The following is a 56,869-nucleotide window of genomic DNA, read 5'->3' as shown; positions in this document are numbered from 1 at the left end:
AGACTGTCACTCCTTTTACATGTTCCAAGTGTGGCTTAAGCCATGATGCAGTGTCGAAATTCGAGATATATTGCCGGAATTTATCCCCAAACCCCCGCAGTTCAAAAACAAAAAAAGAAGGAACAACGGAAAATTGTTCACAACTTTATCCACAGGCTGTTGATAATATTATGGGTCAGATCACATATTCACATCCAAAAGTAATACAATCATAGCAAAAGAAGCCCCGCATTTCAACGTATGGCGAGATTTTATCCACAAATTCAATAACTTGTGTATAATTTTTAGTCACAACACAATATATTGTTTATAAATTGTTTAATTTTCGACAGCATGACCTAAAGGGGCCAAATATTTTATACACAGGATATCCGTCGAAAGCTGCTAAATTGTGTGCAAAAGTGATCCCGGAATGTGAATAACCTTGCTGTGGATAACAGAAACTGAAATCAAAGTAGATAGGTGGAGAAATGAGCAGATGCAAGGGATGGGTATCTACCTCATGAGGTGCTGCGGTGTAGTAGAGGGAGATTGATTTTACAGGGTGCTGTTCTTGCGAGCTTCATCATAATAGGTTGAGGAATAGGAATGAATAGGTGGCGTGGAAGTGTCAGAGGTGCTTATATAGAAGCAGATGTGTCTTTGTACATACAGTTAGACGGGAAATGTGATCAAAAAGAGGAAGGCCCCGCAGCCGATTTTGGGCTGCGGGGCCTTCCTCTGCTTACAGAAGATGTTTAGACACTTTACGTTGGAAAGCTGCGATATCAGCATATTCCTCTTCCAGTTTGCGTGAAATACGAATGTAGATCGGCAGCAGTTCCTGGTAGAGGGTGGCATGTCCTTTGACTGGTTTATGCCGATGAGTTGTACCTACCATAGAAGAAACAGCATCAAGGGACTTGATTCGTCCTGTGGCATAAAGACCCAGAACTACCGCGCCGAGACAAGAGCTTTCGAAGCTTTCAGGCACAACTACTTCCTGATTAAAGATATCGGACATCATCTGCCGCCATAACGGTGAGCGTGCAAAACCACCCGTAGCTTGAATGGAGGTGGGCTGTCCGATCTGTTCTTCCATTGCGAGCAGAACGGTATAAAGATTGAAAATAACCCCTTCAAGTACTGCACGAATCATGTGTTCCTTCTTGTGGTGAAGGGTCAGGCCAAAAAAGGACCCGCGTGCATCCGGATTCCAGAGAGGAGCACGTTCGCCCGAAAGGTACGGATGGAACAGCAGCCCTTCCGAACCGGGCGGAACACGTTCGGCTATTTTGGTCAATACATCATAGGAGTTGATGCCAAGGCGCTTGGCTGTTTCCACTTCGGAAGCCGCGAACTCATCCCGGACCCAGCGGAAAAGCATGCCGCCGTTATTGACAGGTCCGCCGACGACCCAGAGTTTTTCGGTCAGCGCGTAACAAAACGTTCGTCCTTTCGGGTCTGTTATCGGTCGATCAACTACGGTACGAATGGCTCCGCTGGTACCGATGGTTGCTGCAACAACACCTGGCTGGATGGCGTTAACACCAAGGTTGGACAGCACCCCGTCACTTGCGCCGATCACAAAGGGCGTAGAAGGGGAGAGTGCCATTTTTTCAGCCCATTCGGGATGCATTCCCTCTATTGTATAAGTAGTCGGTACAAGCTTCGACAATTGATTCGGTGTAATGCCTGCAATGTCCAGCGCTTCCTCATCCCAGTCCAGCTTTTCGAGATTGAGCAGCCCAGTGCAGGAAGCAATGGAATGATCGACAACATATTGTCCAAATAGACGGAAGAACAGGTACTCTTTAATCGAAATAAATTTAGCCGTGCGCTGAAACAGTTCAGGTTCGTCATGGCGCATCCACATCAATTTGGTCAGGGGTGACATGGGATGAATGGGGGTGCCTGTTCGCAGGTAGATCCGATGGCCGACACCGTTTTCCTGCAGTTTAGCTGACCAGGGAGCACTTCGATTGTCTGCCCAAGTGATACAGCGCGTAAGCGGATGGCCCTGTTGATCCATGGCAATGACACTGTGCATGGCTGAGCTGCAGGAGACAAAGAGAATCTGGTCAGCGGAAACTCCACTCTGAATCATTACTCCGTATACAGAGCGTACGGCTGCTTGTAAAATCTCTTCGGGGTCTTGTTCTGCAACATCCGGTGCAGGAGTATAGAGCGGATATTCCTGAGTAGATGTGGTGATTACTTCGCCCTGCTCTGTGAATAACACGGATTTGGTACTGGTTGTGCCGATATCGATTCCAATCATATAGTTGGCCATTACATCGATCCTTCTTTCTTTAACACTTTTTTATCATGAGAAAATGATGAGAGCTTTCATTTATACGACTGTACTCAACAGCAAAATAAAAATCAGTCCGACCACAGAAAGTAGTGTTTCCATAACGGTCCACGTCTTGAGGGTCTGTGCCACACTCATATTGAAAAATTCCTTGATCATCCAGAAGCCCGCATCGTTCACATGAGACAGAACAAGTGACCCTGCGCCTGTAGCAAGTACAACCAGCTCAATGTTAGCTCCTGGTGTAAGAGCGAGTACCGGAGCAACGATTCCAGCAGCTGTAGTCATGGCAACCGTAGCTGAACCCGTGGCAACACGAATGAGGGCAGCTACAAGCCAAGCAAACAGAATGACGTTAATGTGTGCATTTGTGGCGAATGCTGCAATGGCATCACCAACCCCGCTGTTAATCAGCACCTGCTTGAAAGCTCCACCGCCGCCAATAATGAGAATGATGGTAGCTGTAGGTGCCAAAAACTCGCTGGTGAAGCGGGAAATATCATGTTTGGTGAACCCACGGGCAAAGCCGAGTGAAAAGAGGGCAAAGACAACAGAGATCAAGAGCGCAATAATCTCATTGCCGATAAATGCACTAAAGACAGTAAAACCACTTACTGCATCAGGATCAACAATGTTCGCAATCGAGCCGATCAGCATCAGAATGACTGGCAGCAGAATAGTAAACAGCGTAATACCAAATCCGGGCAAACTGCTGTTTTTCGCAGCCGAGAACTGTTCAGCGAGTTCAGCTGGTGGTTCGGTGTGAATTCTTTTGCCAATAAATTTACCGAATACAGGTCCAGCAATAATTGCAGTAGGGATACCTACAACTAAAGAGTACAGAATTGTTTTCCCCAGATCCGCGTTGAAGGCTTCAATCGCAATCATCGGTGCCGGATGCGGCGGAACAAGTCCATGTACCGTTGATAAACCAGCCAGAATAGGTATTCCAATCTGTAGTAAGGACATGTTGGTTTTACGGGCCACGGTAAAAATAATGGGAATCATGAGGATAACGCCTACTTCGAAGAACACGGGTATACCCACAATAAATCCAACAATCATCATCGCCCAGTGCACTCGCTTCACACCAAACCGGTCTACAAGGGTGGTTGCAATTTGCTCCGCTCCTCCAGATTCAGCCATCATTTTACCAAGCATGGTACCTAGTCCGATGACGATGGCGATCGTGCCTAATGTGCCGCCTAATCCGCTGGTAATAGATGAAATCACATCAGCAGGTTTCATTCCAGCAAGTAAACCAAGCATTAATGCAGATAATAAAAGGGTAATGAACGGGTTCCACTTATATTTGGAGATTAATAGGATCAGGAAGATGATGGTGATCAATGTCCAAACCAGCAGTGAGGTATTATGGGATAATCCGAAAATAGTGCTCATGATGTAATTACTCCTTTTTGATGGATATAAACGCTTACATGTAATAGAAAATTTAAGATTTCCGTACTGCATGCAGCTCTCAGCACGCAGTGTCCTGCTTCAACAATGGTGGTCTGCTTATCAAGACTGTAGACTAACATGAAATAGGAGAAATCAGCTTTAGCTTGCCCCAAAATAAAAGAAATCGCATTTTGTATACTTGTCGACAAGTTGGACGGCAATCATTCACTCTGGATTGATTGCGAGCTGTATGGTCACCAAACTGCTGCTTCAAATTATAAACCTGATGCCGGCTAAGGGCTGCAATTTCAACTCCACTTCACAGGCTGTCAGCAGTGATGTGCTCATTTACATGACTTCTTCAGAGCTCAAAGCTTTCATGCAGCGTCTGACCCGAGTCTTTAAAATAGGTACGCACACCGGCTTGGATCAGAAGCTTATCGCCCGATTGCAGGGCTGCAGCAAGTGAGCGATGCTTATCGATTACAGCGCTTACTTTAGAATCACCTTGAGCGAACACTCTGCGTGTGGTGAGCAGCATAACCGTCATGACTACATATCGAATGCTCTTCCATAGATGCGATATGCGGGAATGTCCTGCTGCCTCGACGATCGTCTCATGAAACGTGAGATCCTGATAGGCGAATTCGACAGCGTCCTGATGTTTCCCCGCAAGCTGCATTTTGTCGATAATATTGCCCAGCTGTGTGATTAACAATGGAGGCACATCAGCCGCCAGCCGCTGCTGCACGAAGCTCTCAATAAGAAAACGGACATCATAGAGTTCTTCGACATCCTTCATATTCAGGCCAAGGATCACAACACCCATCCGTTCAAGGCGAATCAGCCCTTCATTAGACAATGTTCTTAGCGCTTCGCGAACAGGCGAGCGACTGCTGTCGAAATCGGCAGCAATTCGATTTTCGGACAATATTTCTCCAGGCTTGAGTGTCCCGTTAATAATTCTCAGCCTTAACTCGCATGCGATGGCTTCACCGCGAGATGCCCCTTGAAGCCAGGAAGATGGAAACTGCATATGGCTAACGCTCCTAATTAAATATTCCTTACAGTATGATCATAGCATAATGTTTGTCAGCCCAGCACTGCCGCCTATTCATTGCAGTATCAGATCTGTATCAGGATGCGGCTGAAGCTTAAGCGCTGCGCTCAGGTTCAAGTTTACAACTTGATGTTGTGACCAGTTCATCGACGAATCGTGTTCTATTCTTGATACGATTAAGCCCAATAGTTACTTAAGTACACTGTACGAAAATAAAGACAAGGTCCATAAATGCAGTAGGTATACTTGTATACAAGATATTTTTCATCCTACACCTTTCTTAAAATCTTGTAAACCTTCACATTAAAGCGGATACAATGCCCAGCGTTTTTTACTAAACCTAATCTAATATTTTTTATCCACATGTGAATAACTTCAAACAGATATAGAAGAATTACAGTCTGATGCCCGAATGTGGATAACCCGAAATGGATGAATGGAACAAGAGTGAATTGAAAAATTGGGGATAACTTTTTTGTTTTTTTGGGTCGTGTCGGGGAGAAAAGAGCCGTGCTGGATCAGGATTAATGTAGGACGCTGGAAAGCATATGAAAAAGAGGGAGAGTGGCGGAGCTTTACAGTTGACTTTTCCAAATGAACATGATTAAATATATAAAGGTGTTTTCTGTGAAGATGAAAAGGATTCATCACATAAGTATTTCCTTGTAAGGAGGTGCAATACATTGAGACCTACATTCAAACCGAACGTTAGCAAACGTAAAAAAGTTCATGGTTTCCGTAAAAGAATGAGCACGAAAAACGGCCGTAAAGTTTTGGCTGCACGTCGCCTGAAAGGCCGTAAAGTCCTGAGTGCTTAATGCATCTGAAGACCACCGAGGTGGTCTTTTTTTTCTTAAGTCGGGATGATTCAAACTTTTTACTGTGCGATTCATCCCTAGTCAGGCTGTAAAGAAGCTGGTCAGCCAGCCAGTCGTTAGTGTTGATGATGTTTCCCTTTTTCGGAAACTTACCTTATATATATTTGTCAGCCGGGCGGTTTACCGTCGATCAAGAAAGTCTATACTAAATCAGTAATGAGGCCTCCGTCAACAACGTGGATGGGGGACAGCAAGGAGAAGCGCCGTGTATAAAAGATTGCGTCTGCGAAACCGGGCGGATTTTAGCCGCGTATATCGGTATGGAAAATCGTTTGCCAATCATCAATTCGTGGTGTATGGCTGCCGCCGTAAAGATACGGAACAATTCCGGGTGGGCGTATCATGCAGCAAAAAAATCGGAAACGCTGTCGTGCGTAACCGGATGAGACGCATGATCAAGGAAATTGTACGTCATCATGAGCAGGAGATTGTTACGCAGATGGATTTAATTTTCATTGTTCGCAAAGGGGCACTCAACATGTCCTATAAGGAAATGGAAAAAAGTCTGCTGCATGTGCTGCGTAAAGCCTCACTTTTGAAGTCGTGCAAGCGGTAAGCTTCGGTTTATTTGTCCTCCTAATTATGGTATGATTTACGGTGGAATGGAATGGTTAAGAGAGGGGTTATGAAGTGTCGCGATTGAAGACATCTAAGGGGAAGTGGATTCTCCTCATTGCAATCCTTGCAATGGTCACTGTACTCGCCGGGTGTACTCCGCAAGGTGCCGGGGTTACAACGGAAGATCTGAAGAATAGTGATTCTTTTTGGCAGGCCAATGTTGTGTACTGGTTCTCACTGGCGCTCGATACATTTGCCAATTGGTTTAGCGGTGAATATGGACTAGCTGTCCTTGTGATGGTGCTTATTGTCCGGACTTTGATTTTGCCACTAACAATGAAACAGGTCCGCAGCTCCAAAGCAATGCAGGCCATTCAGCCGCAGCTGAAGGAGATTCAAGCCAAGTATAAAGATACACCTGAGAAAGTCCAGCAAGAAACGATGAAGCTGTTTCAGGAGAACAAAGTTAATCCGATGGCGGGTTGTCTGCCGCTTCTGATTCAGATGCCGATTTACATCGCACTTTATAACTCCATTTACGGAAACTCCAGTCTAAGAACCCATGATTTCTTATGGCTTCAGCTTGGAGCACCGGACCACCTGTTTATTTTGCCAGTGCTGGCCGCCATCACAACATTTATCCAAACGTGGATGATGATGCGTATGAATCCTTCACAGCAAATTGGTCCAATGCAGTTCATGCTGTGGGTGTATCCGATTTTGATTTTCGTTATGTCGTATCAGTTCCCATCAGCCCTGCCGCTTTACTGGTTCTACAGTAATATCTACACGATCGTGCAAAACTATTTCCTTTACCGGAATAATGATAAAGTTGTGGCCGAGGTCAACGTGAAGCAGAGCAGCTCTTCCAAAAATGGAGCTAAACGCAAAAACGGTGGCAGAGCAACTGTCTCTGGGAAAGGGTCGAAAGGGGCCAAAAAATCGAAATGACCAAAGTCATTACGTCAGGAAAAACCGTTGAAGATGCTGTAAACCAAGGATTGGCTGAGCTTGGCGTAAGCCGGGACAAGGTCGAGATACAAGTGTTAGAGCAGCCGTCAAAAGGATTCCTGGGTTTGTTCGGGGTGAAGGCTGCCAAAGTTGAAGTAAAGCTGCTGCCAGTACCTGAAGCTGTAATACAGCCGATCAAACCAGCCGCACCTGAAGCCGAGATTGATGCAGTACTTGAGGGTGCAGCAGTCCATAATCCCTATGAAGAAGCGGCTGCATTTTTGAAAGAAGTTGCGGCAGGTATGGGGTTGGATGTAGAAGTGCATATCAAAAAGCAGCGGGATGGCCATCTTTTCAATATTTCCGGAGAAGACCTCGGTATGATTATTGGACGACGTGGACAAACGCTGGATGCTCTTCAATATCTGACCAATATCGTGGCTAACCGCTACTCGGAAAGCTTCGTACGCATCGTACTTGACGCCGAAAATTTCCGTCAGCGCCGGCGGAAAACGCTGGAGGATTTAGCTGAACGATTAGCTGGACAAGCCATCCGCACAGGCAAGGAAGTTGTTCTTGAACCGATGCCGCCGCTTGAACGTAAAGTGATTCATGCCAAGCTGCAAAATCACCCGCAGATTAAGACATTAAGTAAGGGCGAGGAGCCCAATCGGCGTGTGGTTATTACGTTGAAATAACACGCAATTGAAGACGCAATGGCTTCCTGCACGATGCAGAAGCCATTGCTTTTTTCGTACAGAAGCTAAGTTTCTACATTATATTTGTTGTTCCTTAACATTTGACACAAGTCATAATTATAAAAAAACGATGAAAGAATCATCTGTACCTTTAACTAGAGATAATGGATTTCAATGAATAAATGCAGGTTAGGATTAAGCTGAAAATTTTAAATTTAATTTGCTGCTGTCCTATTAGAATTGAATACATGTTGGCATTCGCCAGAACAAAGGCTGGATGACCATTGATTATAGAGAAGTCAGGAGAGATCATAATGATTAGCGATACGATTACCGCGATATCTACAGCGGTCGGTGAAGCCGGCATTGCTGTTATTCGGGTCAGCGGGCCGGATGCAGTAGCAGAGACGGAGAAAATTTTTCGCAGCAAAACACCGTTGAGCCAGGCATCATCCCATACAGTCCATTACGGCCACATTATCGATCCCGTCAGTGGAGAAAAAGTAGAAGAGGTGCTGGTAACGGTGATGCGTGCGCCTCGTTCATTCACCACAGAGGATGTAGTCGAGATTAGTGCACATGGTGGGGTCGTATCCGTTAAACGGGTAATGGACCTGCTGCTGCAGCTCAATATCCGTCTCGCTGAACCGGGTGAATTCACCAAGCGGGCCTTTCTGAATGGGCGAATTGACTTGTCTCAGGCGGAAGGCGTCATGGATCTTATTCGTTCAAAATCGGATCGTGCATTCTCGGTAGCGCTGAAGCAGGTAGAAGGCAAGCTCTCCTCCAAACTGCGTGATCTGAGACATACACTGGTTGAGACGCTGGCTCACATTGAAGTCAATATCGATTACCCCGAACATGATGTGGAATCCTTGACATCCGATTTTATTAAGGAAAAATCCAGCGAAGTTATGACTGAAATCGATAAATTGCTGACGACGGCGGAACAAGGTAAAATCTTACGCGAAGGTATTACAACTGCTATTGTCGGAAGGCCTAATGTCGGTAAATCTTCTCTAATGAATACACTTGCACAAGATAATCGGGCCATTGTCACGGATATTCCGGGCACAACGCGGGATGTTATCGAAGAGTTTATTACCATTAACAATATCCCTTTGAAGCTGCTCGATACTGCAGGTATTCGGGAGACGATGGACGTCGTTGAGAAGATCGGGGTAGAACGTTCGCGCTCTGCTGTGAACGATGCAGATTTAATTCTGATGGTCGTCAATGCGGCTGAGCCGCTCCACCAGGATGAGATCGAATTACTGGAACAAATCCGCGGTAGACAATCAATTATCATTATGAATAAAATGGACTTAACGCCTCAGATTGACCGAGACATCCTGCTTCGTTATGTTCCTGAGGAGCGGCTTGTTCCGATGTCAGTAAAGGATGATCAGGGTGTTGATCGATTGGAAGAAGCCATCTCAACACTGTTCTTCAGTGGAAAGTTGGAATCTGCAGATTTGACATATGTCAGCAATGTTCGTCATATAGCCCTGCTGAAGAAGGCGAAGCAATCACTGATCGATGCGTATGAAGCAGCCGATCAGTTTGTTCCGATTGATATGATTCAGATTGATGTTCGGTTGGCATGGGAGCAGCTGGGAGAGATTGTGGGAGATACAGCTCATGATGCTTTAATTGATCAAATTTTCTCCCAGTTCTGTCTAGGAAAGTAAATCATATACCGTACAATCATGGGATTTGTCGTGTATGATGGAAAGGTACAATTTCTGCCCGTTGTCAAAGGATGGAATGATGTTGTTGCCAGGAAGTTTGGTTTTATATAGATAAAAGCAAAATAAGGAGGAAATAAACATGGCTTTTGATGGCGGCAGTTATGATGTCATCGTCGTTGGTGCAGGACACGCCGGTGTAGAGTCGGCGCTTGCAGCAGCCCGGATGGGCTCCAAGACGCTGATGATTACGATCAACCTTGACATGGTGGCATTCATGCCTTGTAACCCATCCATAGGGGGACCGGCAAAAGGACACGTTGTACGGGAAATTGATGCACTTGGCGGAGAAATGGGACGGAATATCGATAAAACGTTTATCCAGATGCGAATGCTGAATACGGGGAAAGGACCCGCAGTTCATGCACTGCGTGCACAGGCTGACAAATTCTCTTATCAGCATACAATGAAGGAAACGATGGAGAAAGAACCAAATCTGACAATGCGTCAGGGCATGGTGGATCGCCTCCTTGTTGAAAATGATCAGTGCGTTGGTGTTGTTACCCAAACAGGTACAGAGTATCGTGCCAAAGCAGTAGTTCTGACAACCGGCACATACCTGCGGGGTAAAGTCATTATGGGTGAGCTGATGTACGAGAGCGGACCTAATAATCAGCAGCCATCGCTTAAATTGTCGGAGCATCTGCGTGAGCTGGGCTTCGAGCTTGTGCGTTTCAAAACAGGCACACCCCCGCGTGTGCATAAGGATACGATTGATTTTAGCAAAACCGAAATCCAGCCCGGCGATGACGAGCCGAAATTCTTTTCCTATGAGACAAAATCCTCCACGAATGAGCAGCTGCCCTGCTGGCTGACCTATACTTCAGTAGAGACACATCAGATTATTAATGATAACCTGCATCGTGCGCCGATGTTCTCTGGGGTGATCGAAGGAACAGGGCCGCGTTACTGCCCATCCATTGAGGACAAAATTGTGCGTTTCAGCGATAAGCCGAAACATCAGATCTTCCTGGAGCCGGAAGGCAAAAATACATCCGAGTATTATGTACAAGGTCTATCTACAAGTCTGCCAGAGGACGTACAGCTTGCTGTTCTTCGCTCAATTCCAGGTATGGAGAAGGTCGAAATGATGCGTAATGGTTACGCGATCGAATATGATGCGATGGTTCCCACGCAGCTGTGGCCATCTCTCGAGACTAAACGCCTGCCAGGACTGTTCACAGCAGGTCAGATTAATGGTACATCGGGATATGAGGAAGCAGCGGGTCAAGGGGTCATGGCTGGTATCAATGCAGCACGTAAAGTACAGGGCAAAGAGGCTATTGTGCTTGATCGTTCCCAAGGTTACATTGGTGTACTCATCGATGATCTCGTTACAAAAGGTACGAATGAACCGTATCGTCTGCTGACATCTCGCGCCGAGTATCGTCTGCTGCTCCGTCACGACAATGCAGATATGCGTCTTACAGAGATTGGTCATGACATTGGACTGATTACCGAAGAACGTTATGCGGCTTTCCTGGATAAAAAAGCAAAAGTGGAGCAGGAGATTGTACGTCTCAAAGAGGCAAAGGTTCGCCCTGTTGAGGTTAACGCCAAACTGGAGGAGATCGGTTCAACTCCGATTCAGGACGGAAGCACACTTCTCAATCTGATGCGCCGCCCGGAGATCGGCTATGACTGGATCGAGCAGGTATCTCCTTCCGAAGTGGAACTGACTGCGGATATGAAGGAACAAGTTGAAATTCAAATTAAATATGCCGGTTATATCGAGAAACAATTGATCCACGTGGAACGTTTGCTGAAAATGGAGAAAAAGAAAATTCCAGATACGATCGTATACGATGAGATTCATGGACTTGCGATGGAAGCCAAGCAGAAGCTGGCAAAGATTCGCCCGATTTCAATTGGTCAGGCATCCCGTATTGCAGGCGTTACACCAGCGGATATCTCCATTTTGCTCGTCTATCTGGAGCATTATAATCGCGTTACCGCAGCAAGGGGACAATAATGGACGATATTCAACAGCAGCTGCAGCTGCGCTTGAAGGAGCATGGTTTGGAAGTTGGCGAGCTCCAACTGGAACAGTTCGAACTGTATTATAAAGAGCTGGTATCCTGGAATGAAAAAATGAATCTTACCGGTATCACCGATCGTGAGCAGGTTTATACGAAGCATTTTTATGATTCGGTATCGCTGGCATTTTATACGGATATGACCAAAGTGAACAAACTGGCAGACATTGGGTCGGGTGCTGGATTCCCAGGGCTGCCGCTGAAGATTTGTTTTCCTCATATCCAGCTTACGATTATTGACTCATTGAATAAACGGATTGGTTTTCTGCAGCATGTGGTCGATACACTTGGTCTTGAACAGGTAGAGTTGATCCATGGCCGTGCGGAGGAATTGGGACGTAAAGAAGGATATCGGGACAGCTATGATCTGGTTACTGCTCGTGCGGTAGCCAAGCTGGCTGTGCTGAATGAATTCTGTCTTCCTTTTGTACGTAAAAGCGGTATGTTCGCTGCCATGAAGGGTGGAGACCCGCGTGATGAAATGAAGGAAGCAGAATACAGCTTTAATCAGCTGAAAGGAAGGGTGAAGGCAGTTCATCCATTCCAGCTGCCGGTAGAGGAATCGGAACGTCATATCATTTTGATACAGAAATTTGATAAGACACCCCATAAGTATCCCCGTAAACCAGGGACTCCGCTTAAAACGCCACTTGTTTAGGGGCATTATGGACAACTGGATAAGGGATCAAATCATGTTTTAAAGTATAAGGATCAGAAAAAAGGGATGTTTCACGTGAAACATCCCTTTTTTTGTTTTACCACGAAATAATTAAATTTGAGCAGATCAGGGTGGAGAGAAGATTAGAATCAGAACTATAAATATGATGATATGAATTTTCTAAATTGAATGGTTCATTCTTTTTGCACCAAAGTAAAGAGGACTTATACCTAAATAAAGCGGAACTTTCTGAGCGCAAGCTTTCTAAATTCGTGAAGAATAGTTTTAATCAAAGGCATATAACTATCTCTCTCTAGCAAAACAAGAAATCTATCAAAACTCAATAAACAGAAGTGTCCGAGTTGTATTATCACAGAATATCTAAAGCGGACGTCCAGATTCCAATTTGCGTAAAATAATATAGGTATAAACTTCCGGATATTCATCAAAGAAAGCAGGAAAATTAGGAGACTTTAAAGAATAGGTAAACATAGGATTATGGAGAAAAAGATGATAGAATAGAAGTATCAGATCCTGCGTAAACAGCGATCAACGATTAGTTCATATAAATAGATACTTAAGCTTTTAATGCTGCTCAGCAGCAGGACATACAAAATGGCATAACTTATTTCAGGAACGATGAATGTGAAGCCTCGCTTATGGAATAAGAAGCACCTGCTGACCAAGCAGGAGCTATTACGAAACTAGGTGGTAATCTACGGAATGAAAGAACAATTTTCGAAGTTGTTTGGTTTGGCGGAGCGCAATAACGGAGATGAGATTAAACAGGTCCCGGTTAATGAAATTGTGAGCAGTCCATACCAACCCCGTACTATTTTTGATGATGATAAAATTGATGAACTGCTGCAGACGATCAAAACACACGGTGTCATTCAACCCATTGTTGTGCGTGTTCGGAATGGATCTTATGAGATCATTGCAGGGGAACGCAGGTGGCGTGCTGTTCGCAAATTGGGCCTTGAGCATATTCCGGCTATTGTACGCGAATTTAATGATTCTCAGGCAGCATCCATTGCTCTGATTGAGAACCTGCAGCGTGAAGGCTTAACATCGATTGAGGAAGCGGTTGCTTACCAAAAGCTGATTGACCTGCATCAACTGACTCAGGAGAGCCTTGCTCAGCGGCTTGGCAAAAGTCAGTCCACGATCGCCAATAAAATTCGGCTGCTGCAGCTTCCTGAAGGTGTGAAGACAGCATTGATGGAACGGAAAATATCCGAACGCCATGCAAGAGCCTTGTTATCCCTGGATACGGAGGAGCTTCAATTAAAGCTGCTGGGCGAGATTATCGACAAGGAATTGAATGTGAAGCAGACGGAGGCACGTGTTGCCTTTTATAAAGAAGCTTCCAAAATCAAAAAATCCAAACGGATTTCATTCACTAAAGATGTAAGACTGGCACTTAATACGATTCGTCAATCAATTGATATGGTGACAGGTTCGGGTATGGATATCAAAACGAAAGAAGCCGATCATGAGGATCACTACGAGATCGTTATTCATATTCCAAAACGCAAATAATTGAAGCTTCAGGCGGCAATGGGCCGCTTTTTCTGTCTAAACAGTATGTATGTCATGTGACATGAACTAAACATATCGTTTGGATCTGGAAACGGTAATTGTTGTTCGTGTGCGGATGGCCGCCTGCTTTTTGTTAACTGCAACTCACAACCTACAAGAAAAGACTCCTATTTTATTTGAGGTGAAGGTATTGTCTAAGATTATGGCCGTAGCAAATCAAAAGGGCGGTGTGGGGAAAACAACGACATCGGTTAACTTGGGTGCAGGGCTTGCTTCACTCGGGAAGCGGGTACTGCTTGTCGATATCGACCCCCAAGGGAATACAACGAGCGGAGTCGGAATTAATAAAGCAGATGTGGCGAATTGTATATATGATGTCATTATTAATGATGTGCCTCCCCAGGAAGCGATTGTGGAGACTCAGATTGAGGGCCTTCATATCATACCTGCAACGATTCAACTTGCCGGAGCCGAAATCGAATTGGTATCCACGATATCGCGAGAAGTTCGTCTGAAAAAGTCACTCGCCTTGGTTAAAAATAATTATGATTATATATTGATTGATTGTCCGCCCTCCCTTGGCATGTTAACGATTAATTCGTTAACGGCTTCCGATTCGGTGATTATTCCTATTCAATGTGAATACTATGCACTGGAAGGATTAAGTCAGCTGCTGAATACCGTTCGATTAGTGCAAAAACATCTGAATACATCACTTCAGATTGAAGGCGTGTTACTGACGATGTTTGATGCTCGTACGAATCTCGGTATTCAGGTTATTGAAGAAGTAAAGAAGTATTTCCAGCAAAAAGTGTATCAGACTATTATTCCGCGCAATGTACGGCTTAGTGAGGCACCATCTCACGGTCAATCCATCATTACGTATGATCCCCGTTCCCGAGGAGCGGAAGTGTATTTAGAGCTCGCAAAGGAAGTGATTTCTTATGAGTAAGCGGCTCGGAAAAGGACTTGATGCCCTCATTCCTTCGCTTTCAATTAATGACGACGATAAAGTCGTAGAAATCCCGATTAGCCAACTGCGGGCTAACCCTTATCAGCCGCGCAAAGCATTTGATGAGGAAGCAATACATGAACTGGCGGAATCCATTCGCCAACATGGTGTAATTCAACCCATTATCGTTCGTCCTGTGCTGCGTGGATATGAGATTATTGCAGGCGAGCGCAGGTTCAGAGCATCACAGTACTGCGGAAACGCTACTGTTCCGGCTGTTGTCCGTACATTCAATGACCAGCAGGTAATGGAGATTGCGCTGATTGAGAACCTGCAGCGGGAGAATCTGAATGCGATGGAAGTGGCAGTAGCCTATCAAGGATTAATGGATCAATTCTCATTGACTCAGGAAGAGCTGTCAGTCAAGGTAGGTAAGTCACGCTCCCACATTGCTAATTTCCTGCGATTGCTGGCTCTGCCCGACGAAGTGAAAGAATATGTTTCACGTGGAACATTATCGATGGGGCATGCACGGGCAATTGTAGGGATCAAAGATGAAAATCTGGTCAAACAACTGGCTAAACAGACCATTGATCAGCAGTGGAGTGTACGTGAGCTGGAAGAGGCTGTTCAACAGCTGGATCGTTCCAAAACAGGTGAGGCAAAGGCCAAAACCAAGTTGAAAAAGAAAGATCCTTTTATCGATACCTTGGAGGAATCACTTCGGGAGCGGTTCAAAACGACAGTGAAGATTAAACACAGCCAAAAAGACAAAGGTAAAATCGAGCTCAATTACTACAGCAAGCAGGATCTCGAACGGTTATTGGAACTGTTACAGTAACAGCTTAGGTGGATCATTAACAACATGCAGAGCTAAACATGTCATGACATATCGCCTCTGTATTCTGGAGAAACGATATGTCATTCTTTGTTTGTGTGTAACCCTGTAATTATTCCTTAATAGCAGAGGTGATAGGAAGATGGGAGAAATCATCTATCTGGATCATGCAGCAACATCTTGGCCGAAGCCACCTGCTGTTGGGGAGGCCATGATGAATGCGCTCGAGTTTGCCGGAGCTAATCCAGGCAGAGGAAGCCACCGTATGGCTGTACAAGCCAGCAGGGTATTGTTTGAAACGAGAAAAGATCTAGCTGCCTTGTTTGGGATAAAAAATCCTAATGATATCGCTTTTGGCTCGAATACGACTGAGGCTCTTAATCTTGCTATTCAGGGAATTCTCCAAGATGGCGACCATGTCATAGCAACTATGGCGGAGCATAATTCAGTTCGACGGCCGCTTGAGTTTCTACGCAGCCAGGGAAAAATAGAGGTTGATTATGTATCCGTAGATGCTGCCGGTCTTATAAACTTGAAGGCGATGGAACAGATATTTCGCAAAAATACCCGTTTGGTTGTGTGCACACACAGCTCTAATCTGCTGGGAAGCATTCTGCCAATCAGCGATATTGCACAGCTGTGCCGAAAATATAAGGCGCTGCTGCTGGTAGATGCTGCTCAAAGTGCAGGAGTAATGCCATTAGAAGTAGGGCAGATGGGCATTGATATGCTTGCGTTTCCAGGACATAAGGGCTTGCTGGGGCCACAGGGAACGGGTGGTTTGTACATTGCCCCCAATCTTGATGTACAGCCGCTGCTGCATGGAGGAACAGGAAGCCAATCGGAAGCTGTGGAACAGCCGAAAGTGCGTCCTGATCGCTATGAAGCAGGAACCCCGAATACAATAGGTATTGCAGGATTAGGTGCAGGAGTCAAACATGTGCTTGCTGTGAACCCTGCTGTAATCTACAAGCATGAGTGGGAACTGACACAGCATATACTGGAGGGACTTTCCTTCATTAACGGATTTCAAAAGCTGGGTCCGGATATTGGACAGCCGCGTACAGGATTAGTATCCTTTGTCATTGAAGGATATGATCCGGCTCAGCTCGCGTTCAAATTGGATCGGAATTATGGCATTGCGGTCCGATCGGGATTCCACTGCACACCGCTTGCACATGAATCCGCCGGTACGACAACGACTGGAGCTGTTCGAGCGAGCGTAGGGTACAGTTCTACCAAACAAGAAGCGGATGAACTCATTAGGGCAGTAATTGAACTAACTACGTGAAGAAATAAGTACATCGATGGACAGTATTTAAATTGGAAACATATGATTAATTTCTTGCTTAACAGGTTGATTTATAATAAAAGCTAAGAACTGCGGACAGACATGAATCTGATCAAAAACATAGAGGGGTAGTTGCACTTACATGGCTGAATTAAATGAGCTGATTCTGGAACAGCTGTTATGGATTATTGGCGGGTTGGCACTGCTTACGGTGGTACTGCTGATCGTAAGTATTGTTCAAGGAGCAAAGTTACGGAAATTCAAACGTAAATACGAAGCCATGATGGCTGGCAGTGGAGTGGAAGACCTGGAGTCCTTGTTGATCAATCTGAAAATTCAGATGGACAGTATTGAGGATGAACACCAACTGCAAACGGAACAGCTGCAAACCGCACTGCAGAAGCTGGCTCGTATTCAGGGCAAGATCGGCGTCAAGAGGTATAATGCTTACGGGGAGCACGGCAGCGATCTGAGTTTCTCAATAGCCATGATTAATGAAAGTCAGGATGGAATGATTCTTACTGGGTTATTCAACCGTGATGGATCATATGTATATGCAAAACCTCTAAAAGGGGGAGAGTCAACGTATACACTATCCCCAGAGGAGAAGGAAGCTATTACTCTGGCACAGCAAACAGAGTAGACCGGGTATGCCATTCCCGAATGGCTGAATACAGACTGCTTGCTATAATCTCAGACATACGCATGACAAGACTGAGCCGTGTGTTCTGAAGTACAAAGTATTCCATAAAACCGCCGACGTTAACGATACCTGTCAGATGGATATCGCCGACCGGCGGTAATTCTTTATTTACCCCTGCGCCAGGCTTAAGTGGTCCGTTAACTACTTGAATGCAGCCAACACTGGAAGACTGGCCAAGACAAGCATCGATACCAATGACATATGGATTGTGATGGGTGCTGTGAATTTTATGGAGTGTGTCCTGCAGATTTACAGCATGAACGGGCTCATCCAGCGTGCCGTACAGATGGAACAGGGGGCTGTCCCATTTGGCAAGAGACGTACCTACCAGTGGTCCGAGACAGTCTCCCGTGGAGCGGTCTGTACCGATGCAGACAATCACTACATTTTGCAGGGAATGAGCTTTGTAAAGATGAAACATTAATCGATGTACAATGGCGGAATGTACGCCTGGATCGGTATGAGGAACCTTCAGACTGGTCATATCTTTTGACGAAAAGGAACGCGAAACAGGGTTCATAGGATCTATCCTTTCCTTGGAATAGTAGTATCAGTATATGGAAAGGTAGAGTGTTTTATACTTCGCAGGGACAGGCTTTTTGCCTGAGTGCCGCCGAAGCGTGAAAGGAGCAGGACATGGACGAATGGATGGACAATTGGATGCTGATTGCTTTTGATTCAACACAGCAGGCACTGCGTGCGGAGATGCTGCTGGAGTTTGCCGAGATTGAGATTGATCTGTTTCCGACACCTAAGGAGATTACGGCGGGCTGTGCACTGTGTATTCAATTTCCGAAAGAGGATCTGCAGCGAGTGCAGCAAATTATCCGTGATGAGTTTGTTGAGATCCGCGGCCTCTATTTCAAAACCGAAGACAGCTATGATAACATACCGATGTAGAGGAGTGATCCGTCTTGATGCCGTTTTATTTTGCAAAGGGAAACGATGAAAATGGTGCAGCTGATGCTGTAAATGAAGCTATTCGTTGGACTGATAAAGTATGGGCTAAAATTTCCGATACGGATATGTGGCTTAATATTATGTTCAGTTCGATCCGCATCCTCATTATTTTTATTATTACCCGTATTGTCATTAAAGTAGTTTCCCGAATTATCGATCGGTCGATGGCACGAAAGCAGGAAGGTAAAATTCGTGTTAATCCTCGGAGATTCGTAACCATCGGTGAGCTGATGAAAAATGCGACGTCAATCACATGTAACTTTATTATGATTCTGTTACTGTTATCGGAGATCAATGTCCAAGTTGGCCCGCTGCTGGCCAGTGCTGGTGTTCTGGGACTAGCCATTGGTTTTGGCGCACAGGGATTGGTGAAGGATGTAATCACCGGATTCTTCATTATATTAGAGGATCAGTTTGCCGTAGGAGATGTGATTCAGACAGGTACGTTCAAAGGAACTGTCGAAGTCATTGGCCTCCGAACCACCAAACTGGTAAGCTGGCAGGGGGAAGTGCACATCATTCCGAACGGTACGATTGCAAGTGTGACGAACTATTCGATGTCGAATTCTCTTGCTGTGGTGGATATCCCGATGAAGGCTGATCTGACACTGGACGAGTCCGTCCATCTGGTCAAACAATCGCTTGCCGGCATAGAAGAACGCGATTTGAATATTGTAAAGGTACCTGATGTGCTGGGAATCCAGTCCATGTCAACTTCGGATTATGTCATACGTGTTGTAGCGGAGTGCATGCCAAACTCCCGGGCTTCTGTGGAACGCCAGATTCAAGGGGATGTTAAAAAAATTCTGGAGTATCATGAGCGAAGCAAGCAGGCTGCGTTGGAACAGGCGGCTGCGCTTGATAATGATGAGGGGAATGGTGCAGGTGGAGCGTAAAAGTTTTCAGTTAGGGGATATTGTGCAGATGAAGAAGCAGCATCCCTGCGGCAGCAACGAGATGGAAGTCATTCGTATGGGAATGGATATCCGGATCAAGTGTGTTGGCTGCAAACACAGTGTACTGATTCCACGGGCCAAGTTTGAGAAAAACCTAAAAAAAGTACTACGTTCAGCTGAGGAAGAGCCAGAATCCCAAGATTAGGTGATTGATTCTGCTATACACTCAGCGCTTATCGCTGAGACAAATACACATACAATCCGTGATAAAATACAGCAAGGTATCTCAGCAAAATAGCGTTTACATGTAGGTGGGATGCAGGTATTGCTTTCCTCCTGCAGTCATGATATAATCAATTTTGCTGCGGAAAGGTACCCAAGAGGCCCAAGGGGGCTGACTCGAAATCAGCTAGGCGTGTCACAGCGTGCGTGGGTTCGAATCCCACCCTTTCCGCCACTTAAAATGCGAAGTATAACATAGCTCCATGATTGGAGTTTTTATAAAGAATGAGGAAAGGGTTCTCCAGTAGGAGAGTCCCTTTTTTGTGCTTAATTTAGTTCGGTTATTTGTATTAGATGTGCTGCTGCCTGTGACAATACAAAGAAATAAAGAGCCCCGAAGGGCTCTTTATCCGGCGGTACATGTTTAGTTAGATCACAATCGGTCGTAACGGCAGAAACGCTGGCTGTACTGCTTGCAGCAATACCTGTGCTTCAGACAAAGGTCTTACACAACCACAAGCTTCTTATATTACGTGATGCATCTCCAACAGCGAAAAATCGGCTTCGTTGTCCAACGGAACCACACCTCTCTCAAGTACCGCCTGATTGTATTATGTGCAATTTCACGTTTTATATACGCTGCTAAACAAAAAATCTTTCACTTAGTGGACGCGGGCTTTGGTCAGCTTTTTCCATTTACGGTTCTGATTACTGGTTTCCGGAAAGGCTTCGCCCTTCTTCAAAGTTACTCGCTTCGGATCATTAATCTCTGTGTGAAAGCTTTTCTCGCCCACCTCCGTGTACTCTCCATCATTTGGCGCTTTGTCACCTGGTTCAAACTCGGTTCTTTCACCCACAATAAGCAGCCTCCTCTACAGAATGCAGATCGTAATTACTTCTATAGTGTGTTCCGGCAAGGAGCTGATCATGTTAGTGATTATGTACCAATATGTACAGGGAACGTTTGCTTGCATTCGGTCTCCGTATTTGTTATATTAATATAGTTCGAGTTTGTGCTCGTTCCTTGCTCTCAACCTGGATTGAGGGCCAGAGTCCATAAGGAGGTGAAAATTATGCGCAAATATGAAGTGATGTACATTATTCGTCCTGATGTTGAGCAAGAAGTTGTTCAAGCTACAGTCGATAAATTCCAAGGCATCATCTCCAACGGCGGTGGTGAGGTTACAGCTCACGACGTTATGGGTAAACGCCGTCTTGCGTATGAGATCAAGAAATTCCGTGATGGTGTTTATGTTCTGGTACACTTCACTGCTGAACCAGCAGTAGTTACTGAGCTTGAGCGTCTCATGAAGATTTCTGACGAAGTTATTCGTTATCTCATTACTAACGACGTTAAGTCTGCCTAAGACGACACTCGTGATTAACGCACCAAATACGCTCAGAAGGAGGGGATTACATTGTTGAACCGTGTCATTCTGATCGGCCGGTTAACCCGGGATCCTGAATTGCGTTACACTCCAGCTGGAGTAGCCGTAACACAGTTTACTTTGGCCGTAGACAGACCGTTTACAAGCCAAGGGGGAGAGCGGGAAGCAGATTTCATTCCGGTCGTAACCTGGAGACAGCTTGCCGAGACTTGTGCAAATTATTTGCGCAAAGGACGTCTGGCTGCAGTCGAAGGACGCATTCAAGTAAGGAACTACGAAAATAACGAAGGAAAGCGTGTATACGTGACCGAAGTCATTGCCGATAATGTTCGTTTCTTGGAGTCAGCTAACCGTGAAGGCGGTGGCGGCGGGGGACAACCTATGCGTGAAGAGCCTTCTTATGGAGGCGGCGGCGGACGTGCAAGCAGCAGCAATGCTTCGCGCAGCAACAATCAGGATCCTTTTTCCGATGACGGAAAACCGATTGATATATCGGATGATGATTTGCCATTTTAACGTGAGCCGATACTCGTTACGAGATATGGGTTACATGATAGGAAAGGACTGAAAAGCATGGGCTTCAAGCAAAGAGAAGGCGGAGACAACGATAAAAGACCGGCACGTCGTGGTGGTCGCAACAAACGTCGTAAAGTGTGCTTCTTCACAGCGAACAAAATTACTCACATCGATTATAAAGATACGGACTTGCTTCGTAAATTTATCAGCGAACGTGGAAAAATTTTGCCACGCCGTGTAACAGGTACTAGCGCTAAATATCAACGCATGCTGACGATTGCCATCAAACGCTCCCGTCAAATCGCATTGCTGCCATACACAACTGAGTAGTCTATACTCAGTTTGCATACAAGAACAGTCGGCTTACAGCCGGCTGTTTTTTTGTGTTTTCAGGCTTTATTTATGTATGCATCATTATGAAAAATTCGAGAAAATGTAAACGTATAATCATGTAATGTTTACAGAGGAAGCTTTCAGAGCGGAGATGAATTATAATAGAGGTTAGCCTGCCCGAGATATGTCAGATCGTATACCTATGCTGTTCATTCCAATAGATTAAACCTGGGAGAGTATATGAATTCATCACAACGTAAAGAAAGACAGCGAAGAAGAAAAAGATTGAGAAACTGGATGTTTGCAACCCTTATCGTGTCTATTCTATATTTTTGGCTGCAGCAAAAGGGGGACATAGGAGGGTTGTGGCCGAATGAGGAGGTTCCTGAGCCTTTACCCATTACAGGCCTGCACCCAGTTGTTGCGGAGAATGAAGGCATATTAGTCCGTATGGCCGCCAGACGAGGTATTGAAGTTGTAATTACCCACGGTTACAGAAGTGTAGAGGATCAGGATGCCCTATTTGCACAAGGGCGGTCGTCTTCTGGGCGTATTGTTACGAACGCCCGAGGAGGAGAATCTTATCATAATTATGGGCTTGCCATTGATTTTGCCTTGAGAACACCTAAGGGAGAGATTGTGTGGGATATGGAACGTGACGATAACGGCAATGGTAAAGCCGACTGGTTAGAGGTAGTTGATTTAGCTAAAGAGCTGGGCTTTACCTGGGGCGGGGACTGGGCTAACTTTCCTGACTACCCACATCTTCAGATGGACTTTGGATTAAGCATCCGTGATTTAAAGCGTGGGAAAAGGCCAGCGACAGCTCCATAAATTTGATATTTTATATACGTAATATTGAATAAATATTAGAAAAGTCCTGCTTGTTGCAGGACTTTTTTCTTTCTTTTGTAAAAAAAATGTGTAAAAGATACAATTAACTCTTTACAGCAGCAAATAAATAAAACTATACTATAATAACTAGATTTTTACGTTTACCTTACAAACCTTGAGAAAATAAGTCTGATCTGCTCCATAGGACTCATGAATTTAAGCAGTTTTCAAACGACAAAATCCCCCTAAATATGACATAGTGCTCACATAAAACATTCTGATTTTGTATAATGGCTTGCTAAAAGTTTTAATATGTTACTTATATGTCATATATATAAAATCTAAGAGCTAAGTTGTGACACCTCACATTACTGTAAATTACACCCAAGTAAGTTATCATCCCATACAAAAACCACGTTACATATACCTTTTAGCTAAAACTATTACCCAAAACTGTAGCATTAAAAACAATTATTCCAAAAATCCCAAAATAATGATTGACGTTAACTAAAATTACACGTATGATTACAATAATTATTTGTATATATAATTCCGCTAGGAATTATAAACATTAATTGACCAATGGTTTAAATTGAAGTCTATAATCTTGATTCTGTTAAAGATAAGGTAATTTGTATACACTTTTGTTCAATTTAATGAAGAACATGGAAATATACAGTGGATGCATTCTTCTACTCACGAATACAGTCTGCGGAAATTACGGGGTTAGGGTGATTGATTTGAATAAAGAGCTATTGGAAGTCAGAGATCTTACGACATCATTCAGAATTGAAGATGATTATTATGCAGCAGTTGATCACGTTAATCTTAAGGTTAAGAAGAACGAAGTGTTGGCTATTGTAGGTGAATCAGGCTCAGGCAAAAGTGCGTTTGCATTCTCTCTAATGGGTCTGCATAACAAAGCTAGAATTGAAGGCCAGATTCTCTATAAAGGGCAGGATATTGCCAACATCTCCCCTAACAAATTGAACAAACTGCGCGGAAAAGAAATGGCCATGATCTTTCAGGACCCATTGTCCGCACTCAATCCTCTAATGATCATAGGTGAACAGATTGAAGAGATCCTTACGCTTCATCAACCGAAGTTGTCTTCCAGGGAGAAGCGCGACAGGGTTATTCACTTATTGAACCAGGTAGGGATTCCACGTCCCGAGCAAATATATAAACAATATCCCCACGAATTATCTGGCGGTATGAGACAGAGAATTGTCATCGCAATCGCGATTGCCAACAAACCAGAACTATTGATAGCTGACGAGCCGACAACTGCACTTGACGTTACGATCCAGCTGCAGATCCTCGAACTGATTCGAGATCTCAAGAAAGAGATTAATGCAGGCATTATCCTGATCACACATGATCTGGGTGTAGTTGCAGAGATGGCAGATCGCGTGGCCGTCATGTATGCAGGTGAGATTGTTGAAATTGCGGATATCTTTACGCTGATGACCGATGCGAAACATCCGTATACACGTTCACTGCTGAATTCTATTCCTACTATTACAGAAGAAAAATCAAAACTGCATGTCATTCAAGGCATTGTGCCTTCTCTTAAAAATCTTCCTCGGCAGGGGTGCCGATTCAAGGCTCGTATTCCATGGATCAGCGACTCGGCTCATGAAGAAAACCCGCAGATGCATGAAATTGCACCAGGGCACTTTGTACGGTGTACCTGTTATCAGCACTTTCATTTCCCTGATCAAGCGGAGGAGGAATAACATAATGGCACTACTCGAAGTAGAAGGACTGAAAATACATTTTCCGATTCGCGGAGGGTTGCTCAAACGGGAAATTGGCAGCGTCAAGGCCGTTGACGATGTCAGCTTTACCATCGAAGAAGGCCAGACCTATGGGCTTGTTGGAGAATCAGGCTCAGGCAAGACAACAACAGGCAGAGCTGTTATTGGTCTGAATCACGTAACGGCTGGTAAAATTTTGTTTAACGGCAGGGATTTAACGAAGGAACGACGCAAAGATCGTCAGCTCCAGCGGGATGTCCAGATGATATTCCAAGACCCCTACTCCTCTCTTAATCCGAAGAAGCGTGTTATGGATATCATTGCTGAGCCGCTCCGAAACTATGAACGGTTGACAGCAGCGGAAGAAAAGAGGCAGGTCGGCAGCTTGCTAGAAAAAGTAGGACTGAGTCCGGAATCGATCTACAAATACCCGCATGAGTTTTCCGGGGGACAGCGGCAGCGGATCGGAATTGCCCGTGCGATTGCACTCAAGCCAAAGCTGATCATAGCAGATGAACCTGTATCTGCGCTCGACGTATCTGTTCAAGCCCAGGTGCTTAACTTCATGCAGGAGATTCAGAAGGAACTGAATCTGACCTATCTGTTTATTAGCCATGATCTAGGCATTATTCGCCATATGTGCGATCAGATCGGAATTATGTATAAAGGTAGATATGTAGAGCAGGGAACTACCGATGATATTTTTGAAAATCCTCAGCATATTTACACCAAACGTCTTATTGCAGCGATTCCGGATATGGACCCGACCAAACGTGAGGACATGATAGCTTTCCGACAGCAGATCAAATCCGAGTATGAAAACTCATACCGCAATTTCTTCGATGAGGAAGGGCTTGCTTATTCGCTCCAATCCATTTCCGACACTCACCGGGTAGCTTTACCTCAGAAAGGTTGAAGGCCATATGTGGAAAACTATTGTACGCCGAATATTCATAATGATACCTCAAATCATTTTACTTAGCATTTTGGTCTTCCTGATGGCCAAAGCCATGCCAGGGGACGCATTGACAGGATTGCTCGATCCGAGTGTTGATCCCAAAGCGTTAGAAGAACAGCGTGAGCGGCTGGGGCTGAACAATCCATGGTACATACAGTATTGGGACTGGATCAGCCATGCTGCTTTAGGTGATTTTGGACAGTCCTTCCGTTTCAAAATGCCAGTCACAGATCTCATTGGTCAGCGTATCGCAAATACGTTCTGGCTTGCCCTAGCGACACTTGTCCTCACGTATCTTATCGCTATTCCACTCGGTATTATCAGTGGTCGTTATAATGATACTTGGTCTGACCGCTTGATTACTGGATATACGTATCTGGGTTTTGCAGCACCGCTGTTTATTTTCGCTCTGGTTATGGTTTGGATCTTTGGTTTCCGTTTTGGCTGGTTCCCGACCGGAGGAAGTGTAGCACCGGGGCTTACACCAGGGACTTTTGAATACGTGATAAGTAAAATTCACCACTTGCTGCTGCCAGCGTTATCAATGGCGTTAATCTCCACCGTATCAACTGTACAGTATCTGCGCAGTGAGATCATTGATATCAAACATAAGGAATTCGTACTTACGGCGAGAGCCAAAGGTGCTTCGGAATCCCGAATCTACAACAGACATATTTTGCGAAACTCCCTACTCCCAATTGCTGCCTTTTTCGGTTATGAGATCACGGGACTGATTGGCGGTACCATCTTTATTGAAAGTATATTCAGCTATCCGGGCATGGGACAGCTGTTCCTAAATTCAATCTCGTTACGGGATTTTAGTGTAGTTACAGCACTCGTATTACTATACGGGATCGCTACTATTTTAGGATCGCTGCTGTCTGATATTATTCTGGGATTGGTTGATCCGCGTATTCGCATTAAGTAAGAACTTGAAGATTTTGGGGTGAAAACAGATGAGCAGTGCCAATGATGTTGTTATAACTTCACAGAAGATTGATAAGAGCCCTTCCAGCTTGAAAATATTATGGCGTGAGCTGGTCAGGGATAAAGTAGCCCTCATTTCGCTTATATTTTTGGGGTTGATCATCGTCTTAGTATACGGGGCCTCCATGATCCTAGATCAGGACGAAATTGTCAAAGTTGATTTGTTTGCATTATATGAGAAGCCTTCTGCACAATATTGGCTCGGCACCGATTATGGTGGACGCGATGTATTTGGACAGCTGGTTATTGGAACAAGAAACTCATTAACTATCGGCATCTTGGTTACCTTGATGACTGGATTTATCGGAATTCTGGTCGGAGTACTATCCGGATACTTCGGAGGCATGATTGATAATATGTTCATGCGTGTGGTGGATTTCTTCATGATCCTTCCATTTCTGATGCTGGTTATTGCTTTTGTCACCGCAGTTCCCAAATATAATATCGTTTCATTTTCACTAATTATGACTGCCTTCTTGTGGATGGGGATTGCAAGGCTGATTCGCTCGAAGGCTCTTCAAGAGGGTGAACTGGAGTATATTAAAGCATCCAAAACACTTGGTTCTTCTCACTTTAAAATTATTGTATCTCAGCTTCTTCCCAACCTGAGTTCAATTATCATCGTAACGATGACGTTGAATCTGGCAGCGAATATCGGCCTTGAATCCGGACTGTCTTTCTTGGGATTCGGTTTCCCGGAAAGCACGCCAAGTCTTGGAACACTCGTAAGTTATGCACGTAATCCGCAAACTTTGGAATACAGATGGTGGATATGGCTACCTGCATCACTACTGATCCTAGTATTGATGTTGAGTATAAATAATGTCGGACAGGCCTTGAAGCGTGCGACGGATGCAAGACAAAGAAGAGGTTAAAAAAAGGGAGGAAAGGTTCATGAAAAAGGGATTGTTTTCACGAGGACTATTTTTCACGATGATGCTGGTCTTTGTATTGGCGCTTGCGGCGTGCTCCGAAAAAGAGGCGGCAACTCCTGCACCGGGAGCAAAAACAGAAGAAGGAAAAACGGAGGAAAAACCCGCGAATGAAGAGGGCGTATATTCCATCGAAGACTTCAGCAATGTGAAAACAAATGAGGGTACAGCGATTGAAGGCGGATCAATTACATTTGGTCTCGTATCGGATACAGCTTTCGAAGGTACATTGAACTACAACTTTTATTCCGGCGCACCAGATTCAGCTGTATTAGGCTGGTTCGACGAAGGTTTGCTGACTTGGGATAAAGACTATGTTTACACGAATGATGGTGCAGCAACCTATGAAACTTCCGAAGACGGCAAAACGTTTACACTCACGATTCGTGACAACGTAAACTGGCATGACGGCAAACCTGTAACGGCAGAAGATCTGCAGTTTGCTTATGAAGTGATTGGAAGCAAAGGCTATGATGGCCCACGTTATGATGGTAACTTTACAAGCGTAGTAGGTATGGATGAATTCCATGCTGGAAAAGCAAAAACAATCTCGGGTATCAAAGTGCTGAGCGACAAAAAGATCAGCATTACGTATAAAGAAGCGACTCCATCCCTCCTGACAGGTGGCGTATGGACATATCCTCTCGCGAAACATATCTTTGGCGGCATGGATGTAGCCAAAATGTCTTCTTCCAAAGAAGTACGTGAAAAACCTATCGGTTTTGGTCCATTCAAAGTAGAAACAATTACTCCAGGTGAGTCTGTGACTTATGTGAAAAACGAAGACTACTGGCGTGGTGCTCCAAAATTGGATAAAGTGACACTGAAAGTAATCAACCCGACAACGGTTGTTCAAGAACTGAAATCTGGCGGTGTAGATCTGGTAGACTCCTTCCCGACAGATCAGTATAAAGATAATGCAAACATGTCTAATGTTGAATTCCTGGGTGCCATTGACCGTGCTTATACGTACATCGGCTTCAAGCTGGGATCATGGGACGCAGAAAATGGTAAAGTAGCTACCAATCCGGACGCTAAAATGGCAGATAAAAATCTGCGTAAAGCAATGTGGATGGCTGTAGACAATGATCAAGTAGGTAAACGTTTCTATAATGGTCTCCGCTGGAATGCAACAACACTGATTCCACCATCTCACCCTGAGTTCCATGATTCAAACAATCCAGGTGTGAAGTATGATCCGGAAGCAGCGAAGAAATTGCTTGATGAGGCTGGTTACAAAATGGAGGGTGAATTCCGTACTAAACCGGATGGTTCACCACTCGAAATTAACTTTGCTTCAATGACAGGTAGTGATATTGCTGAGCCATTGGCACGTTATTATGTTCAATCCTGGGCAGCAATCGGTTTGAAAGTAAACCTGGAAATGGTTGAATTCAACAGCTTCTACGATCGTGTTGGTAATAATGGTAAGGATGATCCTAACCTTGACGTGTATCAAGCAGCATGGACCGTGGCTATCGATGTAGACCCTGCTGGTCTGTATGGTCGTGACGCATTGTATAACTTCTCCCGCTTCTCCAGTGAAGAGAACGACAAGCTGCTTGCACGTGGTATCTCTGCTGAAGCATTTGACGTAGAGAAACGTAAAGAAATCTACAATGAATGGCAGCAGTATATGGTAGACGAGGTCCCTGTCTTCCCTACACTGTACCGCGCAGAAATTGTACCTGTTAACAAACGTGTTATGAATTATGCAATTGGTGATGGAACAGGCGTATACCTGAGCGATCTGGCTGTCAATGCAGACAAGCCAATGGCTGCTCAGTAATCATTAAATTTCTTCATCTGACTTATGTTAAAGTGCCTTCCATTCAGAAAAAGGTTACTTTAAATGATGAACTAAACATGGATTTCAACACTCAGATATGGGGTAGTTGGAGTCCATGTTTTTTTGTAACCAAAATATAAAAAAAATTTAACTTTTTTTCAAAAAAGTGCAGACAAAATGCCTCTTCGCTTCGTCTATATAAGTAAGAGGTGATGAATCGATGAAAATATGGTGGAAACGGGCAGGAATGCTGTTCACTTTACTATTTATAATATATCTGGGAGTAAAACCGGACATGCTGGTCGGTAAACCAGGGATCAAAGCGGAATCGGCTGTCCTCATGGATATGAATTCGGAACAGGTGCTGATGGATTATAACGGCTCTGAAGAGATTGCCCCGGCAGGGGTGAGCAAATTAATGACCGAGCTTCTTGTTATGGAGGCTGCCATGAAAGGGGATATTCTTTGGGATGATCCCGTTAACGTAAGCAGGTATGCCAGTTCTGTGGGCGGAAACCAACTTGCACTCAAACAGGGAGATCGATTCACTGTTCGGGAGCTGTTCCAAGTTGTGGCGGTTTACTCCGCAAATGATGCTGCAGTTGCATTGGCAGAGCACATTAGTGGTTCGGAGCATCAATTTGTACAGCGGATGAATCAAAAGGCTGCTGAGATTGGACTATCAGGGGATACACACTTCACCAATTCTACCGGTTTAAGCGAGGCTATGCTTGGTCCACACCGTCCGGAGGATGTTAAGGGTCAGACGTTAATGACTGCAATGGATGCCTGCAAGCTGGCCCGCTATTTACTTAACCATCATCCTGAGATTCTGAAAACCTCCAGCCAAATGCAGGTGTCGATGCATCATAAAGGGATCTACATGAGCAATACAAACTGGATGTTATCTTCAATCAGCGGCCCTTATGCATATGACGGAAACGACGGATTAAAGACGGGATATGATAAGGGCAGCGGATATCATTTCGTTGGAACGGCTGAGCGGGATGGCAAGCGTCTGATTTCGGTTGTATTTGGAACAGAAACACGGGAAGGTCGATTCATTGAGACGCGTAAGCTGTTGAATTATGGGTTCTCCAGCACAAAGTTGAACTAAATATCTGTCAAGTAGGGCTGTCGCTGTCACTGGATGGATGATCATGGTAAAATGAAATACGGATAATTCCATATTATTCTGTAATTCACTTTTAAGGGGGAAAACCTTTGAACTCGATTAGCAAAAAAGTATATGCACTAACGCTGTCCATGGCAATGTCGATTGCCTTGATTCAGCCGGCGGTGCAGGCAGCCGAAGCTGTCAAACCTACAGCATCTGTCTCGGAATCCATCGTTTCCAAGGCAACCAAGACACTAGAGCAGCTGGGATACATAGATGGTACTACCGATGGAATGAAAGAAGAAGCGGCACCCATTACGCGTGCAGAGGCAGCAATGATTCTGCAGCGGGTGCTTGATCTCGATGCTCCGGCAGCACTTACAGGTTTTGCAGATGTTCATTCCGGTGATGCTGCAGCACCCGCAATTTACGCGCTGAAACAATCCGGCCTTATTCAAGGTCAAACGAAAGGTTATGCACCGGATGCTCCACTTACACGGGCTCAGATGGCTTCTTTATTCACACGTGCTTTTGATCTGAAAGATAACGGGATACAGGTGGTCTACAGCGATGCTGACCAGATTCCAGCCGTACATGCGGATGATGCAGTTCGGGTGAAACAGCATTTTATTATTGAAGGCAGCGCATTTAACGCCAAACAGGCGGTGACACATGGTGAGTTCGCAAGTGCACTGTACCTGGCACTAGGCCTTGATGTGAAGAAAGAAGGGGCTATACCGCTTGAAGACTTCTTCAAACAGCCAGCTCAGGCAGGCTTCCAAATGTCACCGGACGGTAAACATCTGGCTTATATGGAGCCATGGAAGGACCGTATGAACATTGTAGTCAAGGCGAACGATCAGGATAAGCCTGTACGTATTACAAGTGAAACAGAACGCAGTATTGCAGGTTTTTCGTGGATAACGAGTGATAAGCTTTTATATGTAAAGGATGCTGCTGGAGATGAGAATTATCATCTATTTATAACCGATATCGATGGTAAAAATAGCAAGGATCTGACTCCTTATCCGAACACAAGAGCGATGCTTGTCGATCCTCTGGAGAGTAATCCAGATGAGATTCTGGTGAGTATGAACAAACGTGACCCAAGAATTTTTGATGTATACCGTATAAACATCAAAACAGGAGAAGCCGTACTTGCTGCCGAGAACCCAGGTGACATTACAGGCTGGATGACAGACCATGAGGGGAAAATTCGGGTGGCGGTATCGAGTGATGGCAATGTATCTTCCCTGATGTACCGTGAAACGGAGGATCAACCTTTCCAGCCGCTGCTGACAACAAAGCTTGGTGATACATTTACTCCGGTCATGTTCACAAGTGATAACAAAAACCTGTATGCCGTCTCCAACCTGGAACAGGATAAAATGGCTATTGTGGAGTACAGCCTCGCAGGTAAAAAAGTGACTAGAACGGTGTTTGAGAACAAGGATGTCGATGTCAGCAGTGTTATACCTTCCAAAGAAAAAGGAAAGATTCTTGCAGCCGTCTATGTGACGGACAAGGTGAAGTACGAGTATTTTGATAATGAGTTCAAGAAATTAATGCAGGATATTCAAGCCAAGGTACCCGGTAAAGAGGTCAGCATTTTAAGTACAAGTGATGATGGACAGGTACTATTTATATCCTACAGTGACAAAGAGATGGGAACGTACTACTTCTACGATTCCAAAACAGGCAAGCTGGATAAGCTGGCAGACACGGCTCCATGGATCGACGAGTCCAAGATGGCAGATATGAAGCCTATTACATTTAAATCTCGTGATGGTCTGGACATTTCCGGTTATCTGACGCTGCCGAAGGGTGCACAGACTGCGGATCTTCCACTTGTTGTACTTCCTCATGGCGGACCGTGGGCTCGAGATTCGTGGGGGTTCAGTCCAGAAGTTCAATTCCTGGCCAGTCGCGGATATGCAGTACTCCAAGTCAATTTCCGCGGATCAGCCGGTTACGGGAAGGCGTTTTTGGAAGCGGGAAATAAACAGTGGGGCAGAGCAATGCAGGATGATCTCACTGATGGTGTAAACTGGCTGGTAAAAGAGGGTACAGTTGATCCGAAGCGGGTAGCTATCTATGGTGGATCATACGGAGGTTATGCGGCTCTGGCAGGCTTGGCCTTCACCCCTGAAGTCTATGCTGCCGGTATCAGTTACGTCGGTCCTTCCAATATCTTTACACTGCTTGATTCGCTGCCGCCTTATTGGGAATCCGAGCGCAACTTGTTCTATGACCGTGTAGGTGATCCTGTGAAGGATAAAGAACTGCTCACAGCAATCTCACCGCTGTTTCACGTTGATCAGATGAAGGCACCGCTGTTTGTCGTTCAGGGTGCAAATGATCCGCGTGTGAAACAGGCAGAGTCCGATCAGATTGTTGAAGCGCTGCGCAAACGTGGGGTGGATGTACCTTATATGCTGAAATTGAATGAAGGTCACGGCTTCGCTAATGTAGATAACCAGCTTGATCTGTATCGTGCCATGGAGAGGTTCCTGAATCGCCACCTTATGCAGTAATCAAAATGGAGGTTGTACTCTGATTCCTATACGGAATGGGGTACAGCCTCCTTTTGAGTTGAATTTCATGAAATCAGGATTTCAGCAGTCACCGGCTCCATAAAATCCATTTCAAACATTATTCATCAATTGACATATAGCTGTCATTTATTTTAAAATGACCAGTGAGTCATTCTTATTCATTTCAGTTATATATAGATATCAATACGGACGGTACAAGGGTAAATACAGAAGTTTAGTTCAAGGAGGAGTTACAAAATGCAAAAAGAAATGAAATGGCCGCTAATTCTCTTTGCTGTGGGTGTATTTATGGCTGCGCTGGATAACGGAATCATTACATCGTCGCTGACGACATTAAATGCTTCGTTTGGTGTATCCCCAACATGGGGAGCCTGGACCATTACACTTTACACACTTGGACTTGCGATTAGTGTACCGATTGCAGGCAAGCTGTCGGACCGGTTTGGACGCAAAAAACTGTTCCTGATTGAAGTTGCTTTATTCGGATTGGGATCACTTCTTGTAGCGTTAAGTACTTCGTTTACGTTTTTCCTGATTGCCCGCGTCATTCAGGCACTGGGTGGCGGTGGGATATTCATCATTGCAAGCTCTTATGTACTTAGTAAGTTTCCTGCACAGCGGCAGGGCACAGCTCTTGGTCTTCTGGGAGGTATGAACGGTATTGCTGCCATTTTGGGACCAAATATCGGTGCATTTATCCTTGATATTACCGGAAACTGGCACTGGTTGTTTCTCATCAATGTACCGATTGCCATACTGCTGTTTATCGCCGGGCTCAAGTTTATTCAGGAGGAGCAGGAGTTGAACCGTGCAGCAGTCGATTGGAGTGGCATTGCGGTTCTGACAGTAGGTGTACTGAGTTTGATGTACAGTTTCAGCAACCTCGACGGTGTGAATATGCTTCAAAGTTTGACTTCACCGATGTTCTATAGTTTCTTTCTGGCTGGTGCGGCTGTACTGGTTGTCTTTTATTGGATGGAAAAAAGGTTGGAAGGGTCAGACCGTGAACCGGTCATTTCCACACAACTGCTAAACATTGCATCCTTCCGCTGGACGCTGCTCATTGCCTTTTTCTCTGGAGCCATTCTGGCCTCCGTCATTTTCATTCCAGGTTTTGTCGAGCAGTATCTAGGTGTATCCAGCACTGCCTCGGGGTATTGGTTTACACCGCTTGCACTGGCTTCAGGTATTGGGGCAGGAGGAGGAGGCTACCTTGTTGACCGTAAAGGGCCAATCTGGACGTTATCGGTGGCTGGCCTGCTCTCTGCCATTGGCTTCCTGTTATTCCCGCTGTGGGTAGAGCATATCTGGCAGTTTGTCATTGCGAGTACGCTTGTCGGCATTGGTTTTGGCATGATGCTGGGTGCGCCGGTCAATGTGTTAGTCACCGAGCAGGCAGGAGAGAACAACAAGGGTATTGCAGTAGCAACCAGCTCCCTGTTCCGTCAGATGGCGATGGCAATTGCACCAACGATCTTTGCCGGTTTTTTGGCTCGGTCCTTTTCAAACCTTGGTTCGAACATTCAGTCTGGTTTGGCAGAGCGTGGGATTCAGGTACCTCAAGCGATGCTGGAGCAGTATGCTTCAGGTGGGGCAGCTGGAAATGATGTTTCCGGCCTGATGGCAGGACTATCCAAGATTCCCGATTCCAATATCCGGGAAACGCTGCTCCAGGCTGTACATCAAACGACAGGCCAAGGTTACAGCGGGCTTTTCTGGTCAGCAGTTATTTTTAGTATACTCACCTTGATCGCGGCTCTTGTTACAGGACGTCTCCGTCAAAAAGAAAAGCAGCAGCAGAAAATGAATGAGTCACAGGGAACATTATCATAAGAAAAAGAAGGGAGAACAGTGAACCTTTTGTAACCAAAAAAGGCATCGCTGTTCTTTTCAATTTAACCCGATTGTAACTTTTCACAGTGCAGGAATGATTACAATAGAACGAGCATTAGTGCTGCTCCGCCTCTAGAGAAAGAAAAGTTCGGAGAACTGCGTGTCATCTGACGTTATCAGCGTTTAATGGGTAGTAATGGATTTCAATTTTGATAGTGAAGAAGGAATCGATGAATGAAAAGCAGAACTAAAGAGAAGAAGAAGAAAAGTCGCAAAGGCCTATATATAACGCTCTTATCGCTTGTCGTTTTGCTCATTGGCGGTTATGTTTTTCGTCAGCAGCTGGCTGTGGCAGCTTTTGACCTGTTTCTGGCTGATACGGTGGAAGCACAGCTTACACATTCTTATGTGCCGCAGGAGGGTAATAAAACGCCTGATCCAACGGTATATCGTAAAGAGCCGTTCTCTGTACTGCTTCTGGGCTCGGATAAACGTGACTATGAGAAGTCTCGTGGGCGTTCGGATGCAATCATCTATGCTGTAGTTCGGCCTAAGGAATCCCGGGTGCTGCTGGTATCTATTCCACGTGATACGTATGTGCAGATTGCAGGGCGGGATGCTGATAAGGACGGGGTAGACGATTATGATAAGATTGCGCATGCTTATGCCTTCGGCGGGGAGAATATGTCCATCAATACGGTGGAAAATTTCCTTGAGGCCGACGTAGGATATTACGCAACCATTAACTTTCAGGGAATTAAAAAGGTTGTTGATGCTCTCGGTGGTATAGAGCTGCCGATTGATAAGGATATCGTGAACAAAGATCCTAATCATGAAAAGTTCACCATTAAGGGCGGCAAGCCGATCTACGACGGGCAGGAAGCACTATATTACGTGCGATATCGGGAAGACAGTGACTTCAACCGTACGAATCGGCAGCAAATTTTCTTGAACGCTTTTGCCAACAAAATGTTGAATCTGAATCAGATCGCGAAGATCCCTGAACTGTTCCAGATCATGGGGGACAATTTTCAGACCGACATGCAGCCAACCTTCATTATCGATTTGGCGAAGCAGGTACTGACACAGGAGAAACCACAGGTTTCCAGCTTCACGATTTTGAGTGAAGGTATGCGTAAAAACGGAGTATACTACGGTCGCGCTGACAAGAAAGATGTTCAATACGCCAAAGAGCTGATTAAAAACTGGATGGATCAATCGACCCCAGCCGGTGAAGTCATGATTCCTGACCGGCAGAAGATTGAATAGTTAATTCCATACAGATGGGTGTCTACACATAAATCAGCAGTACGACGATGGGCGGGCTGCTGTTTTTTTTTCTTTGTGTGGGGGTCTTCATCGTGTACGCTCTTCATCTTTTGGAACATCATTCGTTCTATAACGTATAATATAAGTTGAGCGAACCAGTTGAACGAGAAATCCACAAGGAGGATATATAAGGGGATGAACATCGCATTTTTTTTGCTGCCCAAACAAGAGGTTACATGTGTAACGTCGGACTCTACGCTGCGGCAAACGCTGGAACGGATGGAGTATCATCGGTTTACAGCTGTGCCTATTTTGAATAAGGAAGGCAAGTACATTGGTACGGTCACGGAAGGCGATCTGTTATGGTATATGAAAAATGCGGAGGGAAAGATAACATTTGAAAACGCTTCAAAATTTCTACTCAAAGATGTTCCGCTAAGGCTTGATATGAAACCTGTTTCCATTAACGCCAATATGGAAGATCTGATTAATCTTGCCAAGGTGCAGAACTTTGTGCCGGTAGTGGATGATATGGAGCGTTTTATTGGCATTGTGAGACGCAGTCAGATTATCGAATACTGTGAGGGGATCGTTGCCAAGGAGTCCATGAAGGCCAAAAGTTGATTTTTTTTCAAAAATTAGTGAAGCCAGCAGGGATAATCACAGCGATTATTACTAATATATATGAATAAGACGTACGGGGCTTCGCATCGTACCTGACATTGAGTTTCGGAGAATTTCTCCGCTTTTTGGGGTAATTTTGCGGGCCCCCTTTTTATGTTATAATCGAGAATAAAGCTTTTTCGGGGGAGAGTGACTTTCGCCAAATGCCTAAAGAACTGGATGTGGCCAAGCGGGCTAAAGTGATTGAATGGCTGAAAACCGAAGTACTTGATCAGGTATCCCGATTATTCAAAGCATTGTGGGAAGGCAGCACGATTCGAATCGGAGATAGTCTTGCCAGTTTAATGATGAGCAGTTACATATTGGGCCGGCGGCTCGGTATTCCGTTTAAGGATCTGGATGCACTGCTTGTTGAGAAGTTGAAAAAGCATAAACAGGAAGGCCACCAGCTCGAAGACTGGTACCAGGATATTTCCGCGCTCGAAGATCATATGCGTAAGAGGTGAATTTGTTGAAATTTAGCTTTAAATCAGCTGTCTGGAGTGGAGTGCTGTTACTTTTGCTGCTTTCACTGCTAACTCCTTTATCGGTACTCTCCATATTTTTTATGTTGATACCCGGAGTTATTTTGTATGCTTCATTACCTGTAACATCATTTGTTTTTCATCTCATACCCGTTGCTATTATTTTAGTCATGGTTAACCCGATTTATCTGTTATTGATGTTGATCTTAATTTTGCCGGCAATTGTTATGGGCAGAGCGTACAAAAAACAGAAGTCGGCGCTGTTTGCCATCATGACAGGTGCCGGAACGATGCTGGCAGAGTATTTGTTGTTACTGCTGATCGGCAGTCTTATTTTTCAATTCGACCTGTCCAGTTACATCAGAGACGTGGTGCAGCTGACCATTGAACCGCTCACCAACCAATCGAATCAGATGATTAACGGTTTTGTGTGGACACCTGAGATGACGGAAGACGTTGCTAAACAGACCCAATTGATGATTCCTTTTGCACTCGTGGTTACATCAATGGTTATGGCATTTATTACACATGTTATTGCTCGTCCGATCCTAAGTGTGATGGGTTTAAATGTGTCCAAGCTTCCGCCTGCTAGAGAATGGCGTATGCCGCGTGCATTGATCTGGTATTACTTCCTGGCATTGATCATTGAAGTGGTCTCCAGACAAAGCGATGGATCATACTGGAAAATGATTGCTATGAACTTGTCGCCGTTAATTAACCTTGGTTTCATGATTCAAGCTATCGGATTCTTCTTCTTCCTCTCACATATAAAAAGATGGAACCCGGTTATTCCATTTTTACTGGGAGCGGCCGTGTTTTTCATTGGTCCGCTTCGCATTGTCGGAATTATCGATCTGGCGTTCCCGCTCCGTGAGGCAATATCGAAATCAAAACGATAGGGTGATGAGTCATGCCTAAATTTCTGAAGAAACGCTGGCACGGCTATTATACCGTATGGGCGTTCATACTGCTGCTGCTGCTCGTGATGTTTGTAACCATCTATAACTGGACGCTTGGTTTGATTAGTCTGATAATGGCTTCGGCGCTGGGGATCGTCATGATTAAGGCAGAACTTGCGTTCCGCCGGGAGCTTAACGATTACATTAACGGCCTCACCATTCGTATCAAACGTATGGAGGGAGAAGCAGTCAGCATGCTTCCATTCGGAATTGTGCTGTACAGCGAGGATCGTACGGTAGAGTGGCATAACCGCTTCGTTGCAGAGATGTTTCATGAGAAAACAGTGGTTGGCAGTTCACTGCCTAATCTGTTTCCCAATCTCCCCCAACCGAAGGAGAAGAAGGATAAGGACGGGTCAAAGGAACCTTCATCCAAGGAGTTTCATGATGAATTTCAACTAGATGATCGGTATTATGGTGTCATTCACAACCCGCAGGAACGCTATGTATATGTGTACGAAATTACAGAGCTGGCTGTGCTGCGGGACAAATATGAAAATGAACGCATTGCGCTGGGTATTCTCGTTCTGGATAATCTGGACGAGGCAGCCCAAGGCATGGATGACCAGCAGCGTACGGCACTGATTGCAAGAGTCACCAGTGAAATTACAGCTTGGGCAAAACAGTATGGAGTATATCTGCGCCGTCTTTCATCCGATCGCTACTTGATGATGCTCAACCATAAAGCGCTGCAGGAACTCGAACAGAGCCGATTTGTCATTCTGGATGAAGTTCGGGAGATGACGGCAGATCTGAAAGTGCCAATGACATTGAGCATCGGACTTGCATTTGGTTCGGACAGCATCAGTGAGATGGGAGAGCTGGCACAGTCAAGTCTGGACATGGCCCTAGGACGAGGCGGGGATCAGGCGGCTGTGAAGTCGGGCCAGCGCTTATCTTTTTATGGCGGAAAGTCAAATGCGGTGGAGAAACGTACCCGGGTTAGAGCCAGGGTTATCGCACATGCACTGCGCGACCTGATGCAGGAAAGTGACCGAGTACTCATTATGGGGCACAAAATGCCGGATATGGACGCGATTGGTGCATCCATAGGGGTCTGGAAGGCCGCGAGTCTGTATAACGTTGAGGCCCGGATTGTGCTGGACGGGGTGAATCCGTCTATTGAACGGTTAATGGAACAGGTGCACAAAGACGAGAGGCTTACGAAAGCTTTTGTCTCGCCAGAGCAGGCCACTCAGATGATGACAGAGCACACCCTGCTGGTGGTTGTAGATACGCATAAAGCGTCTATGACGATGGAACCTAAACTTGTTCAGGCTGCAACCCGAGTGGTTGTAGTCGATCACCATCGTCGGGGCGAAGAATTTATTAATGACGCGGTACTGATTTATCTGGAGCCTTACGCGTCATCTGCAGCTGAACTTGTGACAGAGCTTCTGCAGTATATTCACGAGAAGGTGCAGTTTACTCCGCTTGAGGCAACGGCGCTGCTTGCTGGCATAACACTGGATACGAAGCATTTTGCGCTGCATACCGGCTCCAGAACGTTCGAAGCAGCAGGCTTCCTTCGGCGCAGTGGTGCAGACACCATTATGGTCCAGCGATTGATGAAAGAGGATTTGTCAGAATATATTGCTAAGGCAGAAATCATAAAGCATGCTAAAATGGTATATGGGAACATTGCGCTGGCGGTCACAGACCCCGGCAGCAGAATTTCACAGATGATGATCGCCCAGGTGGCGGACACATTGTTAAACATGACCGACGTGGCTGCTTCATTTGTCATTAGTGAGCGCACGGATGGACTGATTGGCATCAGTGCGAGATCACTGGGGCGCATGAATGTTCAGGTGGTCATGGAACGGCTTGGCGGCGGCGGCCATCTAACTAATGCTGCTGTACAGCTTGAAGGAACGCTGGGAGAAGCGGAGAAACGGCTGATGAACGTTCTGGCTGAAATCGAAAAGGAAGAGGGGTTGTTCGAATGAAAGTCATTTTTATAAAAGATATGAAGGGTCAAGGCAAGAAAGGGCAGGTAAAGGAAGTATCTGAAGGGTACGCTCAGAACTTCCTGCTGCCGCGGGGAATTGTACGTCTGGCAACCGAAGGCAACATGAAAACACTCGATAACCAGAATGCTGCGGAAGAAAGACGCAAACAGGAAGAAAAGGCTGAAGCAGAAGTTCTAGCGAAAAAGCTGGAAGCGGAAGTGACAGAGTTGAAAGCAAAATCCGGCGAAGGCGGCCGTTTGTTCGGTGCAATTACAAGTAAACAAATTGCTGAAGCTTTGTCTAAAAAGGGCTTGAAAGTAGACAAACGCAAAATCGAGCTGGATGAGCCGATCCGTACACTTGGTGTTACACAAGTGACAGTTAAGGTTCACCCTGAAGTGAAAGCTGCTCTGAAGGTACAGGTAACGGAGGAGTAAGATGGGCGGCGAAATGTTATTCGACCGGATTCCCCCGCAGAACCTGGAAGCCGAACAGGCAGTGCTGGGTGCGATCCTACTGCAGGGCGAAGCCCTGATTACAGCGATGGAACGGGTGCAAACCGAGGATTTCTACGATAAGCCCCATCAACTGATCTATGAAGCAATGATCCAGCTGGGTGAGGAAAATCAACCGATTGACCTTGTTACGCTGACATCGCGTCTGAAGGATAAAGGTGAGCTGGAAGACATTGGTGGCGTCAGCTACCTTGCCAAGCTAGCACACGGTGTGCCTACAGCAGCCAATGTGGATTATTATGCACAGATTATTGAAGAAAAATCGATGCTTCGTCGTCTGATCCGTACAGCAACACAGATTGTGAGTGAAGGATACACAGGCGGAGAAGACGTGGCAGCCATGCTCGGCGAAGCGGAACGACGCATACTGGAGATTTCCAACCGGCGTTCCAGCAGCGGCTTTATCGCCATCCAGGACGTACTCATGGAAGTGTTCGATAAAGTTGAAACGCTGCATCAAAACCGAGGAACTACGACCGGGATTCCATCGGGCTTTATTGACTTGGACAAGATGACCGCCGGATTTCAGCGCAGTGACTTGATCATTGTAGCTGCGCGTCCATCCGTAGGTAAGACAGCCTTCGCTTTGAACATCGCTCAGAACGTAGGCATTCGTGCACAGGAAACGGTCGCTATCTTTAGTCTCGAGATGTCCGCAGCACAGCTTGTGCAGCGTATGATCTGTGCGGAAGCCAATCTGGATGCGGGAGTTCTTCGTACTGGGGAATTCAAAGGAGACGAGGACTGGCAGAAGCTGACGATGGGTATTGCTGCTCTCAACGAAGCCAATATCTATATCGATGATACGCCTGGTATTACGGTGGCAGATATTCGTGCGAAATGCCGTCGTCTCAAAAAGGAGAAGGGCCTCGGCATGATCCTGATTGACTATCTCCAATTGATCAGTGGACGCGGCAAAGCCGGGGAGAACCGTCAGCAAGAGGTTTCCGAGATTTCACGTACACTGAAACAAATTGGCCGGGAACTGGAAGTTCCGGTTATCGCTCTGTCCCAGCTCAGCCGGGGTGTAGAGCAGCGTCAGGACAAACGTCCGATGATGAGTGACTTGCGGGAATCGGGTTCGATTGAGCAGGATGCGGATATCGTGGCGTTCCTGTACCGGGATGACTACTATAACCAGGAAACCGAGAAAAAGAACATTATCGAGATCATTATCGCCAAGCAGCGTAATGGTCCGGTAGGAACGGTAGAGCTGGTCTTCCTTAAAAACTTTAACAAATTCGTCAACTATGAGAGGGCGCATAATGATGCCTTTGCGATGTAAGGATAGACTGTGATGGCCCCGAAAAGGGAAATACATTCTATCCGAAACCATCTGCAGCAGGATGCTCAGATAGTTGAATATCAGGATTTATACCATATACAGCGTGAAAATAAGCAGGTGTAGAAATGCCGGTGAATGCAGTCGAGGTAACTAAGACTGGGATCACCGGTTTTTTGCGGTGAAATACAGGTTCAATTCCGAACATTAAAGATACACCAATTATAATTGTTCGCCATTTCATTTGACTTTGAAAATGGGTACTGGTACACTAATACTGCTGCGTTAAAGCAGTGTAAACCTTCCCTTCAATGTAAAGGAAGGAAATCTTTACTGTCCGTTAGCACGCTTCTCAGTCGGTTTACTGCGCAACATGCCTGCCGGGATAGAGGACGGACAGACCAATACAAAGGTGCGCAAGGCACCCACGGAGGTATGTTAACTATGTCAACGGTAGTTGTAGTGGGAACGCAATGGGGAGACGAAGGTAAAGGTAAGATTACGGATTATTTGGCGGAAAGAGCAGATGTGGTTGCTCGTTACCAAGGTGGTAACAATGCAGGCCATACGATCCTGATCGACAATAAAAAATATAAATTGACGATGATTCCATCGGGTATCTTTTACACGGACAAAGCCTGTGTCATTGGTAACGGTATGGTGATCAACCCGAAGGCACTTATTGAAGAAATTAATTATATTCATGATAATGGCTTTACAACGAAAAACCTGTCCATCAGTGAACGTGCACACATCATTCTGCCATATCACATGGTCCTGGATGCACTGGAGGAAGAGAGCAAAGGTCCAAACAAAATCGGTACAACCGGCAAAGGGATTGGCCCTTGTTACATGGACAAATCTGCACGGATCGGTATCCGTATGGTAGATCTGATGGATGCAGAAGATTTCGAATTGAAACTGCGTCATCTGGTTAAAGAGAAAAATCGTGTCATTGAGCAGGTGTACAACGGCACGCCAGTGGATGTAGAAGAGATTCTGAAGGATTACCTCGGCTATGCAGAAGTCCTTCGCCCTTATGTGAAGGACACATCCGTTGTGCTGAATGATGCTATTGATGAGAACAAAAAAGTGCTGTTTGAAGGTGCACAGGGCGTAATGCTGGACCTTGACCAAGGTACGTATCCTTATGTTACATCATCCAACCCGTCAGCTGGCGGTGTATGTATCGGTTCAGGTGTTGGTCCGGCTCGTATTCAACAAGTGATCGGAGTAGCCAAAGCTTACACAACACGTGTCGGTGATGGTCCATTCCCGACAGAACTGCATGATGCGATTGGCGACCAGATCCGTGAGACGGGTCATGAGTACGGAACAGTAACCGGGCGTCCACGCCGTGTGGGCTGGTTTGACAGTGTTGTTGTTCGTCATGCTCGCCGCGTGAGCGGTATTACAGGTCTGTCTCTGAACTCGTTGGACGTTATGACAGGTCTTGAGACAGTGAAAATCTGCACAGGTTACAAATTCCGGGGCGAGGTTATTACTCACTATCCCGCAAGCCTGAAAATGCTGGCCGAGTGTGAAGCGGTATATGAAGAAATGCCTGGTTGGAGCGAAGATATTACAGGAGCGAAGAAGCTGGAGGATCTTCCAGCGAATACGCAAAACTATGTAAAACGTGTATCCGAGCTGACAGGCATTCCGATTGCCATCTTCTCTGTAGGTCGTAACCGTGAGCAGACAAATCCGGTTTTGCCGATCTATGTATAAAATAATAACGGGTTAATATATTCACCTCCAGCTGCTGCTTATATAGGGGCAGCCGGAGGTTTTTTTGTGTCTGTTTCGGATATAATCCCGAGATTTCCGTCAATACTGGCTAACAGGATATAAGTTGAACGAAAGACATGTATACGAGCAATAGGTGACAGTGTCTCAGCTTATAAAATTCGCATATTCCAATTCTATATGGATGAAGTGGACAAAATGGAGGGAGAGAAACAGAAGATGAAGCTGCTGATGTGGTTTGTCAAAATGGTGCTCACCGTGATGCTGGTCAGTTCACTGACCCTGCTTACGACAGGACTAATCGTACAATCGTATGCCAAATCATTGCTTGCCAGTTTTAATATAGAGTGGGAAGGCCAGCCTACGGGCTTAATGGGCATGTTCCATGGTGCTTTAGGCAGCAAGCAGTCCAGTGAGGGAGAAAAGTCCGGAAATACGTCAACGGATGAACCAGCCGGAACAGAAGAGGAAAAGGCCCCGGAGAATTCAATTTCCGTTATGGGTAATGGAACCTCAAGTGGAGAAGCCGGTAATCCAGAGTCATCTGGCAGTGGTAAAACAGACGAAGCAGATACAGGTAAAACTTCTGGAACCGTGAATGGGGATGAAACAGCTGCCGGAAGCGGACCCGAAGGTGGCAATGCTGCAAACAGCGGCAATCCGCCAGGAAGTGATGCAATTGTTGTTTCGCCAGATGATATTACGGGAGCTAAAAACAAGCTGCCGACGGAGGAAAAAGAACGTATTTTTACGCTGCTGATGAACAAGCTGCCCCAGAAGGAAATGCAGCAGATATCCGGAGCAATGGAGGGCGGGCTGACGGAGCAGGAACTGCGGGATATTGAGCAAGTGATCTCCAAATATCTTACGAGTGAGGAATATGACGATCTTATGGAAGTGCTTCAGGCGGAATAAAAGAGACCAGACATATGCTGTACGGGCCAGTTTCTCGACAAAGGGGCATCACGCCCCTATGGTTAGACTTGACTGCATATTTCTCATATAATGGTATGAAACACTAAACTTTATAGGGTCCGGCAGGATATAACATCTAACCGTAGACTGATATAGAACGTAAACAAGATACGGCAGAGATGTTTCCGGTGCAGTATGAGTCTGGGAGCTGCCGCTCGATTCAGGAGGAACAAGACATGAAAATGAATGTTAAAGAGCACGATATATAACAACCTTCTCCCGCTTCAATACTGTTTTCCCGGCCGCGGGTCCGTGGTCCTCCATTCAGGTCTCAGTACATGAGGTACGTTATACCCAATGAGAACATGAGTAGAGAAAACGGGAGGAATTATAGATGGATACTATAAATTTTAAGTACACAATGTCAAAGATTTCGGCGGGACATCCTGCCGCAATTATGAAGCGTTTTGAGCAGGGACTGCAGGAAGCAGAACAGCCATTTCACGGCTGGGATTTTGGCTATATTACAGGTAGTGGGCGTATGCAGAGCGGTGTGCTGCCTTGGTCCTATGGAACGATGGCACGGAGATGTATAAAAGGCGCGAAGCGCATGCTGGATATGGGTACAGGCGGAGGAGAGCTGCTGTCGAGCATGCTCCCCCTCCCTGCATATACCTGTGCGACCGAAGGATACATTCCAAACATAGCAGCTGCCAGGGAGCGTCTGCTGCCTTTGGGTGTAGACGTGTTTCCTGTGACGGATGACACGCAGCTCCCTTTTGCGGATGGGGCATTTGATCTAATTCTCAATCGGCATGAATCTTATGATCCACAGGAAGTATGGCGTGTACTCTCGGAAGAAGGAGTTTTCCTGACACAGCAGGTGGGCTGGTCTGATTGCCGGGAGATTAACGATCGGTTAGGCATTCCCCTGCCAACGGATTATGCCGAGTGGGAGCTGGAATTTGCTGCAGACCAGTTACGGGAGCATGGATTCCACATCTGGGAGCAGCATGAAGCTGCACCCGCCCAGCGTTTCTATGATATTGGTGCACTCGTTTATTATCTAAAGACGATTCCATGGCAGGTGCCTGATTTTGAAACGGAACGATTCCGTGAACCTTTATGGCAGATTCATCTGGAGATCGAGCAGCATGGATTTTGGGAAGTGCAGCAGAAACGGTTCATCATAGGTGCAGCTAAGAGATCGAATGGTGCAGGGAAAGAATGAATCATTATTAAGGGAATGACGAGTCTGCCATAGACATAAACAAAGTTATTACTAAAACCTTCATTAGAGTTGAACTGATGGAGGTTTTTTTTATATCTTTTTTTGGTTTCCTTTTTGTATTTACATGAAAATGGCTTGTAATTAAGTAGGTCTTAGAACCTAGTCTTAGATTGAGAGAAAAAGTACATAGTACAGCAGAGGTTGAGGCATAATGTTTGATGGAACAAATGCCCCAATGGGTGGATATATCAGGAAAATCAGTCGGGATGCGGATTTATGATGTGAGGGTAAGAGTTGAAATGACTGTAAAACCTGTGTTAAAGTATACGGGTGTGATAAAAGGTTAAAATTTTGACACTTTTGTGCACACAGCTAAAGTCCTGATTTTACGAAATTCCATATTATATAACTTACTTGCATAAGACTCGCTTACAAGTGATGTCTGATCGAAAATGCGGATGAACAAGTGCTGAAAAGGAGAGAATCATGAAAGGTTTCAGAGGCAAGCGCCAACCGGATCAACACCGGGTACACGAACAATCCGGAGAACACCGGACGGCCGAAGACAAAAACAGCATGAGCATGTCCAACTTCAGTTCAAATAAGAAGAAAATTCTGTTGTCGCGTAAATGGATCATTACCACAGCGTGCGGCATTCTGATTGCAGCATCGGTTGGATTCGGAGTAAAGCAATACGTAGCTTCTAACACGGTCCCTTATTATAAAATTATGGTCAAAGGCACTGAGGTGGGCACCATTGCAGATGAGGCACAGCTGCAGCAGCTGTTTGCCAAAAAAACCGAGGAATACCGAAATAAGTATCCGGATGCAGAGATGGTGCTGAACACAGACGGGATCACAACGGAGACGGTACGGGCATATAAACCGAAAGTGAACAGCGAGGAAACGCTGGATAAACTGGGGAATATGTTAACGGCTTACGCTAAAGGCGTGGAGCTCAAAGTGAATGGTGAGGTTGTCGGCATTGTGAAGGATCAGGAAACAGCAGATAAGATCCTGCAGCAGGTGCAGAGCAAATACATACCGGCATCGGCTTTACGCAGCACACTGAAGACCAAGTCGGTATCGGCTAATTCCTCCAAAAAGGATAAAGGGCCAAGTACAACACTGAAATCCGTAGACATCAAAGAAGATGTGACAACCGATACGGTGAAGGCAGACCCGAATAAAATATGGGACATGACCGAGGCGGTTAAAGCTTTAACCGTTGGTAAAGACGCGCCTGTAACCTATGTGGTGCGAGAAGGAGATACGATTTCTTCCATCGCAGCCAAATATGAAATTACACAAAGTGAGATCCGTAAACATAATCCGGGCATCAAAGAGACATCTCTCCAAATTGGACAGGAGTTGACTTTGACTGTACCCAAACCGGCAATCACTGTTAAATCAGTGGAACAGGTAGTGGAACAGATTGAAGTTAAACCGCAGGTGGAGGTGCGTAAAAGTGCTGAGCTGAAGGCGGGTACGACCAAGGTTGTTCGTCCAGGACAGAGCGGGCTTAAAAATATGCAGTATCGCATTACCAAAGAAAACGGTGAAGTTGTCCGGGAAGAATGGCTGGGCCAGGAGGTCATTAAAACAGCTGTAACTGAAGTTGTACTGAGCGGAACTAAGGTGGTTGGCGAAGGCACAGGCCAATTCGCGTGGCCAGTATCCAATGCCACCATGAGCAGCAGCTTTGGTCAGCGCTGGGGCCGACAGCATAAAGGCGTCGATTTAGTAGGTAATCGTGATGTCAAATCTGCAGATGAAGGCGTGGTTACATTCGCAGGACAGAAGAGCGGATATGGGAATGTTATCATTATTAACCATCGCAACGGATACGAAACACTTTACGGTCATTTGAACAGCATCGGTGTAGATGTTGGTCAAGTGGTGGAAAAGGGAGACAGTATTGGTGTGATGGGTAATACAGGACGTTCTACGGGAACCCATCTGCATTTTGAGATCATAAAAAATGGTTCGGCAGAGAATCCCATGACCTATCTGAATTAATTATAGAGCACAAGGCATCAGGTGATGATGCTGCCGGGAGAACAAGGTTGGCTGTAAAGCTGGCCTTGTTTTTTGATATGAAATAATTTTGATGGAAACCGTTTCCAACGATCGGATCAGGATGTGACGGTGCCTCAGGTATGTTAAACTAAAGAGAGTATAGATCGATGACAGCAGGAACTGCATTTGAGGCAGTTCAAATAGATTAGAGAGACAGCGCCAATGGCGGATTAAGCAGGATATAGGGGTGAATTCAGCCGATGCAGGGGAAGATTTTGGTGGTGGACGACGAGCAGCCCATCGCAGACATTCTGAAGTTTAATTTGGAAAAAGAGGGATATGAGGTCATCTGTGCGTTTGATGGTATTCGTGCGGTGGAACTGGCGTTATCCGAAAAGCCGGATCTAATGCTTCTGGATCTGATGCTTCCGGGTAAGGATGGAATGGATGTGTGCCGCGAAGTGCGTGCTCATCTGGAGATGCCGATTATTATGCTGACAGCCAAAGACGGTGAGATCGACAAAGTGCTTGGTCTGGAGCTGGGGGCGGATGATTATGTCACCAAACCTTTTAGCACACGGGAGCTGCTCGCACGGGTTAAAGCACAGATGCGCAGACAGCAGAAACCTGCAGCGATTGTAGAGGCACCCGAGGAAGAAGGGAAGCAGGTTTTGCGGCTGTTTGATCTGGCTTTTGATATGGACATGTATACCGCGTATAAGGGCGGAGAACCACTTGATCTGACACATCGGGAATATGAGCTGCTCTATTATATGGCCAAGCATTCCGGCAAGGTAATGACACGAGAGCATCTGCTGCAGGCTGTATGGGGATACGAGTATTTCGGTGACGTACGTACGGTAGATGTGACCATTCGCAGACTGCGGGAGAAAATTGAAGAAAATCCGAGCAAGCCGGAAACCATTCTGACTCGCCGGGGGCTTGGTTATCTCGTGCGCAGTGCCAAAAGCGTGGGGATATAATGGGCCGATTCTCGCAATTTTCGTTCTTTCGAACGATTCAGGCGAAATTAATTATTATTTATGTACTGCTGATTCTGATTGCAATGCAGTTGATCGGCGTTTATTTTGTGAGTGCAATGAAGAACTCGCTTACGAGCAATTTTACGGAGGATTTACAGGCACGTGCAGAGATGCTTTCCGTGCTGGTGGGCGAGACGCTGGCTGGCGGAGAGGCGGAAGCCGGTGAGGACAAAACGGAGAACCTGCGTGTGCTCGTCAACAACCTGTTTAACATCAACGGTGCCGAGATTCAGGTGCTGGATGCCAGCGGCAAGGTGCTGACCACTTCGCTAAGTTCACATTCCGATTATATCGGGCGAAAAAACACCCAAACCGTTGTCAGCCGTGCGCTGCAGGGCATTCGGGATAATGAGGAATATATCGTCGATGAGGATAATGTTCGCAAAAAGGTCGTAGCCAAACCGGTGTTATCCGGCGGCAAGATTATCGGTGCGGTTTACATCGCCGCTTCAATGAACGAACTGTACGCAACGATGGAGGGCATCAACAAGATTTTCATCTCCGGCATTCTGATTGCCCTCGTGTTAACCGCCGTGCTGGGTGTTATCTTGTCGCATACAATTACCCAGCCTATTAAGGAAGTCACCAGGAGGGCGACAGCGGTCGCGGAAGGGAATTTCGATCAGCAGACACCGGTATTCGGTACGGATGAGATCGGACAGCTCAGCCGGGCATTTAACTATATGACCAGCAGATTGCGGGATGCTCTCTCTCAGAACGAAGAGGAGAAGGAAAAGCTGACCTCCATTTTGACCAATATGAGTGATGGCGTTGTCGCTACAGATGAGTATGGCAAAGTGATTCTGGTCAACCGCCGTGCCAGCAGCATTCTCGGTATGCGCCCTTCCGATATTGAAGGCAGGCATTTTGCTGTCCTACTCGGTATCGATCCGGAGGATGCGGAAGCGCTGGCCAGTGGGTTTACCGGATCAACACTGCTGCAGATTGCCCCCGCAGGCCAGGAGGAGCCGGTGGTGATTCGTATGACTTTCACGCCCGTACATCGGCGCGAGCTGGGAATTACCGGCACCATTGCAGTGCTGCAGGATGTAACAGAGCAGGAGGAGCTTGAAGCCTCCCGGCGTGAATTCGTGGCGAATGTATCGCATGAGCTGCGTACGCCACTGACGACGATTAAGAGCTACGCTGAAGCGCTGGATGATGGGGCATTGGAAGATCCGCAGCTTGCGGGACGTTTTGTCGGTGTCATTCAGAACGAGACCGAGCGTATGATTCGCCTGGTTACAGATTTACTGCATTTATCGAGGCTGGATTCCAAGGAGGCACTGCTGCGCAAGCAGCCTATTGATGTTTTGGAGATGCTGGAGGAAGTGACAGATCGGTTCTCCTTCCAGATGCATCAGAAAGATATTCAGTCTGTGCTTTCTGTGGAAAACGATATTCCACCTGTGCCGCTGGACCGGGATCAGATTGATCAGGTTCTGGACAATGTGGTGTCCAATGCACTGAAATATACGCTGGAGGGCGGCACTATTACGATTGCTGCCCGGCGCAGCGATGAACATACGTTAGCGATCTCGGTGTCGGATACGGGTATGGGTATTCCACAACGAGATCTGGATCGGATATTTGAACGCTTCTATCGCGTTGACAAAGCACGCTCCCGCAGCATGGGCGGCACAGGGCTGGGATTATCCATTGCCCGGGAAATTGTTAAGGCTCATGATGGAAGCATCTCACTGGAATCTGAGGTAGACGTGGGAACAACGGTAACTTTTACACTTCCAATGCGTGATAAAGGGGGTGAGCACCTTGAAGGAACGGATTAAATCTCTGGTGCTCGCTTCATTGGTTGCTGCCAGCCTGATCCAGAGCTACTTCTTGATCTATCGTTTGCCTGGGGGCGGCGACTCGGTTGTGACTTCCGAAACCAACTATGTAAAGACCGAGAACATGGGTCAGGAGCGTAATATTGAGGAGTTAATTTTTCCGGATCAGATGATTATTCATCTGGGACAGGACAAACATACGGTGTTCTACCCTGGCAATACATTTTATCAGTTGATCTATTCCAGACTAAAAGGCCGAACGTTCGAGGATTTCCAGCGTCGCAATGTACAGTCCGTGAAATGGGATCAGATCCGCAAGGAGAGCCCTGGCTTTGAGTTGTCGTTTAAGGAAGGCATGCCGGTGGCTTTGTTACAGCGGGTGATGCGTTTGGGGACAGATTCTCTTTTTCAGGGAGAAACGATTAACCGCATTGCGATATACACTGCCCCGGATGAGACGAAGGCTCACGCACTCTTCTTCAGTGCGAAGGGAGATGTGGTCTACGAGGCTGCACAGGCAGACCTAACAGTACAGGACGTGAAGCAGCATGTCGATTTTGGTACGAGCTGGACACCCTACACGCTGATGGAAGGCGGATATTATATTCCGGCACAGGCACTGGATACGATTGAGGCGGATGTCCCGACAGGGCAGTTTACGGTGGAGCAGATGCAGCGCAGTCTGTTCTTTGATCCAAGCATGACCCGGAATATTCGGGAAAAGGATGGGTCTGAGATTTACACCGACAGCAAACGCAGTCTGCAGGTGAAACAGGAGCAGCGCTGGATTAGCTACACTGACCCGGCAGCACCGCCAGCAGGACAGAGTGATGCGTCCAAGGACGCGCTGTCTGCAGTTGATTTTGTAAATCAGCATGGGGGCTGGAAAGGGCGTTCGCGCATGATGCTGAGATCAGCTGACAACAAAACGCAGCTCCAGTTCCAGCAGTACTACGGCAGTTTTCCGATTATGGATTCAATGCAGTTCCGCTTCGGCACGATCAATATGGAGATGCAGCAGAAGACGGTGTCGAGCTATGAGCGATCCTTGGAATATCTGAACGAAGGTACAGAGACGAAGAAGTCGATCAAGCTGCCTGGCGGGGACAAGCTTAAAAATCTGATCCGCAAGGTAGCCGGCGAAAACCGAAAAGTTGTTGACGTGTACCCGGCTTATCGTCCATCTGCCATGGAGGATGGGCTTCGGTTGATTCCGGTATGGGTTATCCGATTTGGGAATGGTGAGGAAACGACAGTTTCTTAGCTGTTATGCAGGAAGAGTGGATGAGGCCGCTTCAGACGGTGCAGGCTGTTGAAGTAATCTAGGGTACTCAACGACACTGGGCTAAATTCTAACGAATCACAGAGGACGCTAAATGCTGGATTTGGGGGAGTTGGGCAATCTAACGATTCCTGGTGATGCTATTTCTGTAGAAATGAGCTAAAAATGGTGAAAACGTGTGAGGAATTACGAAATAGGGCTTCTCTGAATCGTTAGAATTAAAACGAGCGGAAAATGGGGTATATAAGGCTCCTACGAATCGTTAGCCTGAAGTGATTAAACGGAAGAGGAGGTGAAAGATCTGGATTGGGGACGGGCAAAAAATGTATTAATCTATGCTTTTCTGCTGCTGAATCTGGTGCTGGGTTATCAGATCTGGATGGATGCACGGGAAACGGCTGGTGCCAATCTGGACTTCACCTCACTTGCGGATAATACGCAGCAGGCCATGGAAGAGAAGAGTATTCAGGTACTTGCACCGATTCCAAATGAGACACCCAAGCTGCCGAAGCTGTCCTATGAGTTCATTGAAGAGGACAAGTCGGGTATTGAAGTTGAGCTGGAGGAGCCTGTGGACAGCAAGCTGATCTTCTCGCCAAGCGAGCTGACAGACGCGCTGCAGGGAGAGATTCCTCAAATCAGCACGTACCGGCTGGATCAGCTGATGGCGGAAGATGGGGCTTTTGTGCTCCACCCGCTGGTGGACGGCAAATGGCCGCTTTTTAACGTGAGTCTGGAGCTGTTCTACAGCGATCAGAAAATCACGGGTTATCATCAGACTCCCGTGCGGATTACAACCGCCGAGGAGAGCGAGCAGCAGGTACTTCCGGCGTCAAAGGCGCTGGGAACGCTGATCGAAAACTTTTTGCCAAATGATGCAATTGTGAAAGATATTCAGCTGGGCTACTACGGCCAGTTGTTCAACTCAGATATACAGGTAGCGATGCCGGCATGGCGGTTTGTGCTGGAAAGTGGCGAAGTGCTGTACGTGCAGGGCATCAGTGGGGATGTATTCAGTCCCAAGTCAGATAAACCAGGGGAGTAATGCGTTATGGGGATATATTTTACGGTGTTATCCAGTGGTTCGACAGGTAATGCCACAGTCATTCAGCATGGGGGTACTTCACTCATGATTGACGCGGGTCTCAGCGCGAAGCGGCTGGAGGCATTGTTTCTGGAGCGGGAGATTTCAGGGACGGAACTGGACGGTATTCTGGTCACACATGAACATTCGGATCATATTAAAGGACTAGGCGCGATGTCTCGGAAATATAATTTACCGATCTATGCAAATACGAATACATGGGCGGCTTTGGAGAAATCGGTCGGAGCGATCCCGGAAGAGAACCGGCGGATATTCGAAACGGGTGAAAAGCATGATTTTGGCTCGCTGCGTGTAGAGTCGTTCGGTATTTCACATGATGCGGCTGAACCGGTAGGTTACACGTTCGACGATGGCAGCGAGAAGCTGTCCGTTGCGACAGACCTTGGTTATATGAGCGACAAGGTTCGCGATGCGATCTCGGACTCGGATGTGCTCGTACTGGAGGCGAATCATGATGTCGAATTATTGCGCATGGGGCGTTATCCGTGGAACACCAAACGCCGGATTTTGAGTGACATCGGGCATTTGTCGAACGAAGCCGCAGGTGCGGCGCTTAGTGAACTGATGAACGGACGCATCAAGCGTACGTATCTGGCACATCTCAGCCGGGATCATAATATGATGGATTTGGCTAAAATGTCGGTGCGTGACGCGATGGAGAGCCGTGGTTGTTTTTATCGGGATCATGAGTTCAAGCTCTGTGATACGTATTATGATCGCCCTACACCATGGGATAGGGTGGGTGAGCCATAAAGCTGTCCAGTTCGGCGGCTTTGCGCTCCACTTCCTCGCGTGTGAGGATGCCTTTATCGATAAGCAGTTCAATGATGGTGCTGAGTGCTAGTGTGTTGCGGTAATGCTCTTCTTTGAGATCGGCCAGCTTGGCCGCCATGTGAACTTCGTCCATAGCTGTGAGTGTTCGTGTGCGTTCCATTGTGGAATCCTCCTTCTTTTCTATGAAGCTTTGAATTGTTCTTTTACTATTATTGTAGTCAGGCTGGGTAGAAAACATTCCTCTTTTTGCCGCTAACATTTAACGGGCAGGATGTGTATGCTGAAATGGCAGCTGTACTGCTTTGAACTTGGCATGAAACAGGATGGAAAAAGTTTAATGAATTCAAAAGAATAGCGCTTAGCACATCCCATTTTGTGGTGATAAATAGTATGAACCTTTATTGTTGAGCGAGTTATCGTGAAAATTTACGTTTATTTACGTAATTATGCAACTTTTTGGGATATAAAGTGTTTAGTATATAAGGAGTATTATGATTTTGGCTGTTTTTGCGTATGAAATGGAATCTCGAATCTCGCAGCATGCGAGAGCATGATTGATAGAGCATACAGGATGGAGAGCCATTCTGTTGTATATAAAGGTTTGCTCCCGGCTTTGTTCCGGGACGCGGCGATGTGCAGGACCATTTTGTGAAAATGCAAAAAAGTCATGGGCGACAGGGAGTTCCACTGGTCATCCATGGAATAAATTGGGCGGCAGTCAGGGTCTTGATGCGTGACAACGAAGGGGAGAGGATCACGATGGGATTGTTTGGAGACGATTTTTATTCAACCAAGGTATCAAGACGCGCCGAACCTGAACAGAAAGGCAAACTTCAGATCATCCGCCCGGGAGGCGGAAGACGCGCACGTGATCGCTGGAGCAATCCACGCAGGTCACGCTCGGAACTCAGTTCTACCGTCAAGGTAGCTGTGATCAGCTCGGTAATTAGCTCGATCGTAACGGTAACGCTGTTCAGCTTCATCAGCCAGCCTGCAGCTCAGCTTCCTCTGGCCAATGCAGCGGGTCAAGGTGGTGGAACTGCGCAGACAGCACAGGTGGTTGATCCATACGATCGCATCATCAATGCAGCAGCAGAGGTACGTCCTTCGGTTGTCAGCATCGTGAATCATAAAACAGGCAGCAGCCTGTCGATGGAAGATTCCGCGCTGGGGTCCGGGGTTATTTTTAAAAAGGAAGACGGCAAAGCCTACATTATGACCAATCACCACGTCGTGGAAGGCGCCAGTGACCTGGAGATTGTGACTGTAGACGGGGAAACACATAAAGCTAAATTGGTGGGCAAGGACCGGGTGAGTGACATCGCGGTACTCTCAACGGATGATAAAGGCCTGGGAGCTGCAGCGGAAATTGGTGATTCCAGCAAGCTGCAGCGCGGCCAAACGGTGCTGGCCATTGGTAACCCGCTGGGTCTCGGTGGTACGCTGACATCAGGCATCGTTAGTTACACGGATCGGATTCTGCCCGTATCGATTAACCAGGACGGTGTGTACGACTGGGAACAGAACGTGATTCAGACGGATGCGGCCATTAACGAAGGCAACAGCGGCGGAGCACTGGTTGATCTGAACGGGAAAGTCGTAGGCATCAATACGATGAAAATATCGGATACAGGCGTTGAAGGTCTCGGCTTCGCCATTCCAATGAACGAAGTGATGAAAACGGTGGATTCCCTGCTGCTGGACGGCAAAGTCTCACGTCCTTATCTCGGCGTGTACACGGTTGATCTGAGTAATCCGTACGCTCCACTGGATGATGATCAGCGCAAAGACCTCAAGCTGCCATCTCATGTCGATAGTGGTGTGGTTGTGCTGGAGGCTTCCGGACCGGCATCCGAGGCAGGCATGAAGCTGAATGATGTCATTACGGAATTCGATGGGCAAAAAATTACCTCCACGCTGGACCTGCGAAAATTCCTATACGATAAGAAAAAGATCGGTGATACACTGGAGGTCTCGTTCTATCGGGATGGCAAAGCGGAGAAAGTATCTGTGAAGCTGACAGATAAGCCGGAGTAAGGCTTGTGGGGCTGTAAGTGGTGAAGGCGGTAACGCTGCCGCTGCTCCTTGATGAAATGATGATTCGTGCTGTGGAATCTGCTCGTGACCGAAGCGGTGACGCATGTTATGGAAGCTGGTTGTTCGTGCAGAGATGACATATTGCAGCGTGAAAAGCGATGATATTTTATGTTTAATGGTCATAATGATAAAGATGATCATTGGAGTAGGCTGCAGTAGAGAGAGTGGTCAGAACTTCTGACCACTCTTTTTATGTTCATTTTTATCGGGGGAGAGGTATGGAATGTAGTAAAAAGAAGGTCACTGCTCGACGTTGGAGTACATAACGTTTAATGCTGAGGTGTAGGGCATCGCAAACAGGAATAGATGACGATAGGGTAATTATGGATCAGCGCATACTGCATCTACTCGGGAAAGACATTGGAGCTAAAGGCGCAGATACATTTGTTTGCCTGTATGGTAAACTAATGTCAATGTGTTTACATAGGTCGTTGATGCAAATAACAGCTGTTTAACGTGTGAGCAGGCCGGCTAATCTGAAAATGGAGGGATTCGGAGATGAATCTATTGAAGAAAAAGGTACTTGGAGGAACAAGCTTGGCATTATCAATGATGCTGCTGTCTGCTTGTGGATCGGAGAGCACACCAGCTGCTTCCGTAGATACGAGTGCACTGCAGGAAAAGATCGCTGGGCTGGAGAAAAAGCTGACCGAACAGGGAATTAAAAGTGATGAGCAGGCACAGAAAATTGCTGCACTTGAGAAAAAGCTGAATGAATTCGAGACAGCTGGCGCTGCTGGACAAGGGACTGGTGGTCAGATGCCTGTCGCTGGAGGAAACAACGGATCCGCTGGAAAAGGAGACGGGGTGCTGATTACATTTGCCCAGTATGAGAAGCTGGAGGTTGGCATGACCGTGGAAGAGGTTATCAACATTCTAGGCGGTGAAGGTGAAGCGCTAAGTGAAGCGGAGAACATGGTCGTGTACAACTATAAGGGCACGGCGGGCAACGGCGGCAACGCAGTGATTGCATTTCAAAGCGGGAAACTGCTCACAAAGGCGCAGTCGGGATTGGAGTAGGACGGAAGCGAAGGGTAAGGATAAATATACGG

51 protein-coding genes and 1 tRNA gene are annotated in these 56,869 nt (G+C 46.2%); 46 read left to right on the top strand and 6 right to left on the bottom strand.

The genetic code is table 11. The annotated features are described in order from the left end of the window. Positions 1-724: 724 nt before the first annotated feature. From gntK to MKY97_RS28980, 3 genes are all read right to left on the bottom strand, one after another. A complete protein-coding gene (gntK, locus tag MKY97_RS28990) occupies positions 725-2,272 on the bottom strand; it encodes a gluconokinase (protein ID WP_342553573.1) in 1,548 nt (515 codons plus the stop codon). Between the two features lie 60 nt (positions 2,273-2,332). Further along, a complete protein-coding gene (locus MKY97_RS28985; protein ID WP_342553572.1) occupies positions 2,333-3,694 on the bottom strand; it encodes a gluconate:H+ symporter in 1,362 nt (453 codons plus the stop codon). A 361-nt stretch (positions 3,695-4,055) separates the two neighbouring features. Continuing rightward, positions 4,056-4,730, bottom strand: a complete 675-nt coding sequence (locus tag MKY97_RS28980) for a GntR family transcriptional regulator (protein ID WP_342553571.1) — start codon at positions 4,728-4,730, stop codon at positions 4,056-4,058. A gap of 707 nt (positions 4,731-5,437) precedes the next feature. On the opposite strand from MKY97_RS28980, the gene rpmH reads away from it, so the two are divergent. The 12 genes from rpmH to MKY97_RS28920 all read left to right on the top strand — a co-directional run bounded on the left by rpmH (position 5,438) and on the right by MKY97_RS28920 (position 17,547). Next, positions 5,438-5,572, top strand: a complete 135-nt coding sequence (gene rpmH / locus MKY97_RS28975; RefSeq protein WP_019914530.1) for a 50S ribosomal protein L34 — start codon at positions 5,438-5,440, stop codon at positions 5,570-5,572. A gap of 265 nt (positions 5,573-5,837) precedes the next feature. Further along, positions 5,838-6,188 (top strand): ribonuclease P protein component, encoded by a 351-nt coding sequence (gene rnpA / locus MKY97_RS28970; protein ID WP_342553570.1) that lies wholly within the window; start codon positions 5,838-5,840, stop codon positions 6,186-6,188. A gap of 74 nt (positions 6,189-6,262) precedes the next feature. After that, a complete protein-coding gene (locus tag MKY97_RS28965; RefSeq protein ID WP_342553569.1) occupies positions 6,263-7,141 on the top strand; it encodes a YidC/Oxa1 family membrane protein insertase in 879 nt (292 codons plus the stop codon). Next, the gene (jag, locus tag MKY97_RS28960) at positions 7,138-7,839 is read left to right on the top strand and encodes an RNA-binding cell elongation regulator Jag/EloR (protein ID WP_342553568.1); all 702 of its coding nucleotides are present in this window, start codon (positions 7,138-7,140) and stop codon (positions 7,837-7,839) included. The genes MKY97_RS28965 and jag overlap by 4 nt, the downstream gene beginning before the upstream one ends. Positions 7,840-8,153: 314 nt before the next feature. Further along, positions 8,154-9,530: a tRNA uridine-5-carboxymethylaminomethyl(34) synthesis GTPase MnmE gene (gene mnmE / locus MKY97_RS28955; protein WP_342553567.1), complete on the top strand. Its 1,377-nt coding sequence runs from the start codon at positions 8,154-8,156 to the stop codon at positions 9,528-9,530. A 139-nt stretch (positions 9,531-9,669) separates the two neighbouring features. Next, positions 9,670-11,559 (top strand): tRNA uridine-5-carboxymethylaminomethyl(34) synthesis enzyme MnmG, encoded by a 1,890-nt coding sequence (gene mnmG / locus MKY97_RS28950; RefSeq protein WP_342553566.1) that lies wholly within the window; start codon positions 9,670-9,672, stop codon positions 11,557-11,559. Continuing rightward, on the top strand, positions 11,559-12,281 hold the full coding sequence (gene rsmG, locus MKY97_RS28945) for a 16S rRNA (guanine(527)-N(7))-methyltransferase RsmG (RefSeq protein WP_342553565.1): 723 nt from the start codon (positions 11,559-11,561) through the stop codon (positions 12,279-12,281). The genes mnmG and rsmG overlap by 1 nt, the downstream gene beginning before the upstream one ends. A 723-nt stretch (positions 12,282-13,004) precedes the next feature. Beyond that, positions 13,005-13,823: a nucleoid occlusion protein gene (gene noc, locus MKY97_RS28940; RefSeq protein WP_342553564.1), complete on the top strand. Its 819-nt coding sequence runs from the start codon at positions 13,005-13,007 to the stop codon at positions 13,821-13,823. Positions 13,824-14,013: 190 nt separating this feature from the next. Further along, complete coding sequence (locus MKY97_RS28935; protein WP_342553563.1) at positions 14,014-14,775, top strand: AAA family ATPase; 762 nt, start codon at positions 14,014-14,016, stop codon at positions 14,773-14,775. Further along, entirely contained in the window at positions 14,768-15,616 is an 849-nt protein-coding gene (locus MKY97_RS28930; protein WP_342553562.1) for a ParB/RepB/Spo0J family partition protein, read from the top strand. The genes MKY97_RS28935 and MKY97_RS28930 overlap by 8 nt, the downstream gene beginning before the upstream one ends. Positions 15,617-15,755: 139 nt before the next feature. Further along, positions 15,756-16,904 (top strand): aminotransferase class V-fold PLP-dependent enzyme, encoded by a 1,149-nt coding sequence (locus tag MKY97_RS28925; protein ID WP_342553561.1) that lies wholly within the window; start codon positions 15,756-15,758, stop codon positions 16,902-16,904. 142 nt (positions 16,905-17,046) lie between these two features. Then, on the top strand, positions 17,047-17,547 hold the full coding sequence (locus MKY97_RS28920; RefSeq protein ID WP_342553560.1) for a DUF4446 family protein: 501 nt from the start codon (positions 17,047-17,049) through the stop codon (positions 17,545-17,547). On the opposite strand, the gene yyaC is transcribed toward MKY97_RS28920, so the two are convergent. Continuing rightward, a complete protein-coding gene (yyaC, locus tag MKY97_RS28915) occupies positions 17,522-18,127 on the bottom strand; it encodes a spore protease YyaC (RefSeq protein ID WP_342553559.1) in 606 nt (201 codons plus the stop codon). The two genes, MKY97_RS28920 and yyaC, sit on opposite strands and share 26 nt — an antisense overlap. A 128-nt stretch (positions 18,128-18,255) precedes the next feature. Between yyaC and MKY97_RS28910 the strand changes: the two genes are divergently transcribed. The 4 genes from MKY97_RS28910 to MKY97_RS28895 all read left to right on the top strand — a co-directional run bounded on the left by MKY97_RS28910 (position 18,256) and on the right by MKY97_RS28895 (position 19,920). After that, positions 18,256-18,507: a DUF3343 domain-containing protein gene (locus tag MKY97_RS28910; RefSeq protein WP_342556490.1), complete on the top strand. Its 252-nt coding sequence runs from the start codon at positions 18,256-18,258 to the stop codon at positions 18,505-18,507. Between the two features lie 17 nt (positions 18,508-18,524). Beyond that, positions 18,525-19,463 (top strand): mechanosensitive ion channel family protein, encoded by a 939-nt coding sequence (locus MKY97_RS28905; protein ID WP_342556489.1) that lies wholly within the window; start codon positions 18,525-18,527, stop codon positions 19,461-19,463. Further along, positions 19,453-19,668, top strand: a complete 216-nt coding sequence (locus tag MKY97_RS28900; protein WP_342553558.1) for a DUF951 domain-containing protein — start codon at positions 19,453-19,455, stop codon at positions 19,666-19,668. Before MKY97_RS28905 ends, MKY97_RS28900 begins: the two co-directional genes overlap by 11 nt. Before the next feature lie 161 nt (positions 19,669-19,829). After that, positions 19,830-19,920 (top strand) — tRNA-Ser (locus MKY97_RS28895). 427 nt (positions 19,921-20,347) lie between these two features. Here MKY97_RS28895 and MKY97_RS28890 read toward each other — a convergent pair. Further along, the gene (locus tag MKY97_RS28890) at positions 20,348-20,542 is read right to left on the bottom strand and encodes a YjzC family protein (protein ID WP_342553557.1); all 195 of its coding nucleotides are present in this window, start codon (positions 20,540-20,542) and stop codon (positions 20,348-20,350) included. A 216-nt stretch (positions 20,543-20,758) separates the two neighbouring features. Here MKY97_RS28890 and rpsF point away from each other — a divergent pair, with 216 nt between their 5' ends. From rpsF to MKY97_RS28750, 28 genes are all read left to right on the top strand, one after another. Continuing rightward, entirely contained in the window at positions 20,759-21,052 is a 294-nt protein-coding gene (gene rpsF, locus MKY97_RS28885) for a 30S ribosomal protein S6 (protein ID WP_024629534.1), read from the top strand. A gap of 51 nt (positions 21,053-21,103) precedes the next feature. Beyond that, entirely contained in the window at positions 21,104-21,589 is a 486-nt protein-coding gene (ssb, locus tag MKY97_RS28880) for a single-stranded DNA-binding protein (protein WP_342553556.1), read from the top strand. A 57-nt stretch (positions 21,590-21,646) separates the two neighbouring features. Then, on the top strand, positions 21,647-21,919 hold the full coding sequence (gene rpsR / locus MKY97_RS28875) for a 30S ribosomal protein S18 (protein WP_017691433.1): 273 nt from the start codon (positions 21,647-21,649) through the stop codon (positions 21,917-21,919). 243 nt (positions 21,920-22,162) lie between these two features. Further along, positions 22,163-22,756 (top strand): M15 family metallopeptidase, encoded by a 594-nt coding sequence (locus tag MKY97_RS28870; RefSeq protein WP_342553555.1) that lies wholly within the window; start codon positions 22,163-22,165, stop codon positions 22,754-22,756. A 740-nt stretch (positions 22,757-23,496) separates the two neighbouring features. After that, positions 23,497-24,495: an ABC transporter ATP-binding protein gene (locus MKY97_RS28865; protein ID WP_342553554.1), complete on the top strand. Its 999-nt coding sequence runs from the start codon at positions 23,497-23,499 to the stop codon at positions 24,493-24,495. A 4-nt stretch (positions 24,496-24,499) separates the two neighbouring features. Further along, complete coding sequence (locus tag MKY97_RS28860; RefSeq protein WP_342553553.1) at positions 24,500-25,432, top strand: ATP-binding cassette domain-containing protein; 933 nt, start codon at positions 24,500-24,502, stop codon at positions 25,430-25,432. A gap of 7 nt (positions 25,433-25,439) precedes the next feature. Continuing rightward, positions 25,440-26,402 (top strand): oligopeptide ABC transporter permease, encoded by a 963-nt coding sequence (gene opp4B, locus MKY97_RS28855; RefSeq protein ID WP_342553552.1) that lies wholly within the window; start codon positions 25,440-25,442, stop codon positions 26,400-26,402. Between the two features lie 28 nt (positions 26,403-26,430). Then, complete coding sequence (locus MKY97_RS28850) at positions 26,431-27,336, top strand: ABC transporter permease (RefSeq protein ID WP_342553551.1); 906 nt, start codon at positions 26,431-26,433, stop codon at positions 27,334-27,336. Between the two features lie 19 nt (positions 27,337-27,355). Continuing rightward, positions 27,356-29,182 carry an oligopeptide ABC transporter substrate-binding protein gene (locus MKY97_RS28845; protein ID WP_342553550.1) on the top strand — a complete coding sequence of 609 codons (1,827 nt, stop codon included), beginning with the start codon at positions 27,356-27,358 and terminating at the stop codon, positions 29,180-29,182. A 220-nt stretch (positions 29,183-29,402) separates the two neighbouring features. Further along, a complete protein-coding gene (locus MKY97_RS28840; RefSeq protein WP_342553549.1) occupies positions 29,403-30,299 on the top strand; it encodes a D-alanyl-D-alanine carboxypeptidase family protein in 897 nt (298 codons plus the stop codon). 107 nt (positions 30,300-30,406) lie between these two features. Beyond that, positions 30,407-32,833 (top strand): alpha/beta fold hydrolase, encoded by a 2,427-nt coding sequence (locus MKY97_RS28835; RefSeq protein WP_342553548.1) that lies wholly within the window; start codon positions 30,407-30,409, stop codon positions 32,831-32,833. 258 nt (positions 32,834-33,091) lie between these two features. After that, positions 33,092-34,687, top strand: coding sequence for an MFS transporter (locus MKY97_RS28830; RefSeq protein WP_342553547.1), 1,596 nt, complete (start codon positions 33,092-33,094; stop codon positions 34,685-34,687). A gap of 234 nt (positions 34,688-34,921) precedes the next feature. Further along, positions 34,922-35,956: an LCP family protein gene (locus MKY97_RS28825; protein WP_342553546.1), complete on the top strand. Its 1,035-nt coding sequence runs from the start codon at positions 34,922-34,924 to the stop codon at positions 35,954-35,956. 195 nt (positions 35,957-36,151) lie between these two features. After that, on the top strand, positions 36,152-36,580 hold the full coding sequence (locus MKY97_RS28820) for a CBS domain-containing protein (protein ID WP_342553545.1): 429 nt from the start codon (positions 36,152-36,154) through the stop codon (positions 36,578-36,580). Positions 36,581-36,783: 203 nt separating this feature from the next. Next, positions 36,784-37,086, top strand: coding sequence for a MazG-like family protein (locus MKY97_RS28815; RefSeq protein WP_090923575.1), 303 nt, complete (start codon positions 36,784-36,786; stop codon positions 37,084-37,086). 5 nt (positions 37,087-37,091) lie between these two features. Beyond that, positions 37,092-38,003, top strand: a complete 912-nt coding sequence (locus MKY97_RS28810; protein WP_342553544.1) for a DUF2232 domain-containing protein — start codon at positions 37,092-37,094, stop codon at positions 38,001-38,003. An 11-nt stretch (positions 38,004-38,014) separates the two neighbouring features. Then, a complete protein-coding gene (locus tag MKY97_RS28805) occupies positions 38,015-40,012 on the top strand; it encodes a DHH family phosphoesterase (RefSeq protein ID WP_342553543.1) in 1,998 nt (665 codons plus the stop codon). Further along, positions 40,009-40,452, top strand: a complete 444-nt coding sequence (rplI, locus tag MKY97_RS28800) for a 50S ribosomal protein L9 (protein ID WP_342553542.1) — start codon at positions 40,009-40,011, stop codon at positions 40,450-40,452. The genes MKY97_RS28805 and rplI overlap by 4 nt, the downstream gene beginning before the upstream one ends. 1 nt (position 40,453) lies before the next feature. Continuing rightward, entirely contained in the window at positions 40,454-41,815 is a 1,362-nt protein-coding gene (gene dnaB / locus MKY97_RS28795; protein WP_342553541.1) for a replicative DNA helicase, read from the top strand. A 441-nt stretch (positions 41,816-42,256) separates the two neighbouring features. After that, the gene (locus MKY97_RS28790) at positions 42,257-43,543 is read left to right on the top strand and encodes an adenylosuccinate synthase (protein ID WP_342553540.1); all 1,287 of its coding nucleotides are present in this window, start codon (positions 42,257-42,259) and stop codon (positions 43,541-43,543) included. Between the two features lie 237 nt (positions 43,544-43,780). After that, positions 43,781-44,476, top strand: coding sequence for a hypothetical protein (locus MKY97_RS28785; protein WP_342553539.1), 696 nt, complete (start codon positions 43,781-43,783; stop codon positions 44,474-44,476). 457 nt (positions 44,477-44,933) lie between these two features. Further along, complete coding sequence (locus tag MKY97_RS28780; RefSeq protein WP_342556488.1) at positions 44,934-45,707, top strand: methyltransferase domain-containing protein; 774 nt, start codon at positions 44,934-44,936, stop codon at positions 45,705-45,707. Positions 45,708-46,193: 486 nt separating this feature from the next. Further along, the gene (locus MKY97_RS28775) at positions 46,194-47,726 is read left to right on the top strand and encodes a peptidoglycan DD-metalloendopeptidase family protein (RefSeq protein ID WP_342553538.1); all 1,533 of its coding nucleotides are present in this window, start codon (positions 46,194-46,196) and stop codon (positions 47,724-47,726) included. Positions 47,727-47,986: 260 nt separating this feature from the next. Next, positions 47,987-48,709 (top strand): response regulator YycF, encoded by a 723-nt coding sequence (gene yycF, locus MKY97_RS28770; RefSeq protein WP_342553537.1) that lies wholly within the window; start codon positions 47,987-47,989, stop codon positions 48,707-48,709. Further along, complete coding sequence (gene walK, locus MKY97_RS28765) at positions 48,709-50,559, top strand: cell wall metabolism sensor histidine kinase WalK (protein WP_342553536.1); 1,851 nt, start codon at positions 48,709-48,711, stop codon at positions 50,557-50,559. Before yycF ends, walK begins: the two co-directional genes overlap by 1 nt. Continuing rightward, positions 50,543-51,823: a two-component system activity regulator YycH gene (gene yycH / locus MKY97_RS28760; RefSeq protein WP_342553535.1), complete on the top strand. Its 1,281-nt coding sequence runs from the start codon at positions 50,543-50,545 to the stop codon at positions 51,821-51,823. Before walK ends, yycH begins: the two co-directional genes overlap by 17 nt. Positions 51,824-52,142: 319 nt before the next feature. Continuing rightward, the gene (yycI, locus tag MKY97_RS28755; RefSeq protein ID WP_342556487.1) at positions 52,143-52,886 is read left to right on the top strand and encodes a two-component system regulatory protein YycI; all 744 of its coding nucleotides are present in this window, start codon (positions 52,143-52,145) and stop codon (positions 52,884-52,886) included. A 6-nt stretch (positions 52,887-52,892) separates the two neighbouring features. Continuing rightward, entirely contained in the window at positions 52,893-53,699 is an 807-nt protein-coding gene (locus MKY97_RS28750; RefSeq protein WP_090923565.1) for an MBL fold metallo-hydrolase, read from the top strand. Here the strand turns inward: MKY97_RS28750 and MKY97_RS28745 are convergent. Next, positions 53,668-53,880, bottom strand: coding sequence for a hypothetical protein (locus tag MKY97_RS28745; RefSeq protein WP_090923564.1), 213 nt, complete (start codon positions 53,878-53,880; stop codon positions 53,668-53,670). The genes MKY97_RS28750 and MKY97_RS28745 overlap by 32 nt on opposite strands. 599 nt (positions 53,881-54,479) lie before the next feature. Between MKY97_RS28745 and MKY97_RS28740 the strand changes: the two genes are divergently transcribed. Together MKY97_RS28740 and MKY97_RS28735 are read left to right on the top strand one after the other, a co-directional pair. Next, positions 54,480-55,757 (top strand): trypsin-like peptidase domain-containing protein, encoded by a 1,278-nt coding sequence (locus tag MKY97_RS28740; RefSeq protein ID WP_342556486.1) that lies wholly within the window; start codon positions 54,480-54,482, stop codon positions 55,755-55,757. A 558-nt stretch (positions 55,758-56,315) separates the two neighbouring features. Further along, entirely contained in the window at positions 56,316-56,837 is a 522-nt protein-coding gene (locus MKY97_RS28735) for a hypothetical protein (RefSeq protein WP_342553534.1), read from the top strand. Positions 56,838-56,869 lie beyond the last annotated feature (32 nt).

It is taken from the genome of Paenibacillus sp. FSL R7-0652, from assembly GCF_038595045.1.
In the GTDB taxonomy this organism is placed as follows: domain Bacteria; phylum Bacillota; class Bacilli; order Paenibacillales; family Paenibacillaceae; genus Paenibacillus.
The sequence above is the reverse complement of the archived record's forward strand: the minus strand, read 5'-3'. Positions and strand labels throughout refer to the sequence as shown.

Coding starts and splice junctions, on each gene's coding strand:
- gntK (WP_342553573.1), bottom strand. CDS start 2,272: ATGGCCAACTATATGATTGGAATCGATATCGGCACAACCAGTACCAAA.
- MKY97_RS28985 (WP_342553572.1), bottom strand. CDS start 3,694: ATGAGCACTATTTTCGGATTATCCCATAATACCTCACTGCTGGTTTGG.
- MKY97_RS28980 (WP_342553571.1), bottom strand. CDS start 4,730: ATGCAGTTTCCATCTTCCTGGCTTCAAGGGGCATCTCGCGGTGAAGCC.
- jag (WP_342553568.1), top strand. CDS start 7,138: ATGACCAAAGTCATTACGTCAGGAAAAACCGTTGAAGATGCTGTAAAC.
- mnmE (WP_342553567.1), top strand. CDS start 8,154: ATGATTAGCGATACGATTACCGCGATATCTACAGCGGTCGGTGAAGCC.
- mnmG (WP_342553566.1), top strand. CDS start 9,670: ATGGCTTTTGATGGCGGCAGTTATGATGTCATCGTCGTTGGTGCAGGA.
- rsmG (WP_342553565.1), top strand. CDS start 11,559: ATGGACGATATTCAACAGCAGCTGCAGCTGCGCTTGAAGGAGCATGGT.
- noc (WP_342553564.1), top strand. CDS start 13,005: ATGAAAGAACAATTTTCGAAGTTGTTTGGTTTGGCGGAGCGCAATAAC.
- MKY97_RS28930 (WP_342553562.1), top strand. CDS start 14,768: ATGAGTAAGCGGCTCGGAAAAGGACTTGATGCCCTCATTCCTTCGCTT.
- MKY97_RS28925 (WP_342553561.1), top strand. CDS start 15,756: ATGGGAGAAATCATCTATCTGGATCATGCAGCAACATCTTGGCCGAAG.
- MKY97_RS28920 (WP_342553560.1), top strand. CDS start 17,047: ATGGCTGAATTAAATGAGCTGATTCTGGAACAGCTGTTATGGATTATT.
- yyaC (WP_342553559.1), bottom strand. CDS start 18,127: ATGAACCCTGTTTCGCGTTCCTTTTCGTCAAAAGATATGACCAGTCTG.
- MKY97_RS28910 (WP_342556490.1), top strand. CDS start 18,256: ATGGACAATTGGATGCTGATTGCTTTTGATTCAACACAGCAGGCACTG.
- MKY97_RS28905 (WP_342556489.1), top strand. CDS start 18,525: ATGCCGTTTTATTTTGCAAAGGGAAACGATGAAAATGGTGCAGCTGAT.
- rpsF (WP_024629534.1), top strand. CDS start 20,759: ATGCGCAAATATGAAGTGATGTACATTATTCGTCCTGATGTTGAGCAA.
- rpsR (WP_017691433.1), top strand. CDS start 21,647: ATGGGCTTCAAGCAAAGAGAAGGCGGAGACAACGATAAAAGACCGGCA.
- MKY97_RS28870 (WP_342553555.1), top strand. CDS start 22,163: ATGAATTCATCACAACGTAAAGAAAGACAGCGAAGAAGAAAAAGATTG.
- MKY97_RS28860 (WP_342553553.1), top strand. CDS start 24,500: ATGGCACTACTCGAAGTAGAAGGACTGAAAATACATTTTCCGATTCGC.
- opp4B (WP_342553552.1), top strand. CDS start 25,440: ATGTGGAAAACTATTGTACGCCGAATATTCATAATGATACCTCAAATC.
- MKY97_RS28850 (WP_342553551.1), top strand. CDS start 26,431: ATGAGCAGTGCCAATGATGTTGTTATAACTTCACAGAAGATTGATAAG.
- MKY97_RS28845 (WP_342553550.1), top strand. CDS start 27,356: ATGAAAAAGGGATTGTTTTCACGAGGACTATTTTTCACGATGATGCTG.
- MKY97_RS28840 (WP_342553549.1), top strand. CDS start 29,403: ATGAAAATATGGTGGAAACGGGCAGGAATGCTGTTCACTTTACTATTT.
- MKY97_RS28830 (WP_342553547.1), top strand. CDS start 33,092: ATGCAAAAAGAAATGAAATGGCCGCTAATTCTCTTTGCTGTGGGTGTA.
- MKY97_RS28825 (WP_342553546.1), top strand. CDS start 34,922: ATGAAAAGCAGAACTAAAGAGAAGAAGAAGAAAAGTCGCAAAGGCCTA.
- MKY97_RS28820 (WP_342553545.1), top strand. CDS start 36,152: ATGAACATCGCATTTTTTTTGCTGCCCAAACAAGAGGTTACATGTGTA.
- MKY97_RS28815 (WP_090923575.1), top strand. CDS start 36,784: ATGCCTAAAGAACTGGATGTGGCCAAGCGGGCTAAAGTGATTGAATGG.
- MKY97_RS28805 (WP_342553543.1), top strand. CDS start 38,015: ATGCCTAAATTTCTGAAGAAACGCTGGCACGGCTATTATACCGTATGG.
- rplI (WP_342553542.1), top strand. CDS start 40,009: ATGAAAGTCATTTTTATAAAAGATATGAAGGGTCAAGGCAAGAAAGGG.
- dnaB (WP_342553541.1), top strand. CDS start 40,454: ATGGGCGGCGAAATGTTATTCGACCGGATTCCCCCGCAGAACCTGGAA.
- MKY97_RS28790 (WP_342553540.1), top strand. CDS start 42,257: ATGTCAACGGTAGTTGTAGTGGGAACGCAATGGGGAGACGAAGGTAAA.
- MKY97_RS28785 (WP_342553539.1), top strand. CDS start 43,781: ATGAAGCTGCTGATGTGGTTTGTCAAAATGGTGCTCACCGTGATGCTG.
- MKY97_RS28780 (WP_342556488.1), top strand. CDS start 44,934: ATGAAGCGTTTTGAGCAGGGACTGCAGGAAGCAGAACAGCCATTTCAC.
- MKY97_RS28775 (WP_342553538.1), top strand. CDS start 46,194: ATGAAAGGTTTCAGAGGCAAGCGCCAACCGGATCAACACCGGGTACAC.
- yycF (WP_342553537.1), top strand. CDS start 47,987: ATGCAGGGGAAGATTTTGGTGGTGGACGACGAGCAGCCCATCGCAGAC.
- walK (WP_342553536.1), top strand. CDS start 48,709: ATGGGCCGATTCTCGCAATTTTCGTTCTTTCGAACGATTCAGGCGAAA.
- MKY97_RS28750 (WP_090923565.1), top strand. CDS start 52,893: ATGGGGATATATTTTACGGTGTTATCCAGTGGTTCGACAGGTAATGCC.
- MKY97_RS28745 (WP_090923564.1), bottom strand. CDS start 53,880: ATGGAACGCACACGAACACTCACAGCTATGGACGAAGTTCACATGGCG.
- MKY97_RS28740 (WP_342556486.1), top strand. CDS start 54,480: ATGGGATTGTTTGGAGACGATTTTTATTCAACCAAGGTATCAAGACGC.
- MKY97_RS28735 (WP_342553534.1), top strand. CDS start 56,316: ATGAATCTATTGAAGAAAAAGGTACTTGGAGGAACAAGCTTGGCATTA.